The sequence below is a fragment of the Streptomyces sp. NPDC000229 genome, assembly GCF_040300825.1.
GTDB lineage: Bacteria > Actinomycetota > Actinomycetes > Streptomycetales > Streptomycetaceae > Streptomyces.
This window is the reverse complement of the sequence record NZ_JBEPEL010000034.1, coordinates 1-55,298: the sequence shown is the minus strand read 5'-3', so window position 1 is coordinate 55,298 and position 55,298 is coordinate 1. Positions and strand designations below refer to the sequence as shown.

The window sequence follows — 55,298 nt, the reverse complement described above, 5'->3', positions numbered from 1 at the left end:
CCGAGTCCGGCAAGGAGCTGCCGCGCGTTGAGGCGTTCGACGCCCTGTACGGGATGGGGTGCCGTCCGCGCCATGGCGAGGTCATCATGATCGCGGGCCGGTCGGGAACTCAGAAGTCCGGCTTCGCTTTGTACTGGGCCGCGATGATGAACCTGCCCACGCTGTACTTCAGCGCGGACATGTCGGCCTTCACCGCCTCGTCCCGCCTTGCGTCGATGGCGACCGGCGACACCACGGAGATGGTCGAAGCCGGGATGGCTGCGGGCGGACGCCATCGCGAGGAGTACCTGTCCGCTCTCGCGGGCTCGAACATCACCTTCGCCTTCGGCTCGCCGATCACCTGGAAGAACATCGACGAGGAGTTGGAGGCGTTCATCGAACTGTGGGACGCCTACCCACAGGTGTTCGTCTTCGACAACTTGATGGATTTCGACGGGGCCGAGTCCGACTACACCGAGCAGATGGCCGTGATGAGCGGCCTTACTGAACTGGCCCGCGCGACCGGCGCGACCGTGATCGTCCTGCATCACGCGAGCGACAAGAGCTGGGAAGCGAAGTCGGACCCGTGGGCCCCGCCGTCCCGTGACCAGGTGAAGGGCGGCCTTTCGGAGAAGCCGGAGCTGTCCCTCTCCGTGGCGCTGGACCCGACCTCGCACGAGTACCGGGTCGCCGTGATCAAACAGCGCATGGGGCCCTGCGACCCCACGGCCAGGCGGTACGCGAGCATGCGGTGCCACCCCGAGGTGACGCGCTTCTCCAAGCTCGAACGCGCGGTGCCGGCGGCTACTCCCGCGAAGCCTTGGTCTCCCACGGATGCCCTGATCAACTAGAAGGCGGTGTAAAGTTTGACCACGATCACGACGCGCAACCGGGCCAACAAGCGCAAGGGTGCCGACTGGGAGATCGAACTCATGGCGGGCCTGCGGTCCGTTGGTGAAGACGTAGAGCGGCTGCGGCTGACGGGAGCGGAGGACGAGGGCGACCTCGCCATACGTGAGGACGACGGCCTTTTCACCATCGTCGAGGCGAAGAACGCACGGTTCGAGCCGGGGCCCTTCCTCGACGAGGCGCAGCGCGAGCGCCTGAACTTCGCCAAGCATCGGGGCATCGACCCGGACCGCGTGGAGTCGGTCGTCATCGTCAAGCGCCGGGGGAAGAACTGGCGCAAGGCGTTCGTCCTGACCACGGTCGAGGCGTACTTCGGCCTGGACGACGCCGAGTGAACGCCACCACCTTCGAAGAGGCCGCCGAGTACGAGCGCCTGGTCGACGAGCTGAACCACTTCGATCCGGATACGGCCGGGGCCGCAGGGCTGGAGTCCCTCGGCTACGACGACCGGAAGGGCTGGTTCGTCGGAAGGCGGGTGCCGTGAGGTTCCGCCGGATCGACAGCGACCACGAAGACCAGGACCACGAGAAGCCCACCCTCGAAGCCGTCTTCGAGCACTACGACATCGACTTCAACTCGCACCGCGTCACGGGCATGGCGGCATGCCCGCTGCACGAGGACAACACCCCGTCCATGTCCTTCAACACGGACAAGGGCCTGTGGAAGTGCCACTCCTGCGGGAAGGGCGGTGACTCATTCAATCTGATCATGGAAAAGGAAGGCACTGACTTTGTCGGAGCACGAGCCCTTGCAGCCTCTCTCGCCTTCGCAACGCGAGATGCTGGAGGAGGCGACGAGCGCGTATCAGGCAGCTCTTACGCCGGGCGTCGCGCGGTATCTCCTCGACCGGGGAATCGGCCGCGAGGAGGCGGTTACACACCGGCTTGGCGTCGTCGGTGACCACCCGTTCCCCGGCCATGAGCGCTTCCGCGGAATGCTCGCGATCCCGTACCTCGACCGCAACGGCGCCCCGCTGACCGTGCGCTTTCGCTGCCTTGAGGAGCACGACCACCGGGCCGCATTCCACGGCAAGTACAACACGATCAAGGACGACCCACCCCGCATGTACGGCATCGCCGACGTGCACCAGGCCGGGGACACGATCGAGGTGACCGAGGGCGAACTCGACCGGATCATCCTCCGCAAGATCGGCCTTCACGCGGTCGCCATTCCCGGCGCCTCCCTCTGGCAGGGACGGCACCGCCGGATGCTCGCAGGCTTCAACCGCGTCCGCATCTGGGGCGATCCGGACGACGCGGGCGCGGAGTTCACCGCTCGAATCTGCCGGTCCCTGCGATCCGCCAAGGGCGTGCGGCTGCGGGACGGCGACGTGAGCGAGACGTACATGCAGGGGGGCGCTCAGGCCCTTCTCGACCTGATCAAGGAGAACGACCAGTGACCACCGCCCCCGCCAAGAAGGCCACCCCTCGCAAGGCGCCGGCACGGAAGGCCGACCCGCTCGCGGCTGTGCTCGCGGAGGTGCAGGCCGCTGCGAACGAGGTCGGCCCGCTGCCGCCTCACCTCGTCGGCGGCGTGTACCCCGAGCGGGGCACCGACGCCTACCGGAAGAGGGGCGAGGAGTGGGCGATCATCAACGCCGACCGGGGCGAGGTGGGCGTCCTGGGCGTGGATGGCCTGGCGATCGAGGTTGCCTTCGCGGCCTTCGGCGGGCGCACGCCCGAGGAGATCCGCAAGGGCCTCGTCCGTCTGGCCTCGCTCGCGGTCGCCGCCATCGGCCAGATCGACGGGGAGGGGAAGTGAGCGACCTGCCCGGCGCCCCCGGCCCGACCCTCAAGCGCATCTACGAGGAGCTGGAGCCCGACGTACGGGAGACCGTCGTCCTCCGCCTTCTCGACATCGGCTCCTCGGCCGAGCGCCTCGCCCTCGTCCTGCGCAAGCACGGGCACACCGTGTCCGCTTCCACGATCCGCACGTACCGCCGTTCTCTCCGTGATGGGGTGTAAACTTTGGACCGTTCCGAGCTGCTGAACGACCTTCTCCGTACGCCGACCGCTCCGGCCGTCCCCGGCCGCCAGGCCGACCCCGAGAAGGACTTCACCCGTCAGATAGAGGTGTCGGGCGACGCGGCCGAGGTGACCGTCCGGGGCCCCGAGGGCATCGACCCCGAGTCCACGGCGGCCGACGTGCTCCGCGCTCACCACCTCGACCCCGCCGAGTGGGAGGTCACCGGCTTCCGGTCGAGCGAATGGACCATGGCCAGCGGTGAGCCCGGCGTCTCCGCCCGCTTCTCCTTCGGCCGCCGCAAGGTGCCGGCGGTTCTTGAGCGTCCGGACATCGACGAGCTGCTGACCGTCTTCGACGAGGCGCCCGGCTTCGTCCAGGACGACGACGAGGGCGAGTTCACGTACATCGTCGCCCTGGGCGACATGCAGTTCGGCAAGATCGACGGCGACGGCTACGAGGGCACCCTGAAGCGAGCGATGCACTGCATCGACCGGGCCGCCGAGCTGCTCACTGAGTACCAGAAGCGCTTCGACATCGAGCACGTCCACCTCGCGTGGCTCGGTGACCACGTCGAGGGCTACGTCTCGCAGGGCGGTGCGAACGTCTGGCGGACGCAGCTCACCCTTACGGAACAGATCCGCCTTACCCGCCGACTGATGGCGTACGCGATCATCCGCTTCGCGCCGATGGCGAACCGGCTGACGGTCGTCGCGGTGCCGGGCAACCACGGTGAGGCCGTACGGCCGGGCGGTAAGGGGACGACCCGCTACGACGACAGCCACGACACGGACGCGCTGATCTCGGTAAGCGAGGCCCTGGCCCTGGCGGGCGAGGAGTTCGCCCACGTCGAGGTGTTCGTGCCCGACACGGACGAACTGACTGTCGTCGTCGAGTGCTCGGGCACGGTCGTGGCCCACGCCCACGGGCACCAGTGGAAGCCGGGCCGTCACTTCGACTGGTGGCGCGGCCAGGCTTTCGACAAGACGAGCGCGATGCACACCGCCGATCTCCTCTTGGCCGGTCACTTGCACCACGAGTTCGTCGACACGGACGGCCCGCGCACCTTCGTGCAGGTCCCCGCCATGGAGTCCGAGTCGACGTGGTGGCGCCACCTGAAGGGCACGCGCGGGGCGCCCGGCCTGATGGTCATGGTCACGAAGGACGGCGCCGTGCCGGTCAAGGAAGTGGTCCGGTGACTGCCCCCGACTGGCGGGTCCTCGACCTGCCCGAGGTAGTGGCCCTCGCAGGCCGGGCCGCTCGGCGTCTTGCGGACGGCTACGAGGACACGCTGACGATGGAGTACGAGGACGCCCGGCAAGAGGCGTTGATCATCCTGGCGACGAAGCCCGCGATGGTGAACGAGTGCCTGGCCGACCCGAACCTCGGGCTTGGCGTCCTCTATCACCGCCTGGTCCTCGATCTGGTCGACCGAGTGAAGACCGAGGCCAAGTACCGCATCCGTCACACCTCCTACGAAGCGGCCTGCGACGCGGCCGATAAGGGCCGTGTGTGAGCGGGTACGACCGACGCCTTGTCGAGCACCTGCTTCCGGCCGTGTGGGACGTGGAAGCCGCCTACGGCATCCGCAACCCCACGGCCCCGGATGCAGACATGCCCAAGGGGACCGTCGACAAGAAATCCGCGGGCGTCCTGTTCGCCCACCTCGCCGACATCCGGCGGGGCTGGAAGACGGCCCCACTCTCCCTGGTCGAGCGCCGGGCGCTGTTCATGCGCTTCGGCCTCGACTGGGACGACCGGCGGATCGCTGCCCGCGAGGCCGTGACCGACCGGGCCATCCGCTACCGCCTTGAGCGCGGGGTCGGCAAGCTCGCCGCCCACCTCAACGGCACTGACTACGTGGACAGTTACGACGAATTGGAGACCGCAGCGTGAGCGAACCCCTGCCCGAGGAGCCGCCCGTCGAGGAGTCCGCGCCCGGCGTGGAAGCTCCCACCGGCATGGCCCCGGAGGAGTACGAGTTTTGGGACGACGCGACCCTGACCTACTACGAGCGCCAGGCGGACGGGGTGGTCATCGCCCGGCCCTACACCGAGGCCGAGGTCGCTCAGCACCAGGACGAGCAGGCCCTCGACAGCCTGCACGCCGAAGCCGCATTCGCGATCGGCTACCTGGACGAGCGGATCGACATGAGCCTCGCCTACCTGGCGCTGTCGGAGCCGACCGCCGAGCAGACGGCGGCGCAGGTCAAGGTGCTGTCCGACCTGTCCGCGTACAGCGCCGGAACGCTCAAGCGGCTGATCAAAGTTCTGGCCGTCATGTTGAACAAGCCGGTCTGACGTTGGCCGAGCTGCTGATCACCACCAACACCACCACCCCGAAGGAGAGACCCATCACCACCGCCTCTGTCCCGTTCGGCCCCACCGGTCAGACCGTCTACGAGCGCACCTACAGCCGCACGAAGGCGGACGGCTCCCGCGAGACGTGGCCCGAGACGGTCCGCCGCGTTGTGGCCGGGAACCTCGGCCTCGTCTACGGCCCCGCCGAGGGCTGGAGCGAGGGCGTACGGGCCGAGCATGACGAGCTGGTCGCCCTCATGGACCGCTTCGCCGTACTGCCCGCAGGGCGCCACCTGTGGGCGTCCGGCGTGAAGGGTCGCCAGTACCTCTTCAACTGCCACGTCAGCGGGTGGGGCGAGAAGCTCAGCCGGCACTTCGAGTTCTCCTTCCTGCGGCTCATGGAAGGGGGCGGTGTCGGCGCCAACTACTCGACCCGCTTCCTCAAGCAGTACGGCGCCCCTCGTCGGCCCCTGACCGTGCACATCGTGTGCGACCCCGCCCACCCCGACTACGAGGACATGAAGGCCGCGGGTGTCCTCTCGACGGACTACGACTCGGACTGGACCGGAGCGTTCGAGGTCGAGGACTCCCGCGAGGGCTGGGCCGCCGCACTGGTCGACCTGATCGACACCCACATGACCGACGACGAGGTCAAGCACGCTGACCGCGTGTACGACGTGAGCCGCGTGCGCGGGAAGGGCGCCCGCCTGAAGACCTTCGGCGGCGTCGCCTCGGGCCCGGCCCCGTTCGCCCGCATGATGCAGGAGATCGGCCGCGTCCTGTCGACCTCGGCCCGCGAGTCCGGCCTCTGGCACGACGCCGACTACCTCACGCCCACCGAGGCTATGGAGATCGACCACGCCATCGCGGAGTGCGTCGTCTCCGGGGGCAACCGCCGCTCGGCCCGTATGGCGATCTGCGCGTGGAACGACCCGCACATCGAGGACTTCCTCCGCTGCAAGAGCGACCCCTCGCGGCACTGGACGACGAACATCTCCGTCGAGATCGACCAGGACTTCATCGACTACCTGTCCAACGGGAAGCACGACGACTTCGGCCCCGGCGGAAACGAGCTGGCCTACATGGTGCACCGCAAGGTGGTCGACGGGATGCTGAAGAACGGCGAGCCCGGCTACTGGAACTCGACCGCCTCGAACGTCGGCGAGCCCAACGAGGTCGTCGCCACGAACCCGTGCGGCGAGATCGCGCTCATGCCCTGGGAGAACTGCAACTTGGGGCACGTCAACCTCGACGCCTTCGTACTGAATGGGCACGAGGCGTACGACGAGACCGGCCTCAAGCGGGCGCACGAGCTGATGGCCCGCTTCCTCGTCCGCGCGACGTACGGAGACGTGAACGACGCCGAGCAGGCCGAGCGCCTGGCCGCACAGCGCCGGATCGGCGTCGGCCACCTGGGCGTCCAAGGCTTCCTCGCGAAGCAGGGCATCCGCTACAGCGAGGCGCCGGCACACACCCGCTTCCGACTTCTCCTCGGCCGTCTCAAGCGGGTCGTCCGCCAGGCCGCCCGCGACTACGCCTTCGAACTGCGCATCCCCGAGCCGGTCAAGGTCACGACCGTCGCCCCCACGGGCACGATCGCGAAGATGCCGGGCGTCACGGAGGGAATCCACCCCGTCTACGCCCGCACCTTCCTGCGGCGCGTCCGCTTCTCGATAGCCGACCCGGACCAGGCCGCGAAGGTGGCGCAGTTCGAGTTCGAGGGGTACAAGGTCGAGCCGTGCGTCTACGACCCGAGCGGGAACACGATGGTCGTCGAGTTCCCCACGCTGGACAAGCTCGTCGCCGAGGTCGAGGCGCGCGGCTATCCGGCGGACCTGGTGGAGTCGGCCGACGAGCTGACCCTCGCCCAGATGCTCGCCTTCCAGGCGATGTACCAGACCGAGTACGCCGACAACGCGGTGAGCTTCACCGCGAACGTGCCCGAGGGCCTGGACCTCGACGAGACGGCGGACGTGATCGAGGTGTGGCTCCCCCACTTGAAGGGGACCACGATCATGGTCGACGGCACCAGGCCGCAGGCTCCGTACGAGCGCATCACCCGCGAGGAGTTCGACGCCTACGAGTCGTATCGGGTCGAGGACTCGACCGATGAGGATTGCTCGACCGGCGCCTGTCCGGTCAGGTAACTCCCTTGCGCGCATGTAAAGTTGGGACCTTCCTTTGGGAGGTCCCTTCCGCGCGTTCCAACGTTAAGCTGTGACCATGTTCAAGATGACGTGGGCGCTGGTCGCCGAGCACGCGGACGAGTGGACCGGTGACGACTTCAGCCAGGCGGCTGCGGTCCTGGACGAGAAGGTCGGCGCGGCCGTCACGGCGAGCGGCATGACTCCCGACACTCAGGAGCACTGGCGCGAGACATTCCTCGTCCCCGTGCGGGACGGCATCACTGCCGCCGGCAAATCCGCGGTGGAAGCCGGGCGCGACTGGAGCAAGGCCGCAGGCCCTCTCCTCGTCGCCCTCACCCCGGCCGCCTGAACACGAAGGTCCCCACGTACCGCACGCGGGGACCTTCTGCGTATCGCTCAGGCAGCCTGGACGACCGCGAGCGCCCGCTCGTTGAAGTCGGCAACGAGCCGGTTCTTCCCGAAGGGCTGCATCCGCCGACGAAGATCCTGTACGGCCTCGACTGCGCGAGTGCTCTTGACCTGACTGGCCAGGGTTAGGGTCCGCAGCCCGGCCGCGTAAGCCGAGTCCACGTCCTTTCGCTGGACATGGCTGACCGCGAGCGCCGCTTGCGACATCGCCCCGCGACGAGCCCGCTTCTGCGCGTGCGCGTGCTCGATCGAACGCAAGGCGTGCGTCTCCGACGACTTGGGCTCGCCAAGGTCGCGGAACGTCATCGCGTGCTCTCCGTGCAGGTAGGCAGGGTCGATGAACTCCGCCCACGCCTGTTCTTGTTCCGGACGAACTCGCTCGAACGCGGTCTCCGACTGGACGACGGCCCGGCTCGCGGCCACCTTGTCGCCGAGCTTGGCCAGGGCCCGCGCTTCGAGGCACCACAAGTCCGCCAGGCAGGCGGGCGACTCGGCCTTGCTCAGGCCGTGCCGACCTGCCTGGGCGAGGCGCCGCCCTTCCTGCGGGTCACCGAGTAGCGTCGCCTGGTCCGCCATGCCGGCGAGGACGTGGGCGCCCAGGGCGGCGTTCTTGGACTCCTCCGCCAGGCGGAGCGCCTGAATGAGGTAGCGCTGAGCGACGCCGTGCTCTCCGGAGTCGTAGGCCATCCAGCCGAGAAGGTAGGTCTGCTCTGCGGCGGCCTCGCACAGGGCCCGCCGGACTTGCTCGGTGTGCGTCCGGCGGAGCAGTGGATAGACGTGCTGGGTCATGTAGTCGGCCAACACCAGGCGTCCAGAGCCTCCGCCCTGGAAGATGTCCATGCGCTGGAAGGTCTCGAACATCGACTTGACGGCCGTCACGTCTTCGAGCCGGACGCGAGGCCCGCTGGTCGGTTCCTGGTCCAGCGTGTTCATCAGCCAGTCGCGCGAGGGCCCAACCCCGGCGACCGCAGCGAATGGTGCGGCTGCAAGCAGTTTGCGTCGGTCCACGTCAGCTCTCCCGAGTTCGGCAACTGCTTTCACGGTAGCCGTGAACGAGGTGTCGTAGACGAGTGCGGAGTCCACCGAAGAACCCTCGCCGAAGCCAAGGTCGTACGTGGTGACGCGGAAGCCGAAGTGGTCCGAGAAGACATCGGAGATGATGTCCGGAATAGGCGCCCGAGGCTTCTCGCCTTCGATCCAACACCTGATGCGCGTCACGCCTGGGGCAATGTGAGGCTGCTTGTACTCGCGAGCCTTCGCCTTAATGCGGCGCGCTAATTCCGCCCGGCTCATGCCGGACCGGGCCAAGTGGTCTGCAAGCTGCTCGTTGCGCATCTTCACGTCAGGGCCTCCGGTTAACGCGGGTCGAAAGCGACACCCTTCGACACCCCCCAACACGGTACCCAACTCCTCACGCTCGGTGTTACCTTGATGTACCAAGTCGCCAGATCAGGAGCGCACACCCGCTACTCGAAGGCCGCGAAGGGGGCGAGTCGTGAGTCTCGCAAACCGCCGGTTCGTAGTGCTCCGCCTCACCGAAGAGGACGCGAAGGCCATGCCGCTTGACGTGGAACTGATCACCGCCAGCATCGACGCCGCCTCGGGGATGGAACTGGGCACCTCCACCCGCCGGGACATCGACCTCGCGGTTGACCGCCTCCTCGGCCACCTTCGCGAGGTGATGGCCGAGGAACTCGGCGCCGACGCGGACCCAGAGGTCCGAAAGCTATTCCAGGAGGCGTACCGGCTGCTCGATCTCACCACGCGCCCCACGAGCGTCACCCCCGTCTTCGGCGCCTTCAACTACATGCGTGATGTCGCCAACCTGACTCGGCGCCTGATCAGCGTCTACACCGAGAGGCACGGAGCGGGTGTTACGTGAGCCCGAAAGCCCAGCAGATCGCTTACGTCGTGACCGTACTGGCTCTGGGAGCAGCCCTGTTGCTCGCCATCTTCAGCGACCAGAAGCCCCACCGCGGCGCCCCCTCGGTTGGCGGCAGTGGGTCTTCCAGGGCCTCATGATCCTCGCGTCGCTGACCGTGGGCTGGGCGCTCTGGATCGTCAACCAATGAACTTCCGCCCCCGAGTGACCACGCACCCGGTTCCCCCTGGCTGCATCACCCTCGGGGGCGGAGACTGAACCCCGCCTCGACTGCCTAGCACCCCCCGTGAAGAAGGACAGGTCGGGCAGTCGAGGCGGGCGCACGACCCTCTCGCGCAACCGCCGAGAGGGCTGGGAACGCACCTGGGAGTGTCGAATGACCACCGCAACGATTCCGTTCGCCGCCCGCGCGGCCTCCAAGCCGTGCCTGGTCACCACGTCCATCGCGGGCGTCACCTGGGACGAGGAGCGTCAGCTCAACGTCCAGGCGGACGGCTCCGCCTGGCACACCGCCGAGCACGCCGCCTCGACCACCGACACCAACCTCGACGGCCAGGGCGACGACGTGTCCGACCCCTACTTCGCCCCGGCTTCCTGATGTCTGCCGCCCGACCCGTGCTCGTCGTCGCTGAGCAGCTCGACGCCTCCGCCGATATGGTCGTTGACCAGCTCAACCAGCGGGACGTTCCTGTGATGCGGTTCGACTCAGCCGACTTCCCCCAGAAGGTGACCCTGGCCGCCGGCCACGGGCCCACCGCAGCAGGTTGGGAAGGCGTGCTGGACGACGGGCGCCGATCGGTGCGGCTGGAGAACGTCCGGGCCGTCTACTACAGGCGGCCCGGCCGTCCCGTCATCGCCGACACCGTTGCCGAGCCGTATGCGACCTGGGCCCAGAACCAGGCGGACGCCGCAATGCTGAACCTTCTCTCGGCTCTGCCTGTTCGCTGGATCAACAACCCGCACTACGACCGGATCGCCGCCCACAAGCCACAGCAACTCGTCGCAGCCACTCGCGCTGGCCTGCGAGTACCTCGCAGCCTGATCACGAACGACCCGGACGCGGCCCGCGCCTTCGCCAAGGAGGTGAATGGACCGCTGATCTGCAAGCCGGTCCTCGGCGGCCGACTGCACACGGGCGAGGATCGAGCGCTGATGGTCGCCACCCACAGCATCGAGCCAGACGACTTCGACGACAGCCTCCGCCTGACCGCCCACTACATCCAAGAGGCCATCCCCAAGCAGTACGAAGTGCGCCTGGTGGCCGTGGACGGGAACCTCTTCGCTGGCACCCTCCTCGGCACGTCCGAGAAGGCCCGCACGGACTGGCGCACCGACTACGAGCACATCGAATACGGCACGACGGAAGTGCCGGACGCGGTGGCGACGGCTGTGCGGCGCTTCATGGCCTCGTACGGCATCGTCTTCGGCTCATTCGACTTCGCCGTGACACCCGACGACGAGTGGGTGTTCTTCGAGAACAATCCCGCCGGCACCTGGGCGTGGGTCGAGAATCGCACCGGCCTGCCCATCGCTGCCGCGCACGCCGACTACCTGCAAGGGAACACCGCATGACACGGCACAGCGACGCGACAGCCGAGGAGCTGCGCGCCCAGTTCGCAGGCGCCCTCGGCCAGGGCCGCACGAGCGAGTGGCTCGCAGCCTTCGCCGACGTGCCGCGAGAACTCTTCGTCCACTCCTTCTACCGGCAGGACCAACAGGGCGGGTGGCGGGAGGTGACCGTGGGAGACCCGGCCTTCCTGAAAACGGTCTACTCGAACACGGCGCTGACCACGCAGCTCGACGAGCGAGGTATCCCAACCTCGTCCTCCAGCGAGCCGGGGCTCATGCTGGCCATGCTCGACGCCCTACGCGCCGACACCGGCCACACCGTGTACGAGCTGGGCACAGGCACCGGTTACAACGCCGCCCTACTCGCGTGGCGCCTGGGGAGCGACAACGTGGTCACCGTGGACGTGGACCCCGTTCTCACGCAACTCGCCCGCATGCGCCTGTCCCGCGCCAAGTTGCACCCCACCGTGATCACCGGGGACGGAGCCGAGGGGCACGAGGACCGCGCCCCGTACGACCGCATCATCGCCACGGCCGGGCTCCGGTGTATCCCGCCCGCACTCCTCAGCCAGGCGCGCGACGGGGCGATCATCGTCGCCCCCATCGGCTTCGGCGTCGCCCAGGTCACTGTCTCGGGCCGCGGTGAGGCGGGAGGACAGTTCCTCTCCCTCCCGGCACACTTCATGCCCCGCCGCGAGCCGGGGAAGCCTCCCGCGTTCGCGGAGCTGGAGGCTCAGGAGGCCGAGCGAACCGAGGTGCCGGCAGAGGATGTGCTCGATCGGCTGAAGTTCCCGCTCTCCCTCGCTCTGCCCGGCTACAACTCGTGCTCCTGGCGGGACGACGAGGGCCGCCTCACAGGCGTGGGCCTGTGGACCGCCGACGGCTCAACCGCAAGCGTCCATGTCGAAGGGAAGGTGCGGCAGACCGGACCGCGCCGCCTCTGGGATGCGGTCGAGGAACTGGCCAAGCACTTCCCGCACGGCACCCCTGCGCGGGAGGAGTTCGGCCTCACGATCACACCGGCCGGTCAGCGGGTCTGGTACCGGGAGCCCCACGGCCCTTCATGGGAGCTGCCCCCCACATAGGGACCCCAGTCCAGAGCCCCGGCTCGTCCGCTCCCCCCGTGGCGGATGGCCGGGGCTCTTTCCTTACTGGGCCTGCTCCGTGGCGGTCGTGAATGCGTCCTCGCGGGCTTCGAGTACAGCGTCGACCGTCTGCTCAATGGCCAGGGCCGAGACGGCGTGCGGGTTGAGGCAGGCGCCAGTCTCCTTCGCGAGGACTTCACCCGTGTCGTTGCGGGTGACGACGGTCGTCACGACATGCTCGACCCCCGGCTCGTCGTTCAACGACGCCCTAACCGTGGTGGTCACTTCGAGGTCGTGGGCGAGCGGCGCCTCGACCGTCATCGTCAGCCTGTTGCCCTCAGCCTCGACGAGCCCAACCGACTGCGGCGTGCCGGGTGACGTGGTGTCCAGCCAGAGCGAGAAGACGCCCACCTGATCGACAACCTCCTCCAAGGGGTCGGGCAGGACTTCCTTCAGCTCGTTCTCGTCCTCGTAGACCTTCTCGCCGCTAGTTGGGTAGTACGGCTCGTCGGACGTCGTGCCGGCGGAGGGCGCACTCTTGCCCTTGTCCTTCGGCTTCGTCTTGCCGGTCTCCCCTGCGGCCTTCCCTGGCTTCTTGGCTGCCGACGAGGAGTCGCCCGAGGTCTTGGTGCCTCCGCCTGCTGCGGACGCTCCCTTGCCCCCCTTGAGGACCGGATCGGCGCCCCCTGAATACCCCTTCAGCTCGGCCGGGGCCGCCTTGATGAAGACTGGGTGGTTAGGTACGACGACATCCTCCGGGTGCGCGTGCACTGTGCCGTCCGGGGCCGTGTGGATGGTGGCGTTGTCGCCGTAGGCCAGGGAGTAGGCGTCCCGCTCGGACATACCCCGGCGCATCGCCTCGCGTATGAGGGCCTTGCGCTGTTCCTCCGTCAGCGGCACGCCTGCAATGCCGCCTCCGCCGTCGAGGTAGGTGGGCATGTAGCCAGGGTCATGCGTTGCCCGGTAGGTCTCCGTCTCCGGTCCACCCACGTCCCCACGTCCGGAGGCGGCCGGACGGTCGTCGCTTATTGAGGTGAGAGTGAGCGTCGTGAAGGCGGTTGCAACAATGAGTCCGTATCCGGCTATCGCAAGTCTTCGGTCACGCTGACCCTTCGCAGGTATCCCCAGCACTCTCCCGATCGGGTGCGTGCTGATGACTTCCTGTGACGACGGTCCGCGTCGGCCCATGGGTGAACCCCCTGCAAACGGAGTGTGAACTTCCGGTGAATCCAATCACGAACACAAGATCGTTTTAGGTTCTCATCGCTCCGTTCTCATCTTTACACTGTGAGGTGAGCCACCTACTCGCGTAGCGTTCCGGACATAGGTCACCGCTTATCGGACACACCTATCAATCGGGTTGGTTTCTTCAATTTCTCCCTATTGATCACACTGTGCCAGGGTGAGGCGTCCAACCCCTCAGCACTACCGAAGGACAGAACGTTGCTCACTGTTGGTGACCAGTTCCCCGCCTGGAAGCTCATGGGCGTAGAAGGCCCGTCCGCAGACAAGCTGGAGATCAAGGAGTATTCTTCGGAGGACTTCAAGAACGGTTGGTCAGTGGTCTTCTTCTGGCCGAAGGACTTCACCTTCGTCTGCCCCACCGAGATCGCCGCCTTCGGCAAGCTGAACGACGAGTTCGCCGACCGTGACGCCCAGATCCTCGGCGTCTCCGGCGACTCGGAGTTCGTGCACCACGCCTGGCGCAAGGACCACGCCGACCTGCGTGACCTGCCCTTCCCGATGCTCGCGGACTCGAAGCACGAGCTGATGCGCGACTGCGGTGTCGAGGGCGAGGACGGCTTCGCCCAGCGCGCCGTCTTCATCGTCGACCCGAACAACGAGATCCAGTTCTGCATGGTGACCGCCGGCTCCGTCGGCCGTAACCCCAAGGAGGTCCTGCGGGTGCTGGACGCCCTGCAGACCGACGAGCTGTGCCCGTGCAACTGGACCAAGGGCGAGGACACCCTCGACCCGGTCAAGCTCCTGTCCGGCGAGTGACGAGGCGACTGATCTGACATGGCTCTCGACGAACTGAAGTCCGCCATACCGGACTACGCCAAGGACCTGAAGCTGAACCTCGGCTCGGTCATCGGCAACAGCGAGCTCCCCCAGCAGCAGCTGTGGGGCACGGTCCTGGCCTGCGCGATCGCCTCGCGCTCGCCCAAGGTCCTGCGCGAGCTGGAGCCGGAGGCCAAGGCCAACCTCTCGCCCGAGGCGTACCAGGCGGCCAAGTCCGCCGCCGCCATCATGGCGATGAACAACGTCTTCTACCGCACGCGTCACCTGCTCTCCGACCCGGAGTACGGGACGATGCGCGCCGGTCTGCGGATGAACGTCATCGGCAACCCGGGTGTGGAGAAGGTCGACTTCGAGCTGTGGTCGCTCGCCGTCTCCGCGATCAACGGCTGCGGCATGTGCCTGGACTCGCACGAGCAGGTGCTGCGCAAGGCCGGCGTGGACCGCGACACGATCCAGGAGGCGTTCAAGATCGCCTCGGTGATCCAGGCGGTCGGCGCGACGCTCGACGCCGAGGCCGTCCTCGCCGAGTAGCCGCCTGCGCGCAGGTCGTACGAAGGGGCCCACCGACATCCGTGTCGGTGGGCCCCTGTCGTGGTGCGTTCACGTGCGGAGCCCGGCCATCAACGCCTTCATGTCCTTGACCATGAGGCCCTTGACGCCGTCCATGGCGGAGTAGTCGGGCTCGAGCGGAGGTTCCTCCTCCGGGCCGTACTCCATCTGCATGCTCACGGTGAGGGACAGCACGGCCTGCCCGTCGAGCACCGTCAGCGAGGCGTAGCCCGCGTCGTCCTGTGCGAAGAAGGCACGCTCCCCCACGCCGGCCACGGGCTTCCACTCCCAGTCCTCCCAGGAGTCGGCGGTCGTGAGGGGCTCGAACTCGGGCCCCGGGTCGGTCTTCTTGTGCAGCTGGTACGCAAGGTCCACGGAGAACGACGGCTCGGCGGTCCCGAACATCACCGAGCACCGCGTCTGGTCCAGCGCCTCGTGGACGTCGTGCTGGTCCAGGCCCTGCGTGCTCGGGTCCCGCTTGCCGAGCGCGGCGCCCAAGGCCGTCAGCCGCGCGTCGCCGCACAGGTCGTCGCTCGTCCGGTAGCCGCCCAGGTCCGGACCGGCGGCCTGGTACGCGTACAGCCCGCCCGCCCAGAGGGCCGAGGCCACCAGCGCGCCGCCGAGCGCCCACAGCCAGGGGCGCCGGGCCCACCGCTCACCGTGCGGCCCGGGCTCCACGGCCGGGGCCGGCCCTTGCGGCGTCGAGGGTACCGGGCCGTCCTCCCCCACGAGTTCCGGTTCGGATATCACTCACCCTCCTTGGGCGCGGTCCCGGGCGGCGGGGTCGGCGCCGCGCCGTGAGCCGTCGCCCCGTGCGGCGGTGGTGTGGCGCGCAGCGCCTGCTCCTGGCTGTAGGCGCGCAGATAGCCGACGACCGTATTGGTGACCGCGACCAGCGGGACCGCCACCACGGCGCCGCCGATGCCGGCGACCAGACCGCCCGTCGCGACGGTGAGGACGACCGCGAGGGGGTGCACCCGCACCGCGCGCCCCAGGATGAACGGCTGGAGCACATGCCCCTCGATCTGCTGCACCGCGAGCACCACCAGCAGCACCATCAGCGCGGTGAAGACGCCCTGCGTGACGAGGGCGACGATGACCGCCAGCGCGCCCGAGACGACCGCACCGACCAGCGGGATGAAGGAGAAGAGGAAGATGAAGACGCCCAGCGGCACGGCCAGCGGTACATCGAGGAAGTAGATGCCGAGGCCGATGAAGATGGCGTCGATCATGGCGACGATCACCGTGCCACGCACATAGGCGGTCAGCGTGCGCCAGGCACGCGGGCCGGCACCGGCGACGCCCGGGCGGGCCTGGGCCGGGACCAGCTTCAGCCACCAGTTCCACACCTTCTTGCCGTCGTACAGCAGGAAGAGCGTCGAGAACATCGTCAGCAGGATGCCGGTGAGGATCTCCACCATCACGGTCACGCCCTGCAGACCGGCGGTGGTGATTTCCTCCGTGTTCGTCCCGATCGTGTCGCTGAGGTTCTTGGCGATGTCGTTGATCTGCTGCTCGGTGACGTGGAAGGGACTGTCCAGCAGCCAGGCCTTCAGCTCGTCGATGCCGTCCCGGACGCGGTCGGAGATGTCGCCCAGGTTGTCCATCACCTGCCAGACGACGAACCAGCCGACCAGCCCCATGATGACGAAGCCGGTGATGGCGGTGACGGCGGTGGCGAGACCGCGCGGCAGGCCCCACGTCCTCAACCGGGCGACGGTGGGCTGGAGAATCGCGGTGATCAGCAGCGCGGCGACGAAGGCGAGGACCACCAGCCGCACCTCGCTGATGACCTTCATCAGCACCCACAGGGTGCCCGCGAGGACCAGCAGCCGCCAGCCCGCCTCGGCCGCGACCCGGATACCCCAGGGGATGGCCGCGACGGGATCGGGCCGTGCGGCGACGGCAGGGGCGTACGTGGGAGGCGCGGGCACGCTGTCCGGTAGGGACGGGGGCTCGTCCCCGGCCGCGCCCGCGGCTCGGCGCTCGTCCAACCGCTGTCCCATCCGGGTCAGGCCGGCTCCCAGTCTGCCGAGCCACCCTGGCACTTTCGACATGATCTTCCCTCTTCCCCCCACCACTCCCCCCGGGAGTTACGGCCCCGACGGTACACGCACGGAGCCCCTCACCGTAGGACGGTGAGGGGCTCCGGAAAGTTGAGCCGGGCGGGCCGCCTAGTACCAGTTGTTGGCCTGCCAGAAGTCCCATGCGCCGCACGGGCTGCCGTAGCGCTCGTTCATGTAGTTCAGGCCCCACTTGATCTGGGTGGCCGGGTTGGTCTGCCAGTCGGCACCGGCGGAGGCCATCTTGGAACCCGGGAGCGCCTGGACCAGGCCGTACGCGCCGGACGAGGGGTTCTGCGCGCGGTAGTTCCAGTCGGACTCGTGGTCCACGATGTTGCTGAAGCACTGGAACTGGTCGCCCGGGATCATCTGGCGCGCCATGGCCTGGACCTCGGCGACGCTGTAGGACGACTGCGCGGAGAAGCTGGAGGCGCTGCGGACCTCGTCGCGGCTCGCGCGCTCCTCGGCCTCGCGCTGCTTGCGCTCCTCCTCGGCCTTCGCCGCCTTCGCCTTCTCGGCCTCCGCGTCGGCGGCGGCCTTCTTGGCCTCGGCGTCCTTGGCGGCCTGGATGCGCGCGGCTTCCTCGGCGGACTTCTGCGCGGCCGAGTCGGCGGCGGCGGCCTGGGCCTCCGCCTGCTGCGTCAGCGACGAGACCTGTACCTGGGCCTGCTCGCCGACGGGGATGTCGGCCAGGAGCGTCGTGTTGGCGGCGGCCGCCTCGAAGTTGTCGTTCGAGGGCTGGGTGTTGCCCGAGGCAACACCCACGACGGCGCCGACAGTGGTGACCGCAGTGGCCGAAGCCACCGCGAATCCCCGGACCGAGATCCGGCTCACACGGTTTTCCTTCCAGCATCGTCCGCTTAGGTGACCTCGCGGGCGAAAATCTTGCCCCTGACGCTGGTCCCCCCACTGCTGGGTCACGGGGGACACGGGCCCGGTGGGCAACTCCCTTGCGGGAGAGCCGCGTGGTGCTGCGGGCGGCATACGGCGAACGACTGTTGAGTTGTGTCACATGGTGACAGGGGTGCCGTATGCGGGGCCTGACGGAAGCAAGACTCTGCCCGAAGGCGACACCGCAAGGCAATTAATCACCGCGTGTGAAAGCTCACACCCCAGTGGCCCCAGGAGTTTTGCGCATTCCGTCGCCCAGCACGACGCCGCCCGGCTAAGCTCTCGCGCTTTGCCGGGCGGCACCAATTCCATGTCGGATTTGGGACGTTAAATCTGACCGTCCTCCAGCATTTCGGTCACGAGCGCGGCGATCTGCGAACGCTCGGAGCGGGTCAGGGTGACGTGCGCGAAGAGCGGATGACCCTTCAGTTTCTCGACGACGGCGACGACTCCGTCGTACCGGCCGACCCGGAGATTGTCTCGCTGCGCCACATCATGGGTCAGGACGACCCGGGAATTCGCCCCGATACGGGACAACACGGTCAACAGGACGTTGCGTTCGAGGGACTGTGCCTCGTCGACGATCACGAACGCGTCGTGCAGCGAGCGGCCCCGGATGTGCGTGAGCGGAAGGACCTCCAGCATGCCCCGGCTCAGCACCTCCTCGATGACCTCCCGGCCGGCCACCGCCGAGAGCGTGTCGAAGACCGCCTGCGCCCACGGGCTCATCTTCTCGGCCTCGGTGCCGGGGAGATAGCCGAGCTCCTGGCCGCCGACCGCGTACAGCGGCCGGAAGACCATCACCTTCTGGTGCTGCCGGCGCTCCAGGACCGCCTCCAGTCCCGCGCACAGCGCGAGCGCCGACTTGCCGGTGCCCGCCCGGCCGCCCATCGAGACGATGCCGACGTCCGGGTCCAGGAGCAGGTCGAGCGCGATGCGCTGCTCGGCGCTGCGGCCACGGATGCCGAACGCCTCCCGGTCGCCCCGGACCAGCCGGACGTTCCCCTCGGCGGTGACCCTGCCGAGCGCCTTGCCGCGCTCGGACTGGAGGACCAGTCCGGTGTGCACGGGCAGTTCGGCGGCCTCCGGGACGTACAGCTTCTCCTCCGCGTACAGCAGGTCGACCTGCTCGGCGGAGAGCGGCAGTTCGGACATTCCGGTCCAGCCGGAGTCCGTGATGGCGAGCTCCGCCCGGTACTCCTCGGCGAGGAGACCGACGGACGACGCCTTGATACGGAGGGGCAGATCCTTCGACACGACGGTGACGTCGTACCCCTCCGCCTGGAGGTTGCGCGCGACGGCCAGGATCCGTGAGTCGTTGTCACCGAGGCGGTAGCCGGCCGGGAGGACGCCGGGATCCGAGTGGTTGAGCTCCACGCGCAGGGTCCCGCCGAAATCCCCGATCGGAAGCGGGGCGTCGAGGCGGCCGTACCGGATCCGGAAGTCGTCCAGCAGACGCAGCGCCTGCCGGGCGAAGTACCCGAGCTCCGGGTGGTGCCTCTTGGCCTCCAGTTCCGTGACCACGACGATGGGGAGCACGACCTCGTGCTCCTCGAAGCGGGCCATGGCGCCGGGATCGGCCAGCAGGACGCTGGTGTCGAGAACGTAGGTGCGCCTGTCGTTGTAGCGGCGCTTTGTGCTGTTCACCACGGAAGGACCTACCCCCTCAGGTGAGGTCGGGTGCGACTTCGACGGCGTCGCGGGGGGATGGAGCCGGGCTCTGGCCACGATGCGCGGGCCGAGCTCCGGCCCTCCGCGTCGTCCGCGCATGTCCTGCACGGTCGTCCTGGTGCAAAGGGCCTCCCGGGTGAGCGGGCTGGCGTGCCGCTCACACTGGAGGGGGTATTCCCTCGAACGACCGGCGCCATGCCATGGCATATGACGACGCGTCGGTGAACGGGTGGTGACGAGGGCGCGGAGGGCGGGCGCCCGGCTCGTGAGGGTCCTCGTGGAACGTTCCGTCAGGTGCCGTAGCGGCGGTGGCGGGCCGCGTAGTCACGCAGCGCGCGGAGGAAGTCGACCTTGCGGAAGGCCGGCCAGTGGACCTCGCAGAAGTAGTACTCCGAGTGGGCGCTCTGCCAGAGCATGAAGCCCGACAGGCGCTGTTCGCCGCTGGTGCGGATCACCAGGTCCGGGTCGGGCTGCCCGCGCGTGTACAGGTGCTCCGAGATGTGCTCGACGTCCACGATCTCGGCGAGCTCCTCGAAGCTCGTGCCCTTCTCGGCGTGCTCCAGCAGCAGCGAGCGGACCGCGTCCGCGATCTCCTGCCGGCCGCCGTAGCCCACGGCGACGTTCACGAGTATTCCGGTGCGGTCGCGGGTGGCCTCCTCGGCCTCCTTCAGCACCTTCTGCGTACGCGCGGGCAGCAGGTCCAGCGTGCCCACGTGATGGACGCGCCAGCGGCCGTCGGCGGCGAGGTCGCGGACCGCGTTCTCGATGATGCCGAGGAGCGGCACCAGCTGCTCCTCGGGCCGGTTGAGGTTGTCGGTGGACAGCATCCAGAGCGTGACGACCTCGACGTCCGTCTCGTCGCACCAGCCCAGCAGCTCCTGGATCTTGCTCGCGCCGGCCTTGTGCCCCTGCTCCGGAGTCCCGCCGGAAGCCTTCGCCCAGCGGCGGTTGCCGTCGAGGATGACGCCGATGTGCTTGGGCACCTGGGCGTGGTCGAGGCGGCCCTCCACCCGGCGTGCGTAGAGCCTGTACACCAGGTCGCGCAAGTTCACCGATCTCACCTCTCGATTGCGTACGGGCCCGCCACGGCGTCGGCCCAGGGAGACAGGGGGAAGCGGCACCGCTCGATCCCGGCGCACCGCGGCTGTCCCCGAAGCCGCCACATTACTGCGCGGGGGTCACGGCGGCCCAACCCGGTCTGTCACAAGTCCGTGATAAGGAGAGAGACGTGACTGATTCCCCCGCATACCGCCCCGCCGACGACCGCTACGACGCCATGGAGTACCGCCGTACCGGTCGCAGCGGGCTCAAGCTGCCCGCCATCTCGCTCGGCCTCTGGCACAACTTCGGCGACGACCGCACGCTCGCCTCGCAGCGCGCGATCCTCCGCCGGGCCTTCGACCTGGGCGTGACGCACTTCGACCTGGCGAACAACTACGGACCGCCGCCGGGCTCCGCCGAGTCGAACTTCGGCAAGGTCTTCACCCAGGACTTCGCCCGCTACCGGGACGAGCTGGTCATTTCCACCAAAGCGGGCTATCTCATGCACCCCGGGCCGTACGGCGAGTGGGGCTCCCGCAAGTACCTGCTGTCCTCGCTCGACGCCTCGCTGAAGCGGATGGGCCTCGATTACGTCGACATCTTCTACTCGCACCGCTTCGACAAGGACACCCCGCTCGAGGAGACGATGGGCGCCCTCGCCTCCGCCGTCCAGCAGGGCAAGGCGCTGTACGCCGGCGTCTCCTCGTACAGCAGCGCGCAGACCGCCGAGGCCGCCGGGCTGCTGCGGGAGATGGGCGTCCCGGCGCTGATCCACCAGCCGTCGTACTCGATGATCAACCGCTGGACCGAGGAGGACGGGCTCCTCGACACCCTGGAGGAGCAGGGCATGGGCTGCATCTCCTTCGCGCCGCTCGCCCAGGGCCTGCTCACCAGCAAGTACCTCAAGGGCATCCCGGAGGGCTCGCGGGCCACCCAGGGCAAGTCCCTGGACCCGAACCTGCTCTCCGAGGAGGTCGTCCGCCGGCTGCGCGGCCTCGACGCGATCGCCGAGCGCCGCGGCCAGTCGCTGGCGCAGCTGGCGCTCACCTGGGTGCTGCGCGACGAGCGGATGACGTCGGCGCTGATCGGCGCGTCCAGCGTCACCCAACTGGAGGAGAACATCGCCGCGCTGGCCGGTGCGCCGCTGACCGACGAGGAGCTGAAGGAGATCGACTCGTACGCGGTCGACACCGCCGGCACCAACATCTGGGCCGCACGGAGCTGACCGCGGGAGGCGGCGGCCGGGGCCCGAGGGCCGAGGGCCGAGAGCGGCGGGGGGCCGGGGGGCCGGGGGCGGCGACTGAAGGTCGCTCTTGACAGGGGAAGAAAAAACGGGCCGGTCCGTGGGGGGGATACGGACCGGCCCGAGGGGGGGTTTCCACCATAACCCTTTGTAAGTGATGCTGCGTGCCACGACAGGCCGCAACTACGCTCCGAAAATACGGGCCTCCGCCGGGACCCCGCTGGAGCACGGGATTCAGCCGGTTTCCTCTGTTCTCCCCGTGCGCTCCCTGTCCTCCCCAAGGGGGACCCCACCGGAAAGGCGCCGGGTTGACGGCGTGTCGGCCGGGCGCAGAAACGGTCAGGCAACGGCGTCACTCTCCGCCTTCCGGGCGAGGATCTCGTCCATGAACGTGTCGCCCCACGCGCCGAGCGGCAGCAGCGCGGTGTTCAGCGCCTGCCCCAGTTCGGTCAGCGAGTACTCGACGCGCGGCGGAACCTCCCGGTAGACCTCGCGGTGCACCACGCCGTCCGCCTCCAGCTCCCGCAGCTGCTGGATCAGCATCTTCTCGCTGACGCCCGACACCGCGCGCCGCAGCTCCCCGAAGCGCGTCGGCCCGTGGCTGTGCAGCGCCCAGAGGATCAGCGGCTTCCACTTGCCTCCCACCACGTCCACGGCGGCGTCGAGCCCGCAGCTGTATCCCGTTCTGGCCTTGGCCATGGCCAACTCCTCCCACCCGTACAACACTTACCGGATCGACAGTACGGCAGGACTCACCGGCGCAGGAGGGTGATTCCGTCACGCTCGGCGACTTTCCGGTAGCCGTACCGCTCCTGCGCGGCGGCCAGCTCGGCCTCCTGCTGCTCGGCGGGGTAGGGCCAGTGGCCCGTCTTGTACGGCCAGGCCTCCGGGGCCCGCCGGTCGTGGATGATCCACTCGGCGGTGGGCGGCGGCAGACGCTTCTTGTCGTACTCGTACAGCTTCCCCTCCACCGGGAACGTGGGGAACACGACCACCGTGCAGCGCGAAGTGAGCTGGGGGACGAGGCGGTTGGAGGCGGCGACGCTCGCGCCGTCCGGGATCCTCGCCAGCAGCGCGCGGGCGGCCTCGATGTGCCCGATCGTACGCCAGGTGGCGCGCTGGAGGAGCTGGGCGAGCGGGAAGGACGGCAGCATCACCAGCGTCACGGCGAGGACGGTGGCGAGCGAGGCACGGAGGTGGCGGGCGGCGAGCGGGTGGTCGGTGCGGCGCCAGACGGTCAGCGCGTCGATCAGCCCGGCGAAGACCACCGGCATCAGCACCGCGCTGTAGTGGAAGGCCGTGCCCCAGTGGAAGCCGTTGTCCGACATCATCCGCCAGGCGAGCGTCGGTACGGCGATCAGCGAGAGCGGGGAGCGCAGCGCGAGGAGCGCGGACGGTGCGAAGACCAGGACCAGGGTCATGGCCTTGACCTCGGGGCGCAGCGCGTCGAGCGGGGCGTGGGCGAGGGTGCTGAGCAACGAGCCGTACCCCTCGGCGAGGTTGCCGCCGTGCGCGTACCCGCCGGTGGGGTGGAAGGCGGGCATCAGCAGCTTGATCTCCACGGCCGAGCCGATGAGTCCGGCGGCGGCGGTGACGAGGCCGAGGCGGCGCGGACCCTTGAGCGCGATGTACACGCCGACGGCGGCCAGGGTGAGCCCCAGGTCTTCCTTGACCAGGAGCAACGGCGCCGCCCAGGCGACGGCCGGCCGCCAGCGCCGGTGCGCCAGGGCTTCGAGACAGCAGGCGAGGAGCGGTACGGCGAGGGCGACCTCGTGGAAGTCGAAGGCGGCGGCCGACGCGATGCCCCAGCTCAGCCCGTACGCGGCGGCGACGGCGTGGGCGGACCGGCGGCCGAGCGCGCGGACGGCCCAGCGGGCGAGCGGGACGACGGCGAGGGCGAGCAGCGCGGACTGGGCGACCAGCAGGCAGAGCGGGGAGGGCCAGAGGCGGTACAGCGGCGCGAGGGCGGCGAGGAGGGGGTGGAAGTGGTCGCCGAGGAGGTTGAAGCCGTCGCCGCGCAGTGGGACGACGGGGGCGCGGAATTCGGCGTACGCGCGCACCGCCTGCTCGAAGATGCCGAGGTCGTACCCGGTGGTCCGGAGGAGGACATGGCGGCGCACGGCGACCGTCGCGTACAGCGCGAAGAGCGCCATGGCCCACCCCCAGGGGAGCAGGCCCGCGGGGAGGCGGGCTGCGGGGGCCCGGGGGACGGTGATGTGGGTGACCTGCTGCCCGAGCCTGGACCTGTTGTCAGGAGGTGTCCGCATATGGCCGCATGCTAGGACGCAGGCGGGTGGCTCAGGTCAGGTCGTGGCCCATGGTGCTGTCGACATGGTGCGGAATCTCCCCCTCATGGCGGTCACCGGTCGACGGCTCCCCGGACGGTTCGAACGTCAGAACGTGCCACACATGGTCACGGGCGCGGCCGTTCAGGCGGGCGGCGTGCGTCTTGTCTACGGGCGCGGCCGTTCAGGCGGGCGGGCCCGCCGCGAACGCGCCCAGCAGCACGCCCACCAGCGCCCCGCCGATCATGAACGGACCGAACGGGATCGCGCTCTTGCGGCTCGCGCGCCGCAACGCGACCAGCCCGAACCCGTACACCGCCCCGAACAGGAACCCGGCGAAGGCGCCCACGAACAGCTCGCCCCAGCCGTACCAGCCGAGGGCGACGCCCAGGGCGAGGGCGAGCTTGACGTCACCGAAGCCCATGCCGCTCGGGTTCACCAGGAACAGCACGAAGTAGCCGGCGCCCAGCGCGAGACCACCCAGCACCGCGGACGGCCACGCGCCCGCGTTGCCCGGCAGCAGCGCGGCGACCCCCAGCAGGGCGGCCGTCCCGGCGGCGAGCGGCAGCGTCAGCCGGTCCGGCAGCCGGTGCACGGCCCGGTCGACCAGGGCCAGCAGCACCGCGACCGGCGCGGCCGCCAACCACACCACCAGCTCGGGCCGGGGCCCCGTCGCGGCGGCGAGCGCCCCGCAGACCAGGGCGGTGACGACCGGGACGGTGGCCGTCCCGGGGGCGGACGCAGAGGTGGCCGCGGGCCGGACGGCGGTCCCCACCGGGACGGCCACCGCGCACACCGCGCAGCGCGGCGCCCCGAGCCAGCCGCGCGCGGGCCCCGCGAACGGGTGGCCGGCGGGGCAGGCGTCCCGCCAGGGCTCGTCCGGCTCGACGGACAGGCGGTACGCGGCGCGCGGCACGAGCAGGCCGGTGGCGGCGCCCCACAGGGCGGCGACGGCGATCAGCGTGGCGTACACGCACCCGACCCTAGGGTGGGCCTGCCGCCCGGTCATGGGCCCACGGGCCCACTGCCGCCGCGCGCGGGCCCACGCTACGGTCATCACTCATGGGCAGTCCGCGTCATTGGCGTAACGGCACCGGCCGGTTGACCGTTCCGGAGGGCTCCGTCCCCGTCGAGATCGCCGCCTCCTACGGCACCCGGAGGCGCGGCCTGCTGGGCCGGGACGGCATCGTGGGCGCGCTGCTGCTCAGCCCCTGCAGCAGCGTCCACACCTTCCGGATGCGGTTCGCCATCGACGTGGCGTACCTGGACCGCGACTTGCGCGTCGTCGACCTGGTCACCATGGTGCCCGGCCGCTTGGGCCTGCCCCGCCCGCGCGCCCGGCACGTCCTGGAGGCCGAGGCGGGGGCGATGGAGCGGTGGGGCATCCGGCCCGGCACCCGCCTGGAGATCACGGCGTGACCGTCACGACATGAACGGCGTGACCGTCACGGCGTGACCGTCATGGCGGCCCCGCTCCCAGCAGGGTGAAAGCCCCGTACGCCCCCGACGCCAGCGCCAGCCCCGCCAGCACCACGACCAGCGTCCGGTCCCTCAGCCGCGCCAGGGCCACCGCCGCCGGGAGCAGCAGCGGGAACGCCGGCATCATCAGGCGTGGGCGGGACCCGAAGTACGCGGCGCCGACCAGCGAGATGACGACGATCGCCACGGTGTACACCAGCACCGGGAGCGGCTGCCGCTGCCTGACGCACAGCCACACCACCCAGCCCACCAGCGCGAGCGCCGCGCACAGGCCCACACCGGCGAGTGGCACCGGACCGGTCAGGTTCTCCCAGACGAACCGGGCGAGCGCCACGCCGCCGTCGATGCTGTTGCCCCACGCGGCCTGCACCGCGAAGTACGCGGTCGCGCTGCCCTCCCGTACGGCGACGAAGACGACGTACCCGAGCCAGCCCAGCGGTGCGAGCAGAACCCCGGCGGCCATCCGCACGCTCAGCCGGCGCTCCCTGGCAACGGTCGCGAGCGCCGTGATGCCGAGCGCCGCCACGAGGGCGGCCGCCGACGGCCGGGTCAGCCCCGCGCCCACGCACAGCGCGCCCGCCAGGATCCACCGGTCGCGCAGCACCGCGTACAACGACCAGGCGGCGAACGCCGTGAACAGCGTCTCCGTGTACGCCATCGACTGCACGAACGCCGTCGGGTACACGCCCCACAGCACGGCCAGCACCACCCCGGCCCGCCGCCCGGCGACCCGCTCCCCCACCGCGTAGATCCCCCACGCGGCCGCGAGCGACGCCGCCCACGAGACGACCAGGCCGGCGGTCGCCACGTCGATGCTCAGGGCCTCCGACAGGCCCCGCTCAAGGGCGGGCAGCAGAGGGAAGAACGCCAGGTCGGAATGGACGCTGCCGTCGGGCAGCGTCACCTCGTGGCCGTACCCGTGCTCGGCGATCCGCACGTACCAGACGGAGTCCCAGCGGCCCTTCAGCCGGTGCAGGGCGTCCTCGCCGGCCACGGCGGCGGCGACCGCGAGAACCGCCAGCCCCACCGCCCTGACCGCCGCATAGCCCCACAGGGCGGGCGCGGCGGATGCTGGACGATCGTGGTGCTCGGGCATGCGCCCGATTATCGCGGCCGGCACCGACAGTCAGTCGCCGGGCAGCTCCTCGATCGGTACGTCACTGACGGCCGCGACCATCATGTGCGGGGCGTCCTCGTCGCACTGCCCGACGCTCACCGCCACCCAGCGCGGCCCGGGCGGTGACGTGACCGGACCCCACACCATCAGCTCCCCGTACAGGTCGAAGGCGCGCAGCTCCGCGAAGAGCGGTGGCACCGACGCGTCGTCGACCTCCCCGAGGAGGAAGGCCCGCATGCTCACCTGCCGGTGCGGACCCCACCGCTCGTCCAGCGCGCGCGTCAGGGCGGTGAGGTACGCCTCGGCCTCCTCCTGTGCGGCGTCCCACTCCGGGCCGGGGACGCCGAAATAGGCGCGGCTCTCCCACAGGAGTTTCAACCGGAAACCGGCGCCATAGCTGCCGCTCCAGCCCTCGCCCTTGGAGGGCTCCCACTGCGTGGGCCCGTCCTCCGGCAACGGCAGGTCGAGCAGCGCGTCCACGGCGGCGACGGCCTCCGCCACCTCGAACGGGGTCCCCGTGGCCTTCACAGCTTGGCCCTGTCCATGGGGCGGGGCAGCGCCTCCAGGGCGCCGGTGGCGCGGACGTCCCGGTTGACGGCGACGAGGTCGTCGATGCCCGCCGCGCTCTCGGAGAGGTCCAGCAGCAGCCCGCCGTGCTCGGTCGGCTCCGCCTTGCCGGGCAGGTCGCCGGGCCCGAGCAGCGCGGCGCGCCGCTCGGACAGGTAGGCCGCCCAGCCGACGCACGCCTGGCCGGGCTCGCGGCCGGCGTCCTCCAGGGCGAGCTGGAGCTCCGTCTCCGTCACCTCGCCCCAGTCGACGTCCCACGCCTCGGCGAGGGCGCGCAGGACCGTCGCGTACGGGAGGGGCGCGTGGTCGCCCGCAGTGGTGATCGTGACCACCACGCTCATGGCGAGGTGGTCCGACACCCCTCCCCCGGTGCCGCTGACGGTCACCTCGACCGGGTTCGCGGCGGGCGTCGACAGCGCCATGGCGTACCCCTTGCGGTCCGACCAGTCGTCACCGGCGTTGCGCTCACCCAGGTACGCGGCGAGGGCGTCGGGGTCGGTCGCCTCCCCGACCGGCTCCCATGTGCCGAAGACGGCCGGGTCGATCTCGTGCAGCCGTGTGAGGAACGTGCTCCAGCGGACGGCCAGCTCCTGTTCCGACTCGGGCCTGGGCCCCCAGAAGCCCCGTACGACGCGCCTCATGGTCTGTCCTCCTCCGCAGCCTGCCCTTTTCCGCATCCTAGGGACCAGTCCATCACCCGCCGGGCTTCATCGGCCCGGAGATCGGCTGTTTCTGCGGCGTATGGACCACCCTGATCGGCAGGTCCTCGTCGAGGAACGCGAGCCGCGCCGCGCGGGCGACCATCGGGTCCGAGAAGTGCCACTCGATGGCCCGCCCCCCGGACGCGGCCACCTGACCGCGCGCCTCCTCCAGGAACCTCGCCTTCCCCGACTCCGTCAGCTGCGCGATCGGCTTGCCGTCCTGCCTGGCCAGGTAGCCGGTGTAACCGAGCTTGGCCTCCAGGAACGTCTGCCGGTCGGCGTCCCAGCCGTCGTACTCGACCGGCCGCCTGCCCGCCTCCGGATGCGGTACGACGTACTCCTTGCCGCGCACGGTGCCGCTGACCTGCTCCTGATAGCGCAGCCACGCCTCGTTGAACCAGGTCGGCTCGGGGTTGCGGTTACGGCTGCGCCAGGTGCCGTCGCCCTTGTCGGTGTCCCCGAGCGTGGGGTCCTTCAGGTCCTCGGCCCACTCGGGCGGTTCGTAGTTGCGCGGGTCGTTCTTGTCGCCGGGTGTGGGCGGCGGCCACTCCTTGGGCCCGTTCCGCTTCTTCTTGGCCTCCTCGACGGCCTGCTCGGCCGCGTCCGCGTCCCGGTCGGCCTGCCGGGCGGCCTCCGTCTTCGCCGGGTCGTCGCCCTCGCCGCAGGCCGGCTCGGTGAGCAGCCGTACGGGGACGGCGGCGGGCGGCCCGGAGGCGAGGAGTCCGGCGCCGTCGCCGGCAACGCCTCCGCCGTACGGGACACGGGTACGGCCGCCCCAGCCGAACGTGCAGCCCTTGAGGCCCGCCTTCTCTGCGGCCTCGTCGGCATGGCGGCGCGCCTCGCGGGCGGCCGCCTCGGCGGCGTCCACGTCCCCGGCGCCGGCGGCCTTCCGGGCCTTGGCCGCCGCCTCGGACGCCTTCTGGGCGAGCTCCCCCACCTCGCCGAGCTTCCCGAGCTTGCCCAGTTTGCCGAGCTTCCCGACGAGCTTGGCCTCGCCGTAGCCGGGGATGAACAGCGATCCGACGTTCCACAGCACGGTGCCGATGGCCTGGCCCTGGTCGCCGCGGCCCCACATGTCGCGGACGTCGTCCCCGACGAACACGTCGTCGAGGACCTTCGCTCCCGTGCCGAGGGACGCCTTGCCCACGTCCAGGAGGGCACCCAGGTAGTCGCCCCTCGCCCACTTGTCGAGGGCGCCCCCGGCGTCCTTCAGCCACTGCTCGCCGAGGCCCTTGCCGTACTCCTTGAGGCCCTCCCAGGCCTTGACGGGGTGCAGGATCGTGTCGAACGTGCCGGTGATGTCACCCCACAGGCCGTCCTTGAACACGCCCTCGAAGAACCCGCCGACCTGGCGTGCCCCGCAGGAGAGGAAGGCGCCGACGCCTGAGGTGCAGCTCTCGCTCTCGTCCTCGCTCTCGTCCGCTCCTTCTTTCCCTTCCTCTTTCCCTTCCTCTCCGGTCGTGGCGGGCTCGTCCTGCCCGGTCCCGTCCTGCCCGGTTCCGTCCTGTTCGGCGCCGTCGTGGTCGCCGGGCCGTACGCCGTCCCCGGGTGCGTCCCCGGCCTCGACGTCCGAGGAACCGTCCCCACCACCCGCCTCACAACCGGCACCCACGACCGCGCACACCGCCGACCGGAGCCCACCCACCACCTGCCCGCCGACACCGGAAAGCACCAGCGCACCGATGATCGCCGCGACGAGGAGAACGAGCCCCACGTACTCGGTGGTCGTCTGCCCGCCCTGCGTACGCCACTTGACCATCCGGGCCCACCGGAACGGCCGGTGGGACGAGCCCCGGCACAGGAGCACGATGACGACGACGGGGATCACCAGCTGCGGTACGCCCCGCCCACTGCCGTCCGCCAGGGTGCCCAGGGCGCCGGCGACGAACCACCCCTGTACGGCGAGCAGCCCGCGCCACGTCCACACGCCGCCCGTCCACACCCGTCGGCTCACCGCGTACCCCGCCGTACCGGGCAACGCCCCGTACAGCACCCACGCGATCAGCTCCCCGTCCACGCCGTCCAGCGACGCGGCCAGCAGGAGCACCCCGGCGCCACCGAGGAGCGTGATCCCGAACACCAGCCGGACCAGGACCAGCACGGCCGCCAGCGCGCACGGCATCGGCCGCCGGCGCGTCACAACTCCTCCACCACTTACCCCGGTTGCGGACATACCACGACGCTAGGGTGATCCACCGCCACGGTCTTGGGCCCCAGGGCCCAACCTTGCAACGGGGAAAGTGAGAAAGAAATGCGTACGTCCACTCGCACCGCGCCGGTGGCGGCGAGTGCTCTGGCTCTGGCCTTGGCACTGACCGCCTGCAACGACTCGGGGTCGAGTTCGGGGAAGAGCCGGGGCAGCTCCGGCTCCCAGGCGTCCGGCTCGGGCACGTCGGACGACGGCAAGCAGACCTTCCGCCTGGGTGAGGCCAGCCCCGAGCAGGAGAGCGACATGAAGGCGTCGTCAGGGGCCAAGTACACGGTCACCCCGACCAAGGTGCAGACCGGCACCAAGGCGGACATGGCCAACTCCGGCCTGGAGGAGGACAAGGAGGACGGTCCGCAGATCCCTGTCTATGTGTGGTCGACGCTCACCCACAAGAGCGGCAAGGCCATGGAGCTCGGCGACATGGACGACGACCTGGTCATCCGGACGGACAAGGGCCGGCGCACCCGCGCCCTGCTCGTCCTCATGGGTGAGGCGAAGTGGCCCAACTGCCCGGCGCCGGACGGGCAGAAGAAAGTGAACGCGGGCCAGTCGGAGAAGATCTGCACCGCCTTCCTCATCCCGGAAGGCCAGAAGGCCGCCGCGGTGGAGCTCACGCAGGGCTTCTACAAGGAGCCACTGGAGTGGCCGGTCAAGAACTGACCCCACGCTCGGGGAGGCGGACCCCCTGCCGCAGGCAGGTCAGGGTCCGCCTCCCATCGCTGGGGGCCGCCGTCAACCGCGCGGGAACGAGACCTCCACGCGGCGGTTCTTCTTCCGGCCTTCCTCGGTGCTGTTGTCCGCGATCGGGTACTGCTCGCCGTACCCACGGATCTCGTAGGTGATCCCTGCGGAGGCGAGCATCGGCGACAGCACCTTGTGCACGGCGTCCGCGCGCTGCTTGGAGAGCACGTCACCGTGGGCCGAGGAGCCGAGGTTGTCGGTGAAGCCGAAGATACGGACCTTGGTGGCGTTCTGCTTCTTGATCTCCTCGGCGATCGCGGCAATACGGGAGTTGGCCTCGGGAGTCAGCTTGGCACTGTCCTTGCCGAACAGGACCTCGGCCTGGAGCGCGAACTTCAGGTTCGAGCTGGTCTCCTCGCGCCGCTCCTCGCCGCCCTCGGACTCGACGATCGAAATGAGCGGCAGCACCTTCGCGGGCGCGAGGGTGGCCCCGTCGCGCATCTTGAGACCGGGTGAGTTCCCGTCGACTTCCGGTGGCGGCAGGGTCGACTCGGTGCCTGGTGGCGTACTCGGGATGTCATCGGCGTGCGCCCCGGAGACACCGGTGAGCTGGACGCCGGCGAACAACACCACGGCCGCGATCACGGACGCGGCGGGGCGGCGGCGTACGGGGGTCCTGCGGGCGCAGGGCGTGGTGGTGCGCATCAGGAGATCTCGATGGTTGCCGGTGGCATCAGCGGCAGCTGGAAGTCCACTTGAGCCGTGGTTGCGGGCGGCGCGGGGAACTGGGCAAAGACACTGATGCTTTCACCCGCTTTCACGGCGCTGATGCCAGTTGTGGTCAGCGGATAGCCTTCCGTGTCACGCAAGACGTAGTAGCGCTTCTTGTCGACCTTGTCCACGAGGGTGGCTCCAGCCAGAGAAGGTCCGGTGCGCTTCACATTGAGCTCCTGGCCGTTCCAGTTGCTGGGCGCGACCAACATCTTGCCGGTTGTGTTTTTCAATGTTCCTGTAACGGTCAGAAAGCCGCCCTGATCTCTTACCGCACTGTGGATGACGATCTGGAACCCGTTGCTGCCGTCGATCGTGGCCAGTGTCTGGCTTGCACCGGGCGTCGTCGGTCCAGCCTCTTCAGGCTTATCCTGGCCCGAGGGCATGGAGGAAGTACTGCCTGCCTTCTCCGGCTCCTTGCCACCGTTGTCAGCGTCTCCTCCACCATCGCCGCCGCAAGCCGACAGGAGCACAGCCAATGTGACAGCGCCTGCTCCGGCTGCGGCTCTGCGCACCGCCGTCCAATACCGATTACTCATAAGTGGCATTCCTTTGCTTTCCTTCGCGGTCAGTCCTCGGCGAGCCGGACTTCGAAGAGGTCGGACGTGTCCGGGAGAAGTTGCGGGTCCAGTTCCGTCACGTCTCCTTCGCACTCCAGCGAACCTGGGGACGGAGACTCGACATCTTCGGCAGGGTCGTAGCTGCATCGGGGAACGATGATCGCGGTCGCTTTCGCCTCGGCGGTCAGGTTCTCGGTGCCAGGGAGGATCGTGTTCCCCACCGGCTTCTGGGACGTCACGCTCACCGTTGAGCCCCAGCGACCGTCGTCCAGAGGCGCGCAGCCCACAACGTTGGCCTCGTTCTGTCCGGCGTAGTAGTGGCTGGCACTGCATCCGTCGAATACGGGGATGAGTTCGCCGTCCAGTAGGTCGCCAAGGTTGTCCAGAGTGAGGTCAAAGCTGTCCCGTTGCTCTCGAGCCGCTGCCAATGCCGCGGCATCTGCCGCCGACTGGGCACCATTGCGAGTGGCTCCTGCCTGACCGACCGCGAAGAAGGCGAGCGCAAGAAAGAGCAGGCTCGCCACCACGAAAACGTACAGTGGCGAAGCCTGCCCTGACTCGCGCGGTGCGCGCATGGTGCTTGTCAGCCACCACCGATGATTTCCGTGACCCGGGTCACGAGGTTGGTCGCGATCGTGTCCCCGACCCCCGACCCCACCACCGCCGCGATGATCACCCCCACCAAGATGATGATCCCGACGTACTCCACCGCGCCCTGCCCCCTGTCCCCCCTGCGCTTGAGCGCCGCTGCGGTGGTGTTCGCCCACGTACCCACGTACACCTTGGCCTGGGTCGCGGCCTTCAGCATGGTGTTCGGCATGGCGGTCTCCTCCGGGCTCGTACAGGTCGATGGGGCGAACGTACGGCGGGGGGAGCGGGGTGGGCATGGGCCTGGGGGCCCAAGTGGGGGCCCAATCGTGGGGGCGGGGACGGTCAGCCATGGGTGGGTCCCCCCTGGGAGTGGGACAGGCCGTGCCAGATGGCGATGGCTTGGCCTCGGCTTTCGGCGTTGAGCTTGGCGAAGATGCGGTTGATGTGGTTCTTGACCGTCTTCTGGCTGATGAAGCACGTGGCGGCGATCTGCTGATTGGTCATGCCCGACGCGATCAGGTCCATCACCTCCACCTCCCGTTGGCTCAGTAACGAATGTGCCATATCCGCTTGCTGCTGCGAAGGGGTTCCGGCAAATACCCCACGGGAGGCAGCAACTGGCGGGACGCCGGGCGTTGCAGGCGCATAGGTGGCGCGGACCGTCGCCAGCAGGGCGTTCGAGGCCGTGTGGGTGAAGTGCGCACGGCCGAGCTTCGCGTCGCGCACCGCGTCGACGAGTTGGTCGGCGGTGAACTCGCCGTGGACGAGGTAGCCGCACGCGCCGAGGCGGAGGGCTTCGTGGACGATGTCCGACTCGCGGCTGTACGTGGTCATCAGGACGGGCGCCAGGCCGACCAGGTGGGGCAGGGCCGTGATGCCGTCGACGCCCGGCATGCGGACGTCGAGAAGGATGACGTCCGGGTGGTGGCGTACCGCCGCCTCGTACGCCTCGCGGCCGTCCGCCGCCTGGGCGGCGACCTCGATGTCCTCGCGGCCGGACAGCAGCGCGGTCAGGCCGGCCCGGACGACGGGGTTGTCGTCGGCGACGATCACTCGCAGGTGCTCAGGCATGCTGGTGCACCCTCCGTTTCCAGGGCCCGTACCGGCAGTTCCAGCCGGACCTCCGTGCCCTTCGTGGCCCGGCCCCGGCCGATGCGGATGCGTGCGCCGATCGACGCGGCGCGCTCGACCATGCCGACCAGGCCGAAGTGGCCCGCCCGTTTCAGGCCGTCGAGCGTCGTGCCGGCGGGGAGGCCGCGGCCGTCGTCGTAGACGCTCAGACGGAGCACGTCGTCGATCACGCCCGACGACACGGCGATGTACGTGGGCCGGCCGTGCCGGTGGGCGTTCTCCATGGCCTCCGAGGCGATGGCGAGGAGCTGGCGGGCCACCGCGTGCGGGACGCGGGGCGGCGCCGCCCCGTTCAGCGGGCGGTAGCCGGCGCGTACGCCCCGGCGGCGGGCGAAGTCCGCCGTGCGGGCGGCCAGTTCCACCGCGACGTCCACCCCTCCGTCCAGGTCCGACTCGCGCCGCAGGTCGGCCAGCAGCTCACGGGACTCGGCCGCGGCGCGGCGGGCGGAGCGGGCGACGAGTTCCGCCTGGCGGCGCACCGACAGGGGATCGTCGCGGTCCGCGGTGGACGCCAGGCCGTCGGCGGCCAGGGCCAGGCCGTGCAGGGTCTTGGCGACCGAGTCGTGCATCTCGCGGGCGAGCCGCGCCCGTTCCGCCTCCACGGCGCCGTTGACGGCGAGCCGGGCGCGCGCCTCGGTGAGCGCCTGGCTCGCGGCGCCGAAGTCGAGGATGAGGCCCCGGAGGGTCGAGCCGACCGCCCCGGCGATCACGCACAGGCCGGGGAAGAGGAGCGAGGAGGGCTCCACCGCGACGTCCGTGTTCACGCCGTACGACAGCAGGAGGAGAAGGGACTGGAGGACCGCGAAGAACGCGGCGCCGCGCCAGCCGTAGAGCAGGCCGGCGAGCAGCGGCGTGCAGATGGTGACGTACGCGAGCGTCGACTCGGGTGACGCGGTGGCCAGCAGCAGCGCGCCGAACAGCATGTCGGCCGTGAGCACGGCGGGGTGGCGCAGCAGGATGCGGCCGAAGCGCTCCCAGTCGCGCAGGACGACGTACGACACCATGAAGGTGATGAGGACGGCGGCGCCCACCAGCCAGGTGCCGAGGCCCGGCGCCGCGCCGTCGAGGGCGAACGGCGACGCCAGCACGATCATCGCCAGCCGGAAGCCGAACACCTGGCGGCACAGCGCCTGGAGGGCGTTGACCTGGAGGGGGAGGGAAGGGGGATCCGATGTTCTCAGTGGCATGGGCTCACCCGCCGATGATGTCCGCGAAGTCGACACCGGAGCCGTAGTAGAAGCTCAGGGCGATCAGGATCATGGTGGCGGGCAGCATCACCATCGTCACGACGAGCGTGGTCTTCGGTACGGCCTTGGCGGCGGTGCGCCGCGCGTTCTGGGCGTCCGTGCGCCGCATGTCGTTGGCGATCTGGATGAGCGTGTCGACGATCGGCGCGCCCAGTTCCTCGCCCTGCTGGAGGGCGGTGACGAACATGGAGACCTGCTCGGAGGCGTTGCGCTTGCGCAGTTGGTCGAAGGCGTCACGGCGGCTGACGCCCATGTCCATCTGGCGGAGGGTGATGCGCAGTTCGTCGGCCCAGGGGCCGGAGTACTTCTCGGCGACGCGCTCCAGGGCCTGCCGGAAGCCGAGTCCGGCGGAGACGACGACGGCGAGGACGTCGAGGAAGTCGGGCAGGGTGCGTTCGATGTCGTCCCTGCGGCGGCGGATGGCGAGCCGGAGCAGGACGTCGGTCCAGGTCAGCCCGTACAACAGGATGATGACGGCGACGACCGTCTGGCCGCGCGCCAGCATGGCGAGGGCGGCGAGGACGCCGAGGAAACAGTAGACGGCGCGGCGGGCGGCGTACCGGTCGACGGTCATGCCCCCGGGGTTGCCCGCCATGTCGAGGCGGCGGCGCAGCGCGTCCACCCGCTTGGGGCCCATCATCCCGAGGACGGCGGGCGCCCAGCGCATGCCGAGCCGGTCGATGCCGGACCCGACGGCGGTGGTGCGGGTGGCGCCGACCTCGAGGGCGAGCACCAGGTCACCGGGGAGTCTGGCGTCGGCCCGGTACATGCGGATGCCGTGGAAGACGCCGTACACGGACAGGCCGATGACGGCCGCGTACAACAGACCCATGACGTGTCACCTCCTCAGACTCGGATGCGGGAGAGGCGGCGGATGAGGACGAAGCCGATGGCGTACAGCCCGAAGGCGAGGACGGATCCGATCTGGCCGGCGGCGGAGCCGGTCATCTTGTCCAGGGCGCCGGGTGCCATCCCGTTGATCATCAGCAGGAAGCCCAGTCCGAGGAGGGGGAGGGCGAAGGCGGTGACCTTGACCTGGGAGAGCAGGGTGATGACCTCGCGCCGGGTCTCCTTGCGCTCCTCCAGGGTGCTGGTGAGGTTGCGCAGCGAGGTGACGACCTGGCCGCCGGCGCGGTTGGACAGGACGAGGGTGGAGACGAGGACGACGAGCTCCCGGGAGGGCAGCCGGTCGGCGAGGTCGCCGAGCGCGTCGTCGAGGCTGTGGCCGACGGCGAGCTGGTCGGCGACCTTGCGGAGCTCCTCGCCGGCCGGGTCGTCGAGTTCCTCGGCGGCCATGGCGATGGCGGTACGGAGGGCGAGACCGGCCTGGGTGGCGTTGGCGAGGACGCGGGTCAGCTCGGGGAGCTGGTTGATGAACGCCTCGGTGCGCCTCTGGCGCTGCCAGTTGAGGAACGAGTTGGCTCCCCACAGGCCCGCGAGGGCGGCGAGGACGCCGAAGAACGGGGCGAAGATCGCGCCGATGGTGAAGTGGATCCCGAGCAGGGCGCCCACCGCGTACACGGCGTACTCGCCGGGTGTGAGGTCCAGCCCGGTGGCGGCGATCTTGCGCTCGATGCGGCGGCCGATGCGTGTCGCCCGCAGCCGCCGGTCGACGCGTACGAAGCGGCGGCGCCGGCCGTCGAGGGGGACGTGTCCCGTCTGGGTCATCCGTGCCACGAGGGCTTGGCGCTGCGCCTTGCCGGACGCGTAGACGTGCACGCCGGCGATGCCCAGCACGCAGGCGAGGAGCGTGACACCGAGCGTCAGGAGCGGGAGGTTGTCCATGGGGGTCATGGGGGTCCAGTCGGGGGCGGTGGTCAGGCGGTGGTGGCGCGGCGGAGGGCGAGCTGTTCGTCGGTGTGGGCCACGCCGAAGGCCGCCGGTATGGCCTCGCTCTTGAGGTAGAGGCGTTCGGCGACGCGGCGCGGGAGGGGGAAGTACTCGAAGTGGCCGTGGATCCGTCCGTCTGCGGCCATGGGCCGGGCGGCGAAGCGGCAGACGGTCACGATCCGGTACTCCTCGCGGCCGTGGGAGTCGACGATCGCGATCTCGGTGATCTTGCGGGCGCCGTCCGCGTGCCGGGTGAGCTGGACAATGACGTCGACCGCGCTGTTGATCTGGTCCTTGATCGCGACGAACGGGACCTCGACCTCCGACATGGAGCCGAGGGTCTGGAGGCGCATCAGGGCGTCCTCGGCGCTGTTGGCGTGGACGGTGGCGAGGGAGCCGTCGTGGCCGGTGGACATCGCCTGGAGCATGTCGAGCGTCTCACCGCCACGGACCTCGCCGACGATGATCCGGTCGGGGCGCATGCGCAGGGAGTTGCGTACGAGGTCGCGGATGGTGACCTTGCCCTTGCCCTCGACATTGGGCGGACGCGCTTCGAGGGTGATGACGTGGGACTGCTGGAGCTGGAGTTCGGCGGAGTCCTCGATGGTGACGATCCGCTCGCCCTCGGGGATGAGGCCGGACAGGGCGTTGAGGAGGGTGGTCTTCCCGGTGCCGGTGGCACCGGAGACGATCACGTTGAACTTGGCGCGTACGAGGCCGGCGAGCAGCATCACCATGTGCTCGTCGAGCGAGCCGAGGGCCACCATCTCCTGGAGTGTGAAGGCACGCGGGAAGCGGCGGATGGTGAGGATGGGCCCGGAGAGGGAGAGCGGCGGGATGATGACGTTGACGCGCTCGCCGGACGGGAGGCGCGCGTCGACCATCGGATTGGACTCGTCGACGCGGCGGTTGACGGTGGAGACGATCCGCTCGATGGTCTGCATCAGCTGCTCGGTGGACGAGAACCGCATCGGCAGCTGTTCGAGACGGCCGCGCCGCTCGACGAAGACCTGCTCGGGGCCGTTGACCATGATTTCGCTGATGGAGGCGTCTTCGAGGAGCGGTTCGAGGATGCCGAGCCCGAGGGCCTCGTCGACGACGCGGCGGATGAGCTGCGAGCGCTCGGTGGAGGACAGGACGGGGCCCTCGCGGCTGATGATGTGGCCGAGCACCCGCTCCAGGCGGGCGCGGCGCTCGGCCGCCGCGAGGGCGGACATCTCCGCGAGGTCGATCTCCTCCAGGAGCTTCACGCGGTAGACGCCGACGAGGTGGTTGTCCTCGCCCTTGCCGTCGACCGGCTCGGGACTGGTGATGCGCGCCCGCAAGCTCATGTCGTTCTCAACTCCCTCAGTCGGTGGCGGGCGTGGTGACGGGCATGGTGGTGGACCTCTGGGCGCTGGGGAAGGTGAAGAGCGGGAGGACGGAGGGAATGGGGACGGTGGCCGTGGCGGTGACCTGGTCTCCGCCGCCCGGCGGAGCCTCGATGCTCGCGCCGTCGGCCAGCCAGGAGCTCATCGCGCCGTATCCGGCGGAAGAGCCGTCGCCGCCCTGCGACGCCACCCGCGCCGCCGCCCTCGACGCCGTACCCGCCTGCTGCACCGCGTACGCCACGAACCCGAGCTGGACGGCCGCCAGGGCGGCGATGAGCAGCACGGTGACCCAGCCGACGAACTCGACGGCCGACTGGCCGGCCTCGCCGCGGCGGTGCCTCCGCCACGCGTACGGCGACGTCATCGGTCGCCCTCCCTCGCCGCGGACGCCGTGCCCTCCACCGGTACGGGGATGTCGAAGCCGGGGAACAGCACGGGGACGTTCACCCGCACCGAGGCCGTGTACAGGTCGCCCTCCGTACCGCACGCCGGGGTCACCGTCCACGCCCCCGACACGCTCCCCTGCGCGGCCGCCGCACACGCCCCGGCCCCGCCCACGGTGCCCGCCCGGGCCGCCTCGTCGGCGGCGTTGCCCGCCAGCGACCAGGCGTAGCCGACGAGGGCGGCCTGCCAGAGCAGGACGATCACGCCGAGGACGACCGGGACCATCCCGGTGAACTCGACCGCGACCTGTCCCCGGTCACTTCCGTAACGGCGTCTCATGACCCACCCCGCCCCCTCCGGGCTATTTGCCGCGTGCCCGCCGGAGGCCCACCGAGCCCCGGTCGCCGCGGAACTTCCCCTGCCTGCTTTCCCCTTCCGGCACCTTCACGATCCCCAGCTCGCCCGCCAATGCCCACAGCGCCTGCTTGACGGAGGACTTGGCCTCCAGGTCCTGCATCCGGCCGGCGTCGACGACCGACTGGAGTTCCTTGAAGTTCGCGGGTACGGAGGTCCTCGCGACGCGCGTGCCGGTGATCTTCTCGACGAGCTGCGGCTGGATCTCCGTGTTCCTGATGTGCCGGTTGACGACCGTCACCGTCTCCTCCGCCTTGCGGATCTGGAGCCGGTCCCAGAGCCGGACCACGCGTTTGGCGGCGCGGACGGCCACCACGTCGGGCGTGACGACCAGCAGCGTGGTGTCGGCCATCTCGACGGCGGCGGCATTGGCGCTGTCGAGGTGCGTGCCGCAGTCGATGACGACGACCTCGTAGCGGTTGCGCAGCGCGCTGACGATCTGGCGGACCGACCGGTCGGTGACGTCCTCGCCCCGCTCCCCCTCCCCGGGGGCCAGCAGCAGGCCGATGCCGGACTGGTGGGTGTACAGGGCGTCCTGGAGCACCCGCGGCGATATGTCCTGGATGGCGGCGAGGTCCACGATGGACCGCCGGAACTGCACGTCCAGGTAGGACGCGACGTCCCCGGACTGGAGGTCCAGGTCCGCCAGCGCGACGCTCAGGCCGGACGCCCGGGCGGCGAGGGCGAGCTGCACCGCGGTGACGGTGGTGCCGACCCCGCCCTTGGCGCCGCTCACGGTGACCACCCGGCCGCCCGGCCCGGTGAAGACGTCGCCGCCCTGTCCGAGGTGGCGCCGTACGCCCACGGACCAGGCGGCCGCGGACTGGACGCGCTGGGCGAGCTCCTCGTACGACAGGGGCATGCCGACCAGGCCGCGGGCGCCGGAGTCCATGGCCGCCGAGTAGAGGCCGGGGCCCGCTTCGGCGGTGACGAGGACGACGCCGACGGCCGGGAAGCGGAGGGCGACCTCCCGGATGAGTTCGAGTGCCGGGACGGGCCCGATCCCGCCGTGGACCAGCACCACCTCGGGCAGTTCTTCCAGGGACTCGGCGGCGAGCCGGGCCAGGGTGTCGATCAGCGAGGTCGAGTCGGCGACCGGGCCGGCCGGTTCGGCGTCGGGGAGCTGGCTGAGGAGGGTGGTGATGGATCGGGCGGCGTCGGCGTCACCGACGACCGGGAGGATGCGTGTGGTCATCCGGCCCTCACTTGTTCTTGTCTTCGTCGAGCGTGTAGCTGCCCTCGCCGGGCCGGAGGACGGTGGGGCTGTTCCTGGGCAGCAGCGCGAGCCGTACGTGCTCGGCGAAGGACTCCGCGTACGCCACGCGCTGGGCGTCGGTGGTGGAGAGGGCGAAGGTGATCGGTACGGCTTCGCGGATGCCGATGCCCCGGTTGTCGTCCCGCTTGCCGTCGAGCGGGGTGAGCTTGCCGACGTCGAGGACGCGGGCGTTGGCGACGATGATGCGGGACTCGGCGACGGCGCCCTTTTCGCGGTTGTCGTCGTCGAAGGTGGCGAAGATGTTCACCAGCGAGCCGGCCGTGATCTTTCCGGCGACGCCGGTGGCGGCGTCGATCATGATGGCGATCTCCTGCTGGCCGCTTTCCAGCGCGGGCCGTCTGGCGATCATGTCCTCCTGGAGCAGTGAGCCCTTCTTGAGGTCGGTGACGGCGATTTTGTCCTTGACCACGGAGAGGTCGGTGACGGCGTTTCCGGATAGCCAGCGCTCGGGCATCTTTATCTTCTGGAACTGGCCGGGCTGAAGTGCCGTGTAGGCCGCCACGTCGGCTTTCAGTTCGTACGCGTCGACTTCCGGACCGACCTTCGAATTCACGTCGCTGATCACCGTGACCACGCCGGCGAACGCGCCGAAGGCGCACAGGATCGAGAGGACCAGGAGAATGACACCGCGGCGCTGACGTGAATTCATGGGCGGGGCAACCTCGTGAGGAGACGTAGGCGTGGTGGACGTGGGCACGAAGGCGGCCGGGGACGCGGCGGGGGCCTCATGCCGTTTCCTGGCTGGGCTCGGGCGGCACGAGCGGGGCCGAGCAGAATCCGCAGCGGTCTCCTATGAGGTCGATTCCGCACCAGGAACAGACCTCCCGCCGCACCGATGCGACGAGTTGGTAGAGGACCGAGATGTCGGGGAGAAAGGCGGCGAATTCGATCAGCTTCGCGGTTCCCCACCATTTCGGGGATTCGGCCGGCAGCGGGCTCTCCACGACACCCTGGACCCGCCAGGCGGGCGCCAGGGATTCGGTGACCCAGTCGGACGCCAGCCGGCCCCGCGCCAGCATCAGCTGCGTACCGAACTCGGGCCCGGCGAGCTGCTCGCCGGTGCCGACCTTGATCAGCTGCGGTGCGGGGTTGGCGAGGACGCCGAACTGGGAGCCGGGGACCCACGACTTGGCGTGGGACTTCAGGCTCACGGGGACGCGGTCGAGCCGGGTGACCGTGTTGAGCAGCGCTCCCGCGTAGATGTAGTGGGCCAGCAGCCGGGCGGCGGAGGCGAGGACGCCCGCGCCGAAGTCGCAGGCGGACAACTGGCGGAGCTGGCGCACGAGCACGGCGACGCCCAGCGGGGGGAGGTCCAGCTTCAGCAGGGCGATGCGGTCGCTCTCCAGGACCGACCGGACGGTGTGCAGGCGGCGTTCGTGGGGTGCGGGGAGGGACGCGGGGTAGAGGGCGACGACGTAGCCGTGCTGTTCGACCATGACCTGCATGTCCGCGACGGCGGCGTCCAGCGGCTGCACACCGGGCGGCTGCAGCAGGGCCGCCGTGGGGGTCTGGTGGTCGGTCGGCGGTAGCACCAGATCGGCGCTGGTCACGGCAATTGCGGTCGGCACGCTGTTCCCCGTTCAGCTCCGGCCACCGGGATTCCGGCGAACCGCAGACACCTGCTCTGCCTGCTCCTCCACGCTCACTCCTGCCCACCCGCACTTTAGCCACGTCTCAGGGGGCAGAGAACAGCTTTCAGATCGCTCGGTCGCAATGCGTGGATGACGTTCGGGTGACCAATCAGGACGAAGGCGTCAGTGGTTAACTCCTGTTTCTTTACAGAGGTCTTGACAAGTCGATTGGTCTGGACCAACTTTACGGAAACGGCGGTGGCCACCGTTCCCCAGCACCTCCCCGACTCCCCCACCGGAGGCAGCACGTGGACCCCTCACACCGCACGCGCAGACGCGCCCGTCACGGCCGATGGCTCGGAGGAGGCCTGGCGCTGGCCGTGGGCGCCGGGCTCGCCCTCACCGGTGCGGCGACCGGCACCGCCCACGCCGCCGACGTCAACGTCGCCAGGAACGCCGGCTTCGAGTCCGGCCTCGCCAACTGGACCTGCTCGGCGGGCAGCGGCACCACCGTCTCCTCGCCCGTGCACGGTGGGGCCGCCGCGCTGAAGGCCACGCCCGGCGGCCAGGACAACGCCCGGTGCTCCCAGACCGTGGCGGTCAGGCCCAACTCCACGTACACGCTGAGCGCCTGGGTGCAGGGCGGGTACGCCTACCTCGGCGCGAGCGGCACCGGGACGACGGACGTGTCGACGTGGACGCCGGACTCGGCCGGCTGGAAACAGCTGACCACCCGCTTCACCACGGGCGCGAACACCACGTCCGTGACGGTCTACACGCACGGCTGGTACGGGCAGGCCGCCTACTACGCGGACGACATCTCGGTCTTCGGCCCCGACGGGGGCGGGGGCGGCGACCCCGACCCGGTGGTGCCCGCCACGCCCGCCGGGCTCACGGCCGGTGCGGTGACCTCGTCGTCCGTCACCCTGAGCTGGACCCCCGTCTCCGGCGCGACCGGCTACCACGTCTACCGGGACGGCACCAGGGTCCAGGCGGTGACCGGGGTGTCGGCGACCGTGACCGGGCTGGCCGCGAACACCTCGTACAGCTTCCAGGTCAGCGCGACGAACACGGCCGGTGAGTCGGCGAAGTCCACGGCGGTGACCGCCAGGACCTCGACCACCGGGCCGAACCCCAACCCCGCGGTGCCGCGTCACGCGGTGACCGGCTACTGGCAGAACTTCGACAACGGCGCCACCGTGCAGAAGCTGCGGGACGTTCCGGCGCAGTACGACATCATCGCCGTCTCGTTCGCCGACTCGACCGCCACGCCCGGTCGGATCGTCTTCAACCTCGACCCGGCCGTCGGTTACGCCTCGGTCGCCGACTTCAAGGCAGACATCGCGGCCAAGAAGGCCGCCGGCAAGTCGGTGATCATCTCCGTGGGCGGCGAGAAGGGCAACGTCACCATCAACAGCGACGCGTCGGCGACGGCCTTCGCCGACAGCGCGTACGCCCTGATGCAGGAGTACGGCTTCAGCGGCGTCGACATCGACCTGGAGCACGGCATCAACTCCACCTACCTGACGAAGGCGCTGCGCCGGCTGTCGGCGAAGGCCGGGCCGTCGATGATGCTGACCATGGCCCCGCAGACCATCGACATGCAGAACCCCGGGACGGAGTACTTCAAGACGGCCCTGGCCGTGAAGGACATCCTCACGGTGGTCAACATGCAGTACTACAACAGCGGTTCGATGCTGGGCTGCGACGGCAAGGTGTACGCGCAGGGGTCGGTGGACTTCCTCACCGCCCTGGCCTGCATCCAGCTGGAGGGCGGCCTGGACGCCTCCCAGGTGGGCCTGGGCGTCCCCGCCTCACCGCGTGGCGCGGGCAGCGGCTACGTCGACCCGTCGGTCGTGAAGAACGCGCTGGACTGCCTGACACGCGGCACCGGCTGCGGCTCCTTCAAGCCGTCGAAGACCTACCCGGCGCTGCGCGGGGCGATGACCTGGTCCACGAACTGGGACGCGACGGCCGGCAACGCCTGGTCGAACGCGGTGGGACCGCACGTCCACAACCTGCCGTAGGAGTCACGCCCGGTTCGCCAGGTAGTGGTGCAGTACGGGGCCCAGTTCCGCCAGCCACTGGTGGAGCTGGGCCTTGCGGCGCGCGTCGACGCGGCACTCGTACAGCATGCCGCTGGGGTGGGCGACGGCCACCATGAGGACGGCCCCGCCGTGCGGGGAGGCGGCGTGGTGCACCGTGGCGATGGCGGCCCAGGGGAAGTCCATGGTGTGGCCGTTGATCTCCAGGGACACCCCGGACGGGTCCACGATCACGGAGTTGCGCCGGTCGTGCGCCACGAACTCCGGCCCGTCGACGGGCGGCGGCGGCGTTCCGTAGGGAGCCGCGTGAGGAGCCCCGTGAGGAGTTCCGTAGGGGGCGTTGTACGGGGCGGGGGCGGGGGCCTGGTACGGGGCCGGGCCGCCGTACGGCGCCTGCGGCGGCGCGCCGTACGGCGGCTGGATCGGTATCGGCGGGCCGAACCCGGGAGGCGTCGTCATGTCTCCCAGTATGGCCAGCCCGCCCGGTCCGCCTTACCAGGGCAGCTCGCGCACCTGCTGCACGCACAGCACCAGGAACAGCACTCCCGCCGCGCCCAGAACGCCGTTGCTCAGCCAGCCGTTGCGCCATTCACTCGGGGTCCGGGAGGAGTTGAGGAGCCAGACCAGGGTGAGGGCGAGGAACGGCATGAAGAAGGCGCCGATCACGCCGTAGACGATGACCAGGCCGAACGGCTGGTCCAGGAAGAGCAGGGACATCGGCGGGAACGTCAGCCACAGCAGGTACGCGCGGAAGGGCAGCGACTTCTCGCGGGAGCCGGCCGCCACCTCTTCCCCGGTGGTCGCGACGCGCTTGCGGAAGTGGGTGACGAAGTCGGCGAACATCAGGCTCACGCCGTGCCAGACGCCGATGAGGGAGGTGATGGAGGTGGCGAAGAAGCCGATGAGGAACAGCTTGGCGGTGACCGTGCCGTACTGGTCCTCCAGGACGCCGCCGAGGTCCAGGAGCCCCTTGTCGCCCTTGGCGAGCGCGACACCGGAGGAGTGGAGCAGTTCTGCGCCGACGAAGAGCATGGCGACGACGAAGATGCCGGTGGTGATGTAGGCGACGCGGTTGTCGAGGCGCATCACCTTCATCCAGGAGGTGTCCGTCCAGCCCTTGGCGTTGACCCAGTAGCCGTACGCGGCCAGCGTGATCGTGCCGCCGACGCCGCCGATCAGGCCGAGGGTGTAGATCAGCGAACCGTCCGGGAGGACGGGCGCGAGGCCGGCGAACGCTTCACCGAGGTGCGGGGTGACGCGGATGGCGAGGTAGACGGTGACGACGAACATGACGCCGACGAGGATCGTCATGACCTTCTCGAAGACGGCGTACCGGTTGAACCAGACGAAGACCAGTCCGCCCGCACCGCACAGGACGGCCCACCACTTGAGGTCCATGACGCCCGGGAAGAGCGCCTGGAGGGGCAGGGCGCTGGAGGACATGGCGGCCGCGCCGTAGACGAAGCCCCAGATGGCCACGTACACCGCGAAGTAGACGGTCGTCCACCGGCCGAGGCTGCGCCAGCCGTCGAAGAGGGTGCGGCCGGTGGCCAGGTGCCAGCGGCCGGCGGCCTCGGCGAGCGAGATCTTGATGAGGCAGCCGATGACGGCGGCCCACAGGAGCGTGTAACCGAACTTGCTGCCCGCGATGAGCGTGGCGACGAGGTCTCCGGCTCCGACACCGGTCGCGGCCACCACGATCCCGGGCCCGATGTAGCGCCAGCTCGCCTTGCGGAGCCGGGGCCCCGTCCCCTCGGTGCCGCTCTGCTGCGCGGTCTCTGCCATGCGTTGTGCCGCCTTTCGTTCACCCGACGTCACGTCACCAAAGCGCGGGGCGTGGTGATCGCGCAAGGGGTGCGCACCGGCGGCCGTGACCGGAGGCCTACTTGACGCGCTCATGCCATCGCCGGACGATGCGTCGCACGGGGCAACCCACTCCGTACCCCCACCGCAGGAGACGACATGCGCATGCGCATACGCGGCAGAAGGTCCGCCACCCTCACGGCCCTCCTGGCGCTCGCCGTCGCGGCGCCGCTCACCGCCACCGCGACCGCACCACCCACGGACATACCCGCCGCCTCCGCCGCCACCGCGGAGGAGGTCATCCGGCAGTACGAGATCCACGGCCCGTCCACCCCGGCCGAACGCACCGCCCTCGCCGCCACCGGCGTCTCGATCGACGAGGCCGACTCCCACGCGGTCGTCGTCAGCGCCAACGCCGAGCAGGCGCGCACGCTGCGCGCCCTGGGCCACAAGCTGGAGGCGCTGCCCGCCCCGCCCGACCGGACCGGCGGCAAGGCGGTCGGCGCCATGGACTTCCCCTCCGCCGACGCCCGCTACCACAACTACGCCGAGATGAACGCGGAGATCGGCCAGCGGCTCCAGCAGTACCCGGGCATCATGAGCCGCCGCGTCATCGGCAAGTCGTACCAGGGCCGCGACATCGTCGCCATCAAGATCAGCGACAACGTCGCCACGGACGAGAACGAGCCCGAGGTCCTCTTCACCCACCACCAGCACGCCCGCGAGCACCTCACCGTCGAGATGGCGCTGTACCTGCTGCGCGAGTTCGGCGCGGGGTACGGGAAGGACTCCCGCATCACCAACGCCGTCAACAACCGCGAGATCTGGATCGTGCCGGACCTCAACCCGGACGGCGGCGAGTACGACATCGCCTCCGGCTCCTACCGCAGCTGGCGCAAGAACCGGCAGCCCAACTCCGGCTCGTCGTACATCGGCACGGACATGAACCGCAACTGGAACTTCAAGTGGGGCTGCTGCGGCGGCTCCTCCGGCTCCCCGAGCTCCGACACCTACCGGGGCAGCGCCCCCGAGTCCGCCCCCGAGGTGAAGGTCGTCGCCGACTTCGTCCGCTCCCGGGTGGTCGGCGGCAAGCAGCAGATCAAGGCGGGCGTCGACTTCCACACGTACAGCGAACTCATCCTGTGGCCCTACGGCTACACCTACAACGACACCGCCCCCGGCCTCACCCAGGACGACCGTGACGCCTTCGCCACGGTCGGCCGCAAGATGGCCGCGAGCAACGGCTACACGCCCGAGCAGTCGAGCGACCTGTACATCACGGACGGGTCCATCGACGACTACCTGTGGGGCGCGCACAAGATCTTCGGCTACACCTTCGAGATGTACCCGCGTTCCGCCTCGGGCGGCGGCTTCTACCCGCCGGACGAGGTCATCGAGCGCGAGACGAGCCGCAACCGCGACGCGGTCCTTCAACTGATCGAGAACGCCGACTGCATGTACCGGTCCATCGGCAAGGAGCAGCAGTACTGCGCCTAGTGCGCACGACCCGGCGCGGTGCGGCTCTGGGGCCGTACCGCGCCGGAGTACCCGCCCCGCCGGCGGGCTCGGCAGCGCCGCCGGGCGCGCTGCGGGGTGGGCATGCCGTGCCGTGCCGCGGGGGCCGGTGCGGGGGGATCAGTCCAGGACCGCCATGGCGTCGATCTCGATGAGCAGGCCGGCGGGGAGACCGACGTAGACCGTCGTACGGGCGGCGGGGGGCACGGTCAGATGCGCGAAGTACTCGTCGTAGATCTCGTTCATCTCGGCGAAGTGCGCCGTGTCCGTGAGGTAGACGCGCATCATCATCACGTCGTCCCAGCTCGCGCCACCCTCCTTCAGGACCGCCTCGACGTTGGCGAGGGTCTTGAGGGTCTGCTCGCGCAGCGTCGGGCCGGCCGGGGCCGGTGCCTGGCCCTCGACGGCGGGGAGGAAGCCGACCTGGCCGGCGACCTGGAGGATGTTGCCCTTGCGCACCCCGTGGGAGAAGCGGGCGGGCGGGGCGGTGTGGGTGGCGGGGGTGATCGCGGTCTTCTCGGTCATGCGGTCGCTTCCTTGGGTGAGGTGGTTCCTGAGTACTCGTGGCTGATGGCGTCGGCGGTGCGGCGTACCAGCGGGAGGAGGGTGAGGAGTTCGTCCGCGGTGACGACGACGTTCGGGGCGGACACCGACATGGCGGCGACGGCCCGCCCGTCCGCGCCGCGGATGGGAGCGGCGACGCAGTTGATGGACTCCTCGTGGCCGCCGAGGTCGGTGGCCCATCCCTTTTCGCGTACGGCCGCCAGCTCCTGGAGGAACGCGGCGGCGTTGGGGATCGAACGGGGCGTGTACATGGGGTAGTCGAGCTTGGCCGCCAGCGCGCGGCGCTCGGGCTCGGGCAGGTCGGCGAGCAGCAGCTTGGCCACGGCGGCGACGGTGATGGCGACGGGTTTGCCGATGCGCGAGTACATGCGGACCGGGTAGCGGCTGTCCACCTTGTCGATGTAGAGCACCTCGCCCTCCTCGTACACGGCGAGGTGCACGGTGTGCCCGGTCTCCTCGCCCAGCCGTACGAGGTGGGGGTGGGCGATCTCGCGGATGTCGAGGTTCTCGACGGCTTCCTGCGCGAGGGCGAACAGCCGGGCGCCGAGGCGGTAGCGCTGGTCCTCCTGGCGGTAGACCAGGCCGTGTTCGTGGAGGGTGCGCAGCAGCCGCAGGGCGGTCGATTTGTGTACGCCGAGGGTGCCGGCGACCTGCCCGAGGTCGGCGGGGCCCTGCGCGAGCAGCGGCAGGATGCTGAGCGCGCGGTCGACGGTCTGGCTCATGGCGTACGTACCTCCCGGTCTTCCCCGGTCCGCGTCCAGCCGGGGCCGAGGTGCAGTCTCCCCCAGGCGTCCTCGTCCAGGTCGGCGAGGCGGTCGGCGTGTGCGGTGGCGGGCGGGGTGCCGAGGTCGCCGGGCACGGTGAGCGCGGCGGCGGCCATGAGGTGACCGTGGCGGAGGCGGTGGTGCACGGGCAGCCCGCGGAGGGTGGCGGACAGGAACCCGGCGGCGAAGGCGTCCCCGGCTCCGACGGGGGCGACGACGTCGACGCGGGGGGCCGGGACGAAGGTGACGGTGTCGCCGTCGCGGGGGGCCGCCCCGGGCCGCTCGGGACTCCGCCCCGCCGAGGGGGCGGCGGCCGCGGGGGCGGGCGCCGCAGGGGCGGGATGCGCGGCGGCCGAGGGGGCGGCCGTGGCGTGGCCGCTGCGCGGGGCCGGCGATGAAGCCGCGCAGCGGGCGTAGGCCGTCGCGCCCCGTCCGCCGTGCTTGACGACCAGCACCGCCGGCTCCGGAAGCGCGTCGCGGATCGCCGCCGCGTCCCGGAGGCCCCACGCCGCCTCCGCCTCGTCGTCGCCGACGAAGACGAGGTCGGCGCCGCGGGCGAGGTCCAGGAGGACGGAGGGGTCGGCGCCGCGCCACAGGCCCGGCCGGTGGTTGACGTCGAAGGAGACCAGGGGGCGGCCGGGGCGGCGGGCGGTGAGGGTGCGCGTCAGGGCCAGGCAGTCGGCGGAGAGCGCGGCGGTGATGCCCGACAGGTGGAGGATGCGGGCGGTGGCGAGGTCCTCGTACGGAACGGTTTCCGGGGACATCGCGGAGGCGGCGGACCCGGCCCGGTAGTAGACGACTTCATGGCCGTCGGTGGCCCGGTCGGTGGCCGTGCGGAAGTAGACACCGGTCGGGCGGCGCGCGTCACGGCGTACGGCGGTGGTGTCGACCCCGTACGCGGCGACGGCCTCCACCAGGTGGTCCCCGAAGCCGTCCGCGCCGACGCGGCTGACCCACCTCACCCGGTGGCCGGCGGCGGCCAGCGCGCAGGCGACGTTGGACTCGGCGCCTCCGATGGCGCGGGTGAAGGACGGCACGTCGGCGAGGCGGCCGGGACGGGAAGGCAGGAAGGTGACCATGGACTCGCCGAGACAGACGACGTCGTTAGCGGTCACTCTGGGGGCTCCTCACGGGGTCCTCGGGATCCATTGACCCGGCATCCGCCGGATGTTAGACACCACTGAGCGATATACGCAATGAGCGTTGCACACAATGCAACAGATGGGGAGGGGCTGCCATGGCCGCCGAGCACCTCAAGGCCGCGCACCTCAAGGACGAGCGCGTCGACCACCGGTTCAAGGGGCTGCCCGTCGACGCCGACGGACTGACCGTGGGTGAGCTGGCCGCCCAGCGCCGCAACCTCTTCACCGGCGGGTTCACCACCCCCGTCCTCGCCCTCTCCGCCGAGGCCCTGGAACACAACCTGGCGCTGCTGGAGACGTACGCCGAGCGGCACGGCCTCGCCTTCGCCCCGCACGGCAAGACCTCCATGGCACCGCAGTTGTTCGACCGGCAGGTCGAGTACGGTGCCTGGGGCATCACGGCGGCGGTGCCGCACCAGGCCCGCGTCTACCGGGCGTTCGGCATCCGGCGGATCTTCCTCGCCAACGAGCTGGTCGACCCCGCCGCCCTGCGCTGGGTGGCCGCCGAACTGGACCGGGACCCGGACTTCCGCTTCGTCTGCTACGTCGACTCCGTACGCGGCGTCGAGCTGATGGACCAGTCCCTGCGCGGTTCCCGGCGCCCCGTCGACGTCGTCGTGGAGCTGGGCGCGGGCGACGGCGCGCGCACCGGGGCGCGTACGGACGCGGACTGCGCCGCCGTCGCCGACGCCGTCGCCGCCACGAGCACGCTGCGGCTGGTCGGCGTCGCCGGGTACGAGGGCGAGGTGCCGGGCGCGACGCCCGGGACCGTACGGGCCTGGCTGCACCGCCTCACGTCCCTCGCGGTCGAGTTCGACAAGGCGGGCCGCTTCCCGGACGGCCTGGACGAGATCGTGGTCAGCGCGGGCGGGAGCGCCTGGTTCGACACGGTCGCCGAGGTGTTCGCGGAACTCCCGCCGCTGTCCCGCCCGGTGCTGAAGCTGCTGCGCTCCGGGGCGTACGTGTCGCACGACGACGGCCAGTACCGCAACCTCACGCCCTTCAACCGGGTCCCGGAGGAGGGCGCCCTCCAGCCCGCGTTCCGCCTGTGGGCCCAGGTGGTGTCGCGCCCCACCCCGGAGCAGGCGTTCGTGAACGCGGGCAAGCGGGACGCCGCGTACGACCTCCACCTGCCCGAGGCGCAGGTCGTCCGCTCCGCGCGCGACGGGTCGGTGCGCCCGGCGGACGGGATCACGGTGACCAAGCTGTCCGACCAGCACGCCTGGCTGGACACGACGGCCGACGCCCGGCTGGAGGTGGGCGACTGGGTCGGCATGGGCCTGTCGCACCCGTGCACGGCGTTCGACAAGTGGCAGCTGATCCCGCTGGTCGAGGCGGACGGAACGGTCGTCGACCTCATCCGCACCTTCTTCTAGGAGCGGGCCGGCATGGACCTCGTCATACGGGACGCACGCGTCGTCGACGGCACAGGTGGCCCGTCGTACCGCGCCGACACCGGTATCAGCGGCGGGAGGATCACCGCGATCCGGCGGGAGGGCGACCGCTCGCTGGCCGCCTCCCGTGTCCTGGACGCGCACGGGCTGGTCCTGGCCCCCGGCTTCATCGACATGCACGCCCACAGCGACCTCGCGCTGCTCCGCGACCCGGACCACAGTGCCAAGGCCGCCCAGGGCGTCACGCTCGAAGTGCTGGGGCAGGACGGCCTGTCGTACGCGCCGGCCGACGACCGCACCCTGGACGAGGTCCGCCGGACCGTCACCGGCTGGAACGGCGACGGCTCCGGCATCGACTTCGACTGGCGGACCGTCGCCGGATACCTGGACCGCCTGGACCGGCAGGGCATCGCGGTCAACGCGGCGTACCTGGTCCCGCAGGGCACGGTCCGCGCGTACGCCATGGGATGGGAGGACCGCCCGCCGACCGGCGCCGAGCTGGACCGGATGAAGCAGCTCGTGGCGGAGGGCCTGGAGCAGGGCGCGGTCGGCATGTCGTCCGGTCTCACCTACACACCCGGGATGTACGCGCGGGGCGCCGAACTGACCGAGCTGTGCCGGGTCGTGGCGGCGTACGACGGCTACTACTGCCCGCACCACCGCAGTTACGGCGCGGGCGCGCTGGAGGCGTACGAGGAGATGGTCGCCCTCACGGGCGAGGCGGGCTGCGCGCTGCACCTGGCGCACGCCACCATGAACTTCGGTGTGAACAGGGGCAGGGCGCCCGAGCTGCTGGCGCTGCTCGACAGGGCGTTGGCGGACGGCGCCGACATCTCGCTCGACACCTATCCCTACACCCCCGGCTGCACGACACTGGTCGCGCTGCTGCCGAGCTGGGCGGGCGAGGGCGGTCCGGAGGCGGTCCTGGCCCGGCTGCGGGACAGCGCGACGGCCGAGCGGATACGCCACCACCTGGAGGTCACCGGCTCGGACGGCTGTCACGGCGTACCCGTCGAGTGGGACACCATCGAGATCTCGGGCGTCTCGGAACCGGCGCTGGCGGGCTTCACCGGCCGGCGCCTCGACGGCTGGACCACCGCCCGCCGCCTGCTGATGGAGGACCGCCTCGGCACGACGATCCTCCAGCACGTCGGCCACGAGGAGAACGTCCGGGCCATCATGCGCCACCGCGTCCACACGGGCGGCTCGGACGGCATCCTCCAGGGCACCAAGCCGCACCCGCGCGCGTACGGCACGTTCCCGCACTACCTGGGGCGGTACGCGCGTGAGCTGGGCGTCCTGTCGCTGGAGGAGACGGTCGCGCACCTCACCTCCCGCCCGGCCGCCCGCCTCCGCCTCCCCGACCGGGGCCTGGTCCGCGAGGGCCACCGCGCCGACCTGGTCCTCTTCGACCCGGACACGGTCGCCGCGGGCTCCACCTTCGACGCCCCCCGCACCCTCCCGACCGGCATCCCCCACGTCCTGATCGACGGCCGCTTCGTCATCGAGGACGGGCGGCGGACGGACGTCCTGGCGGGACGGGCGATCCGGCGTACGCCCGCGTCCTAGCGGGTGTCGGCCCGGTCCCGCACCGCCGCGCGCGGGCCGGGCACCCGGCCTGGTTCCGTGGCGGCGGCTCCGGCCCGGCGGACGAGCACCGTCCCGACGGCGCACGCGACGGCCGCCAGGGCGAAGCCGTACCACGGGGTGCGGCCGGAGGGCGCCGTTTCGTAGACGAGGGCGGCGGACAGCACCATCAGGGCGCGGCCGGCGCGGCCGTCCCAGGCCGTGGCGGCCACCACGGTGACGCCCCACAGCAGGTACCAGGGCTGGACCATCGGGGAGAGGGCCACCAGGGCGACGAGCGCCAGGCCCAGGGCATGGACCGGGTCGAGGCGGCCGCGCGCGGAGCGCCACGCCAGGTACGCGATGAACGCGAGCGCCGCCGCGAGGCCGAGGCGCTGGACGGCCGTTTTGACCGGGTCCGGGTCCGCGCCCAGCAGCAGGTGCAGTAGCTCTCCGAGGGCGAGGCCCAGGTCGCTCGTGGCCGACAGCGCCGTGTGGATCGTGCCGGCGACGCTCTGCGTGCGCAGCCAGCCGAACCCGGTGCCGGCGGCGAGCGTGGCGCCGACGGCCACCGCGCCGGCGATCGCCCCGGGCGCCAGCAGCCCCTTCGCCACGCGCCGCGGGAGCGGACCGGTCGCCGCCCTGCCGACGATCACGCCGATGAAGAGGAGCGCCACGGCCGCCGGGGACTTGACCATCATCGCCAGCCCGACGACCGCGCTTCCCAGGATCCAGCGGCCGCGGCGCGCGAGGACGACGCCCGCGAGCATGAGGGCGATCATCAGCCCGTCGTTGTGCATCCCGCCGACCACGTGCATGAGCAGGAGCGGGTTGAGCGCGCCGAGCCAGAGAGCACCGCTCTCGCCGCCGTCCCCGCGCTCCCGGCCCAGTCGGCGCAGCGCCCACACGATCAGGGCCATCGCCGCCAGGGCGATCAGCCGCATGCCGAGCACCGCGGGCACGATCGTCCCGCCGGTGGCCCAGGTCACCGCCTGTGCCGGCACCAGGAACACCGGCCCGTACGGGGCGGGCGTGTCCGTCCAGTTCCCGCCGACGCTCGCGGCGGCGTCCCCGCCGAGACCGTTCGGGTCCAGGACGGACGGCCCGGCGCCGTACACGTCGTGGCCCTCCAGGACCATCGCGCCCTGGGCGATGTAGCTGTACACGTCGGCGCTGTACAGGGGCGGCGCGAGGAGCAGCGGGGCCGCCCACCAGCCGAGCGTGGTCAGCGTCTCCCGCACGGACGCGCCGGCCCGTCCGTAGCACCACCAGGCGACCACGAGGAGGGTCAGCCCGGCGTACGCGAGGACGGCCGCCGCCACCGTGACCCCCGGCCCGTGGGGGACCCAGATCCCCCACGGGTCGCGGGCCGGCAGTGCCCCGGCGGCCCAGCCGCCCGCGGCTGCCGCGACCGACCCGGCCGCGCCCAGCCGGCGGTACCCGACAGCGCTCATTGCCCACATGACCCGCCAACCTATCGGGCGGGTCCGGCGCGCTCGGCTACGGCTTGGGCAGCGTGCAGCCCGGCCGCCCGAGGTCGATCTTGTTGCCGATGCCGACGCAGGCGACGATGCCGTACGTCTGCTGGCCGTAGTTGATGCCGGGGCGGACGGTCACGGTGCCGTTCTCGTCGACCTCGCACGGGTTGTTCATGGTGCAGCGCCCGCCGTCCTCGTTGCCGGTGTTGTTGACGGCGACGACCTTGCCGGTGGCGGTGTCGACGACGGGTGACCCGGAGGTGCCGCCGATGGTGTCGCAGGCGGCGGTGTAGCGGACCGAGTCCTTCATGGTCCAGCCGGCTTCCTTCAGGCGGTACGCGAAGCCGTCGACGGAGCAGCTGTAGATCCGCTTCCAGTAGCCGGAGACCACCTTGATGGCGGTGCCCTGGGCGGGGCGGGTCGCGTTCAGCTCCAGCGCCTTGATGTTGTGACGCGCCTGTATCTGGGCGTACGTGCTGGTCAGCTCGTACAGGGACACGTCGGTGTCGGTCATCGTCGCGTACGCGATCTTGGACGCGCGGAGCGTGGCGACCTTGGTGCCGGCGGAGTTGAGCAGGCTGAAGGTGCGGGTGGAGGGCTTGTCGACGACGACCGTGCCGGGGCCGGGCATCCCGCTCTCCAGGCAGTGCCCGTTCGACAGCACGAGCGCCGGGTCGTTCGGCTGGGAGCCGGGTACGCGGACGACGGAACCGGAGCAGTTGCTCAGCGCGACGGTGCCGGCGAAGTCGACGGCCTTGGTGGTGGGAGCCGGGGCCGGTGCCGGAGCCGCTGCGGCGCTTGTGGCGCCGGCTCCGAGGAGCGTGAGCGCGAGCAGCGCGCCGGCGAGAGGCTTACGCATGTGGGGGGTCCCCTCTGGGGCGGTGACTTTGTCATGCGCATTGTGAGGGGTGGGGCGGGGGTGGGAGGAGTGCGTTTTCGGCCGTGCAGCGGTGCGGCGCCTGCCGGTGGGTGGGGGGTGCGGCCCCTCCGGGCTCACCTCCTCGAGGCCGGCGGCCTTGGGTCTCGGCGGTAGGAAGCCCTTCCGACGCCGCCAACCTCTGCGGGGGCGACCCTGCACGGCCACACCCCGGTCGTACGCCGACTGCGGGCGCGTTTCTCTGA

The 55,298-nt window shown here is 70.4% G+C and carries 61 protein-coding genes (1 of these 61 running past the window's edge); 26 read left to right on the top strand and 35 right to left on the bottom strand.

The genetic code is table 11. From position 1 onward, the window contains the following. From ABT360_RS18525 to ABT360_RS18465, 13 genes are all read left to right on the top strand, one after another. Positions 1-830 carry the 3' portion of an AAA family ATPase gene (locus ABT360_RS18525; protein WP_351817063.1) on the top strand. Its footprint begins 34 nt before the window's first position, so only the last 830 of its 864 coding nucleotides appear in the window; the start codon falls outside the window, past its left edge; it ends in the stop codon at positions 828-830. A gap of 15 nt (positions 831-845) precedes the next feature. Next, positions 846-1,223 carry a hypothetical protein gene (locus ABT360_RS18520; RefSeq protein WP_351817060.1) on the top strand — a complete coding sequence of 126 codons (378 nt, stop codon included), beginning with the start codon at positions 846-848 and terminating at the stop codon, positions 1,221-1,223. Next, positions 1,220-1,372, top strand: a complete 153-nt coding sequence (locus ABT360_RS18515; RefSeq protein ID WP_351817057.1) for a hypothetical protein — start codon at positions 1,220-1,222, stop codon at positions 1,370-1,372. Before ABT360_RS18520 ends, ABT360_RS18515 begins: the two co-directional genes overlap by 4 nt. 110 nt (positions 1,373-1,482) lie before the next feature. Further along, a complete protein-coding gene (locus tag ABT360_RS18510) occupies positions 1,483-1,788 on the top strand; it encodes a CHC2 zinc finger domain-containing protein (protein ID WP_351817122.1) in 306 nt (101 codons plus the stop codon). Further along, complete coding sequence (locus tag ABT360_RS18505; RefSeq protein ID WP_351817119.1) at positions 1,670-2,287, top strand: topoisomerase; 618 nt, start codon at positions 1,670-1,672, stop codon at positions 2,285-2,287. The genes ABT360_RS18510 and ABT360_RS18505 overlap by 119 nt, the downstream gene beginning before the upstream one ends. After that, entirely contained in the window at positions 2,284-2,649 is a 366-nt protein-coding gene (locus ABT360_RS18500) for a hypothetical protein (protein ID WP_351817055.1), read from the top strand. Before ABT360_RS18505 ends, ABT360_RS18500 begins: the two co-directional genes overlap by 4 nt. Then, on the top strand, positions 2,646-2,852 hold the full coding sequence (locus tag ABT360_RS18495; RefSeq protein ID WP_351817053.1) for a hypothetical protein: 207 nt from the start codon (positions 2,646-2,648) through the stop codon (positions 2,850-2,852). Before ABT360_RS18500 ends, ABT360_RS18495 begins: the two co-directional genes overlap by 4 nt. A gap of 3 nt (positions 2,853-2,855) precedes the next feature. Further along, complete coding sequence (locus ABT360_RS18490) at positions 2,856-4,049, top strand: hypothetical protein (protein WP_351817051.1); 1,194 nt, start codon at positions 2,856-2,858, stop codon at positions 4,047-4,049. Next, entirely contained in the window at positions 4,046-4,366 is a 321-nt protein-coding gene (locus ABT360_RS18485; protein ID WP_351817049.1) for a hypothetical protein, read from the top strand. The genes ABT360_RS18490 and ABT360_RS18485 overlap by 4 nt, the downstream gene beginning before the upstream one ends. After that, positions 4,363-4,746 carry a hypothetical protein gene (locus ABT360_RS18480; RefSeq protein ID WP_351817046.1) on the top strand — a complete coding sequence of 128 codons (384 nt, stop codon included), beginning with the start codon at positions 4,363-4,365 and terminating at the stop codon, positions 4,744-4,746. The genes ABT360_RS18485 and ABT360_RS18480 overlap by 4 nt, the downstream gene beginning before the upstream one ends. Continuing rightward, the gene (locus ABT360_RS18475; protein WP_351817043.1) at positions 4,743-5,150 is read left to right on the top strand and encodes a hypothetical protein; all 408 of its coding nucleotides are present in this window, start codon (positions 4,743-4,745) and stop codon (positions 5,148-5,150) included. The genes ABT360_RS18480 and ABT360_RS18475 overlap by 4 nt, the downstream gene beginning before the upstream one ends. Positions 5,151-5,152: 2 nt before the next feature. After that, entirely contained in the window at positions 5,153-7,297 is a 2,145-nt protein-coding gene (gene nrdJ, locus ABT360_RS18470; RefSeq protein WP_351817040.1) for a ribonucleoside-triphosphate reductase, adenosylcobalamin-dependent, read from the top strand. Between the two features lie 76 nt (positions 7,298-7,373). Then, complete coding sequence (locus tag ABT360_RS18465; RefSeq protein WP_351817038.1) at positions 7,374-7,646, top strand: hypothetical protein; 273 nt, start codon at positions 7,374-7,376, stop codon at positions 7,644-7,646. A 47-nt stretch (positions 7,647-7,693) separates the two neighbouring features. Here ABT360_RS18465 and ABT360_RS18460 read toward each other — a convergent pair whose 3' ends face one another. Beyond that, positions 7,694-9,040 (bottom strand): transcriptional regulator, encoded by a 1,347-nt coding sequence (locus tag ABT360_RS18460; protein ID WP_444852269.1) that lies wholly within the window; start codon positions 9,038-9,040, stop codon positions 7,694-7,696. 160 nt (positions 9,041-9,200) lie between these two features. On the opposite strand from ABT360_RS18460, the gene ABT360_RS18455 reads away from it, so the two are divergent. The 4 genes from ABT360_RS18455 to ABT360_RS18440 all read left to right on the top strand — a co-directional run bounded on the left by ABT360_RS18455 (position 9,201) and on the right by ABT360_RS18440 (position 12,241). Then, positions 9,201-9,587 (top strand): hypothetical protein, encoded by a 387-nt coding sequence (locus ABT360_RS18455; RefSeq protein WP_351817033.1) that lies wholly within the window; start codon positions 9,201-9,203, stop codon positions 9,585-9,587. Between the two features lie 376 nt (positions 9,588-9,963). Continuing rightward, complete coding sequence (locus ABT360_RS18450; RefSeq protein WP_351817030.1) at positions 9,964-10,185, top strand: hypothetical protein; 222 nt, start codon at positions 9,964-9,966, stop codon at positions 10,183-10,185. 17 nt (positions 10,186-10,202) lie between these two features. Further along, positions 10,203-11,159, top strand: a complete 957-nt coding sequence (gene tgmB / locus ABT360_RS18445) for an ATP-grasp ribosomal peptide maturase (RefSeq protein WP_351817027.1) — start codon at positions 10,203-10,205, stop codon at positions 11,157-11,159. Beyond that, entirely contained in the window at positions 11,156-12,241 is a 1,086-nt protein-coding gene (locus ABT360_RS18440) for a methyltransferase domain-containing protein (RefSeq protein WP_351817024.1), read from the top strand. The genes tgmB and ABT360_RS18440 overlap by 4 nt, the downstream gene beginning before the upstream one ends. 63 nt (positions 12,242-12,304) lie before the next feature. Here ABT360_RS18440 and ABT360_RS18435 read toward each other — a convergent pair whose 3' ends face one another. Then, positions 12,305-13,429: a hypothetical protein gene (locus tag ABT360_RS18435; RefSeq protein ID WP_351817021.1), complete on the bottom strand. Its 1,125-nt coding sequence runs from the start codon at positions 13,427-13,429 to the stop codon at positions 12,305-12,307. Positions 13,430-13,684: 255 nt separating this feature from the next. On the opposite strand from ABT360_RS18435, the gene ABT360_RS18430 reads away from it, so the two are divergent. Then, positions 13,685-14,242, top strand: a complete 558-nt coding sequence (locus tag ABT360_RS18430; RefSeq protein WP_351817018.1) for a peroxiredoxin — start codon at positions 13,685-13,687, stop codon at positions 14,240-14,242. Between the two features lie 18 nt (positions 14,243-14,260). Continuing rightward, positions 14,261-14,794 (top strand): alkyl hydroperoxide reductase, encoded by a 534-nt coding sequence (locus ABT360_RS18425; RefSeq protein WP_351817015.1) that lies wholly within the window; start codon positions 14,261-14,263, stop codon positions 14,792-14,794. Between the two features lie 69 nt (positions 14,795-14,863). Here ABT360_RS18425 and ABT360_RS18420 read toward each other — a convergent pair whose 3' ends face one another. The 5 genes from ABT360_RS18420 to ABT360_RS18400 all read right to left on the bottom strand — a co-directional run bounded on the left by ABT360_RS18420 (position 14,864) and on the right by ABT360_RS18400 (position 20,489). Next, positions 14,864-15,562 carry a hypothetical protein gene (locus tag ABT360_RS18420; protein ID WP_351817012.1) on the bottom strand — a complete coding sequence of 233 codons (699 nt, stop codon included), beginning with the start codon at positions 15,560-15,562 and terminating at the stop codon, positions 14,864-14,866. Next, positions 15,559-16,869 (bottom strand): AI-2E family transporter, encoded by a 1,311-nt coding sequence (locus ABT360_RS18415; protein ID WP_351817009.1) that lies wholly within the window; start codon positions 16,867-16,869, stop codon positions 15,559-15,561. Before ABT360_RS18415 ends, ABT360_RS18420 begins: the two co-directional genes overlap by 4 nt. A gap of 117 nt (positions 16,870-16,986) precedes the next feature. Next, positions 16,987-17,709 carry a transglycosylase SLT domain-containing protein gene (locus tag ABT360_RS18410; protein ID WP_351817006.1) on the bottom strand — a complete coding sequence of 241 codons (723 nt, stop codon included), beginning with the start codon at positions 17,707-17,709 and terminating at the stop codon, positions 16,987-16,989. A gap of 384 nt (positions 17,710-18,093) precedes the next feature. After that, positions 18,094-19,416, bottom strand: a complete 1,323-nt coding sequence (locus ABT360_RS18405) for a PhoH family protein (RefSeq protein WP_351817003.1) — start codon at positions 19,414-19,416, stop codon at positions 18,094-18,096. Positions 19,417-19,727: 311 nt separating this feature from the next. Continuing rightward, on the bottom strand, positions 19,728-20,489 hold the full coding sequence (locus ABT360_RS18400) for an isoprenyl transferase (protein WP_351817001.1): 762 nt from the start codon (positions 20,487-20,489) through the stop codon (positions 19,728-19,730). A 176-nt stretch (positions 20,490-20,665) separates the two neighbouring features. On the opposite strand from ABT360_RS18400, the gene mgrA reads away from it, so the two are divergent. After that, positions 20,666-21,703, top strand: a complete 1,038-nt coding sequence (mgrA, locus tag ABT360_RS18395) for an L-glyceraldehyde 3-phosphate reductase (RefSeq protein ID WP_351816998.1) — start codon at positions 20,666-20,668, stop codon at positions 21,701-21,703. Positions 21,704-22,060: 357 nt separating this feature from the next. On the opposite strand, the gene ABT360_RS18390 is transcribed toward mgrA, so the two are convergent. The 3 genes from ABT360_RS18390 to ABT360_RS18375 form a co-directional block, all read right to left on the bottom strand. Next, positions 22,061-22,420: a winged helix-turn-helix transcriptional regulator gene (locus ABT360_RS18390; RefSeq protein ID WP_351816995.1), complete on the bottom strand. Its 360-nt coding sequence runs from the start codon at positions 22,418-22,420 to the stop codon at positions 22,061-22,063. 53 nt (positions 22,421-22,473) lie between these two features. Beyond that, complete coding sequence (locus ABT360_RS18385; RefSeq protein ID WP_351816992.1) at positions 22,474-23,988, bottom strand: DUF2079 domain-containing protein; 1,515 nt, start codon at positions 23,986-23,988, stop codon at positions 22,474-22,476. A gap of 202 nt (positions 23,989-24,190) precedes the next feature. Continuing rightward, complete coding sequence (locus ABT360_RS18375) at positions 24,191-24,979, bottom strand: prepilin peptidase (protein WP_351816989.1); 789 nt, start codon at positions 24,977-24,979, stop codon at positions 24,191-24,193. Positions 24,980-25,068: 89 nt separating this feature from the next. Between ABT360_RS18375 and ABT360_RS18370 the strand changes: the two genes are divergently transcribed. Further along, positions 25,069-25,425, top strand: coding sequence for a DUF192 domain-containing protein (locus tag ABT360_RS18370; RefSeq protein WP_351816986.1), 357 nt, complete (start codon positions 25,069-25,071; stop codon positions 25,423-25,425). Between the two features lie 40 nt (positions 25,426-25,465). Here the strand turns inward: ABT360_RS18370 and ABT360_RS18365 are convergent, their stop codons facing one another. Genes ABT360_RS18365 through ABT360_RS18350 form a run of 4 tightly spaced genes read right to left on the bottom strand, consistent with a single transcriptional unit; the run spans position 25,466 to position 30,010 of the window. Beyond that, positions 25,466-26,581, bottom strand: a complete 1,116-nt coding sequence (locus ABT360_RS18365) for a glycosyltransferase family 39 protein (protein WP_351816983.1) — start codon at positions 26,579-26,581, stop codon at positions 25,466-25,468. 30 nt (positions 26,582-26,611) lie between these two features. Then, positions 26,612-27,130, bottom strand: coding sequence for a hypothetical protein (locus ABT360_RS18360; protein ID WP_351816980.1), 519 nt, complete (start codon positions 27,128-27,130; stop codon positions 26,612-26,614). Beyond that, positions 27,127-27,810: an Imm52 family immunity protein gene (locus tag ABT360_RS18355; protein WP_351816977.1), complete on the bottom strand. Its 684-nt coding sequence runs from the start codon at positions 27,808-27,810 to the stop codon at positions 27,127-27,129. Before ABT360_RS18355 ends, ABT360_RS18360 begins: the two co-directional genes overlap by 4 nt. Positions 27,811-27,862: 52 nt before the next feature. Further along, entirely contained in the window at positions 27,863-30,010 is a 2,148-nt protein-coding gene (locus tag ABT360_RS18350; RefSeq protein WP_351816974.1) for a Tox-REase-5 domain-containing protein, read from the bottom strand. Between the two features lie 111 nt (positions 30,011-30,121). On the opposite strand from ABT360_RS18350, the gene ABT360_RS18345 reads away from it, so the two are divergent. Further along, positions 30,122-30,739 carry a hypothetical protein gene (locus ABT360_RS18345; RefSeq protein WP_351816971.1) on the top strand — a complete coding sequence of 206 codons (618 nt, stop codon included), beginning with the start codon at positions 30,122-30,124 and terminating at the stop codon, positions 30,737-30,739. Positions 30,740-30,811: 72 nt separating this feature from the next. On the opposite strand, the gene ABT360_RS18340 is transcribed toward ABT360_RS18345, so the two are convergent. From ABT360_RS18340 to ABT360_RS18275, 14 genes are all read right to left on the bottom strand, one after another. After that, complete coding sequence (locus tag ABT360_RS18340) at positions 30,812-31,465, bottom strand: OmpA family protein (protein WP_351816969.1); 654 nt, start codon at positions 31,463-31,465, stop codon at positions 30,812-30,814. Further along, positions 31,465-32,070 carry a hypothetical protein gene (locus tag ABT360_RS18335; protein ID WP_351816966.1) on the bottom strand — a complete coding sequence of 202 codons (606 nt, stop codon included), beginning with the start codon at positions 32,068-32,070 and terminating at the stop codon, positions 31,465-31,467. Before ABT360_RS18335 ends, ABT360_RS18340 begins: the two co-directional genes overlap by 1 nt. A gap of 29 nt (positions 32,071-32,099) precedes the next feature. Next, on the bottom strand, positions 32,100-32,666 hold the full coding sequence (locus ABT360_RS18330) for a pilus assembly protein TadG-related protein (protein ID WP_351816962.1): 567 nt from the start codon (positions 32,664-32,666) through the stop codon (positions 32,100-32,102). 8 nt (positions 32,667-32,674) lie between these two features. After that, positions 32,675-32,911: a hypothetical protein gene (locus ABT360_RS18325; protein WP_351816959.1), complete on the bottom strand. Its 237-nt coding sequence runs from the start codon at positions 32,909-32,911 to the stop codon at positions 32,675-32,677. 113 nt (positions 32,912-33,024) lie between these two features. Continuing rightward, positions 33,025-33,753, bottom strand: a complete 729-nt coding sequence (locus tag ABT360_RS18320; protein WP_351816956.1) for a response regulator transcription factor — start codon at positions 33,751-33,753, stop codon at positions 33,025-33,027. Beyond that, entirely contained in the window at positions 33,732-35,000 is a 1,269-nt protein-coding gene (locus ABT360_RS18315) for a sensor histidine kinase (RefSeq protein ID WP_351816953.1), read from the bottom strand. Before ABT360_RS18315 ends, ABT360_RS18320 begins: the two co-directional genes overlap by 22 nt. A 4-nt stretch (positions 35,001-35,004) precedes the next feature. Further along, the gene (locus ABT360_RS18310) at positions 35,005-35,892 is read right to left on the bottom strand and encodes a DUF5936 domain-containing protein (RefSeq protein WP_351816950.1); all 888 of its coding nucleotides are present in this window, start codon (positions 35,890-35,892) and stop codon (positions 35,005-35,007) included. Between the two features lie 14 nt (positions 35,893-35,906). Then, a complete protein-coding gene (locus ABT360_RS18305) occupies positions 35,907-36,845 on the bottom strand; it encodes a type II secretion system F family protein (RefSeq protein WP_351816948.1) in 939 nt (312 codons plus the stop codon). Between the two features lie 32 nt (positions 36,846-36,877). Next, the gene (locus ABT360_RS18300) at positions 36,878-38,221 is read right to left on the bottom strand and encodes a CpaF family protein (RefSeq protein ID WP_351816945.1); all 1,344 of its coding nucleotides are present in this window, start codon (positions 38,219-38,221) and stop codon (positions 36,878-36,880) included. 16 nt (positions 38,222-38,237) lie between these two features. Continuing rightward, positions 38,238-38,624 carry a TadE family protein gene (locus ABT360_RS18295; RefSeq protein WP_351816942.1) on the bottom strand — a complete coding sequence of 129 codons (387 nt, stop codon included), beginning with the start codon at positions 38,622-38,624 and terminating at the stop codon, positions 38,238-38,240. Continuing rightward, positions 38,621-38,983 carry a TadE family protein gene (locus ABT360_RS18290; protein WP_351816939.1) on the bottom strand — a complete coding sequence of 121 codons (363 nt, stop codon included), beginning with the start codon at positions 38,981-38,983 and terminating at the stop codon, positions 38,621-38,623. The genes ABT360_RS18295 and ABT360_RS18290 overlap by 4 nt, the downstream gene beginning before the upstream one ends. A 22-nt stretch (positions 38,984-39,005) precedes the next feature. Beyond that, a complete protein-coding gene (locus ABT360_RS18285) occupies positions 39,006-40,253 on the bottom strand; it encodes an AAA family ATPase (RefSeq protein ID WP_351816936.1) in 1,248 nt (415 codons plus the stop codon). A gap of 7 nt (positions 40,254-40,260) precedes the next feature. Next, positions 40,261-40,983, bottom strand: coding sequence for a Flp pilus assembly protein CpaB (gene cpaB, locus ABT360_RS18280; RefSeq protein ID WP_351816933.1), 723 nt, complete (start codon positions 40,981-40,983; stop codon positions 40,261-40,263). 76 nt (positions 40,984-41,059) lie between these two features. Continuing rightward, positions 41,060-41,902, bottom strand: coding sequence for a hypothetical protein (locus ABT360_RS18275; RefSeq protein ID WP_351816930.1), 843 nt, complete (start codon positions 41,900-41,902; stop codon positions 41,060-41,062). Between the two features lie 311 nt (positions 41,903-42,213). Here ABT360_RS18275 and ABT360_RS18270 point away from each other — a divergent pair, with 311 nt between their 5' ends. After that, positions 42,214-43,932 (top strand): chitinase, encoded by a 1,719-nt coding sequence (locus ABT360_RS18270; RefSeq protein WP_444852267.1) that lies wholly within the window; start codon positions 42,214-42,216, stop codon positions 43,930-43,932. A 3-nt stretch (positions 43,933-43,935) separates the two neighbouring features. On the opposite strand, the gene ABT360_RS18265 is transcribed toward ABT360_RS18270, so the two are convergent. Together ABT360_RS18265 and ABT360_RS18260 are read right to left on the bottom strand one after the other, a co-directional pair. Further along, positions 43,936-44,409: a hypothetical protein gene (locus ABT360_RS18265; RefSeq protein ID WP_351816927.1), complete on the bottom strand. Its 474-nt coding sequence runs from the start codon at positions 44,407-44,409 to the stop codon at positions 43,936-43,938. A gap of 33 nt (positions 44,410-44,442) precedes the next feature. Next, on the bottom strand, positions 44,443-45,735 hold the full coding sequence (locus ABT360_RS18260) for an Nramp family divalent metal transporter (RefSeq protein WP_351816924.1): 1,293 nt from the start codon (positions 45,733-45,735) through the stop codon (positions 44,443-44,445). A 177-nt stretch (positions 45,736-45,912) separates the two neighbouring features. Here ABT360_RS18260 and ABT360_RS18255 point away from each other — a divergent pair, with 177 nt between their 5' ends. Next, positions 45,913-47,250, top strand: coding sequence for a M14 family metallopeptidase (locus tag ABT360_RS18255; RefSeq protein ID WP_351816922.1), 1,338 nt, complete (start codon positions 45,913-45,915; stop codon positions 47,248-47,250). 138 nt (positions 47,251-47,388) lie between these two features. Here the strand turns inward: ABT360_RS18255 and ABT360_RS18250 are convergent, their stop codons facing one another. From ABT360_RS18250 to ABT360_RS18240, 3 genes are read right to left on the bottom strand one after another with little or no spacing between them, the layout of a single operon-like run. Then, positions 47,389-47,793 (bottom strand): RidA family protein, encoded by a 405-nt coding sequence (locus tag ABT360_RS18250; RefSeq protein ID WP_351816919.1) that lies wholly within the window; start codon positions 47,791-47,793, stop codon positions 47,389-47,391. Beyond that, positions 47,790-48,554 (bottom strand): IclR family transcriptional regulator, encoded by a 765-nt coding sequence (locus tag ABT360_RS18245; RefSeq protein WP_351816916.1) that lies wholly within the window; start codon positions 48,552-48,554, stop codon positions 47,790-47,792. The genes ABT360_RS18250 and ABT360_RS18245 overlap by 4 nt, the downstream gene beginning before the upstream one ends. Next, positions 48,551-49,675 (bottom strand): sugar kinase, encoded by a 1,125-nt coding sequence (locus ABT360_RS18240; RefSeq protein WP_444852268.1) that lies wholly within the window; start codon positions 49,673-49,675, stop codon positions 48,551-48,553. Before ABT360_RS18240 ends, ABT360_RS18245 begins: the two co-directional genes overlap by 4 nt. 158 nt (positions 49,676-49,833) lie before the next feature. On the opposite strand from ABT360_RS18240, the gene ABT360_RS18235 reads away from it, so the two are divergent. Next, positions 49,834-51,114, top strand: coding sequence for an amino acid deaminase (locus ABT360_RS18235; RefSeq protein ID WP_351816910.1), 1,281 nt, complete (start codon positions 49,834-49,836; stop codon positions 51,112-51,114). Positions 51,115-51,126: 12 nt separating this feature from the next. Continuing rightward, positions 51,127-52,701: an N-acyl-D-amino-acid deacylase family protein gene (locus ABT360_RS18230; protein ID WP_351816907.1), complete on the top strand. Its 1,575-nt coding sequence runs from the start codon at positions 51,127-51,129 to the stop codon at positions 52,699-52,701. On the opposite strand, the gene mptB is transcribed toward ABT360_RS18230, so the two are convergent. Both mptB and ABT360_RS18220 read right to left on the bottom strand, forming a co-directional pair. Continuing rightward, the gene (gene mptB, locus ABT360_RS18225; RefSeq protein WP_351816904.1) at positions 52,698-54,161 is read right to left on the bottom strand and encodes a polyprenol phosphomannose-dependent alpha 1,6 mannosyltransferase MptB; all 1,464 of its coding nucleotides are present in this window, start codon (positions 54,159-54,161) and stop codon (positions 52,698-52,700) included. The genes ABT360_RS18230 and mptB overlap by 4 nt on opposite strands. A 37-nt stretch (positions 54,162-54,198) precedes the next feature. Then, a complete protein-coding gene (locus tag ABT360_RS18220) occupies positions 54,199-55,035 on the bottom strand; it encodes a S1 family peptidase (RefSeq protein ID WP_351816901.1) in 837 nt (278 codons plus the stop codon). Positions 55,036-55,298 lie beyond the last annotated feature (263 nt).

Coding starts and splice junctions, on each gene's coding strand:
- ABT360_RS18510 (WP_351817122.1), top strand. CDS start 1,483: ATGGCGGCATGCCCGCTGCACGAGGACAACACCCCGTCCATGTCCTTC.
- ABT360_RS18465 (WP_351817038.1), top strand. CDS start 7,374: ATGTTCAAGATGACGTGGGCGCTGGTCGCCGAGCACGCGGACGAGTGG.
- ABT360_RS18460 (WP_444852269.1), bottom strand. CDS start 9,040: ATGCGCAACGAGCAGCTTGCAGACCACTTGGCCCGGTCCGGCATGAGC.
- ABT360_RS18450 (WP_351817030.1), top strand. CDS start 9,964: ATGACCACCGCAACGATTCCGTTCGCCGCCCGCGCGGCCTCCAAGCCG.
- ABT360_RS18440 (WP_351817024.1), top strand. CDS start 11,156: ATGACACGGCACAGCGACGCGACAGCCGAGGAGCTGCGCGCCCAGTTC.
- ABT360_RS18435 (WP_351817021.1), bottom strand. CDS start 13,429: ATGGGCCGACGCGGACCGTCGTCACAGGAAGTCATCAGCACGCACCCG.
- ABT360_RS18425 (WP_351817015.1), top strand. CDS start 14,261: ATGGCTCTCGACGAACTGAAGTCCGCCATACCGGACTACGCCAAGGAC.
- ABT360_RS18415 (WP_351817009.1), bottom strand. CDS start 16,869: ATGTCGAAAGTGCCAGGGTGGCTCGGCAGACTGGGAGCCGGCCTGACC.
- ABT360_RS18390 (WP_351816995.1), bottom strand. CDS start 22,420: ATGGCCAAGGCCAGAACGGGATACAGCTGCGGGCTCGACGCCGCCGTG.
- ABT360_RS18385 (WP_351816992.1), bottom strand. CDS start 23,988: ATGCGGACACCTCCTGACAACAGGTCCAGGCTCGGGCAGCAGGTCACC.
- ABT360_RS18370 (WP_351816986.1), top strand. CDS start 25,069: ATGGGCAGTCCGCGTCATTGGCGTAACGGCACCGGCCGGTTGACCGTT.
- ABT360_RS18365 (WP_351816983.1), bottom strand. CDS start 26,581: ATGCCCGAGCACCACGATCGTCCAGCATCCGCCGCGCCCGCCCTGTGG.
- ABT360_RS18355 (WP_351816977.1), bottom strand. CDS start 27,810: ATGAGGCGCGTCGTACGGGGCTTCTGGGGGCCCAGGCCCGAGTCGGAA.
- ABT360_RS18345 (WP_351816971.1), top strand. CDS start 30,122: ATGCGTACGTCCACTCGCACCGCGCCGGTGGCGGCGAGTGCTCTGGCT.
- ABT360_RS18340 (WP_351816969.1), bottom strand. CDS start 31,465: ATGCGCACCACCACGCCCTGCGCCCGCAGGACCCCCGTACGCCGCCGC.
- ABT360_RS18335 (WP_351816966.1), bottom strand. CDS start 32,070: ATGAGTAATCGGTATTGGACGGCGGTGCGCAGAGCCGCAGCCGGAGCA.
- ABT360_RS18330 (WP_351816962.1), bottom strand. CDS start 32,666: ATGCGCGCACCGCGCGAGTCAGGGCAGGCTTCGCCACTGTACGTTTTC.
- ABT360_RS18325 (WP_351816959.1), bottom strand. CDS start 32,911: ATGCCGAACACCATGCTGAAGGCCGCGACCCAGGCCAAGGTGTACGTG.
- ABT360_RS18320 (WP_351816956.1), bottom strand. CDS start 33,753: ATGCCTGAGCACCTGCGAGTGATCGTCGCCGACGACAACCCCGTCGTC.
- ABT360_RS18315 (WP_351816953.1), bottom strand. CDS start 35,000: ATGCCACTGAGAACATCGGATCCCCCTTCCCTCCCCCTCCAGGTCAAC.
- ABT360_RS18310 (WP_351816950.1), bottom strand. CDS start 35,892: ATGGGTCTGTTGTACGCGGCCGTCATCGGCCTGTCCGTGTACGGCGTC.
- ABT360_RS18305 (WP_351816948.1), bottom strand. CDS start 36,845: ATGGACAACCTCCCGCTCCTGACGCTCGGTGTCACGCTCCTCGCCTGC.
- ABT360_RS18300 (WP_351816945.1), bottom strand. CDS start 38,221: ATGAGCTTGCGGGCGCGCATCACCAGTCCCGAGCCGGTCGACGGCAAG.
- ABT360_RS18295 (WP_351816942.1), bottom strand. CDS start 38,624: ATGACGTCGCCGTACGCGTGGCGGAGGCACCGCCGCGGCGAGGCCGGC.
- ABT360_RS18290 (WP_351816939.1), bottom strand. CDS start 38,983: ATGAGACGCCGTTACGGAAGTGACCGGGGACAGGTCGCGGTCGAGTTC.
- ABT360_RS18285 (WP_351816936.1), bottom strand. CDS start 40,253: ATGACCACACGCATCCTCCCGGTCGTCGGTGACGCCGACGCCGCCCGA.
- cpaB (WP_351816933.1), bottom strand. CDS start 40,983: ATGAATTCACGTCAGCGCCGCGGTGTCATTCTCCTGGTCCTCTCGATC.
- ABT360_RS18265 (WP_351816927.1), bottom strand. CDS start 44,409: ATGACGACGCCTCCCGGGTTCGGCCCGCCGATACCGATCCAGCCGCCG.
- ABT360_RS18260 (WP_351816924.1), bottom strand. CDS start 45,735: ATGGCAGAGACCGCGCAGCAGAGCGGCACCGAGGGGACGGGGCCCCGG.
- ABT360_RS18255 (WP_351816922.1), top strand. CDS start 45,913: ATGCGCATGCGCATACGCGGCAGAAGGTCCGCCACCCTCACGGCCCTC.
- ABT360_RS18250 (WP_351816919.1), bottom strand. CDS start 47,793: ATGACCGAGAAGACCGCGATCACCCCCGCCACCCACACCGCCCCGCCC.
- ABT360_RS18245 (WP_351816916.1), bottom strand. CDS start 48,554: ATGAGCCAGACCGTCGACCGCGCGCTCAGCATCCTGCCGCTGCTCGCG.
- ABT360_RS18240 (WP_444852268.1), bottom strand. CDS start 49,675: ATGGTCACCTTCCTGCCTTCCCGTCCCGGCCGCCTCGCCGACGTGCCG.
- ABT360_RS18235 (WP_351816910.1), top strand. CDS start 49,834: ATGGCCGCCGAGCACCTCAAGGCCGCGCACCTCAAGGACGAGCGCGTC.
- ABT360_RS18230 (WP_351816907.1), top strand. CDS start 51,127: ATGGACCTCGTCATACGGGACGCACGCGTCGTCGACGGCACAGGTGGC.
- mptB (WP_351816904.1), bottom strand. CDS start 54,161: ATGTGGGCAATGAGCGCTGTCGGGTACCGCCGGCTGGGCGCGGCCGGG.
- ABT360_RS18220 (WP_351816901.1), bottom strand. CDS start 55,035: ATGCGTAAGCCTCTCGCCGGCGCGCTGCTCGCGCTCACGCTCCTCGGA.